43 protein-coding genes and 1 pseudogene (2 of these 44 running past the window's edge) are annotated in these 57,671 nt (G+C 71.0%); 36 read left to right on the top strand and 8 right to left on the bottom strand.

All coding sequences use genetic code 11. The features are described 5' to 3' along the window. Together recN and ACIOJD_RS30795 are read left to right on the top strand one after the other, a co-directional pair. Window positions 1-1,205, top strand: the 3' portion of a protein-coding gene (gene recN / locus ACIOJD_RS30800; RefSeq protein WP_401919371.1) for a DNA repair protein RecN. Its footprint begins 541 nt before the window's first position; the window shows 1,205 of its 1,746 coding nt (coding positions 542-1,746); its start codon lies off the left edge, out of view; the stop codon is at window positions 1,203-1,205. A 536-nt stretch (window positions 1,206-1,741) separates the two neighbouring features. Further along, window positions 1,742-2,836 carry a glycosyltransferase family 4 protein gene (locus ACIOJD_RS30795; protein ID WP_401919370.1) on the top strand — a complete coding sequence of 365 codons (1,095 nt, stop codon included), beginning with the start codon at window positions 1,742-1,744 and terminating at the stop codon, window positions 2,834-2,836. Between the two features lie 18 nt (window positions 2,837-2,854). On the opposite strand, the pseudogene ACIOJD_RS30790 reads toward ACIOJD_RS30795, so the two are convergent. Then, window positions 2,855-3,091, bottom strand: a pseudogene (locus ACIOJD_RS30790) (PucR family transcriptional regulator); the annotation flags it as partial. Between the two features lie 193 nt (window positions 3,092-3,284). Continuing rightward, complete coding sequence (locus ACIOJD_RS30785; protein WP_401919414.1) at window positions 3,285-5,096, bottom strand: glycoside hydrolase family 15 protein; 1,812 nt, start codon at window positions 5,094-5,096, stop codon at window positions 3,285-3,287. Between the two features lie 670 nt (window positions 5,097-5,766). Here ACIOJD_RS30785 and ACIOJD_RS30780 point away from each other — a divergent pair. The 18 genes from ACIOJD_RS30780 (at window position 5,767) to der (ending at window position 26,733) form a co-directional block, all read left to right on the top strand. Continuing rightward, on the top strand, window positions 5,767-7,476 hold the full coding sequence (locus tag ACIOJD_RS30780) for a CTP synthase (protein WP_401919369.1): 1,710 nt from the start codon (window positions 5,767-5,769) through the stop codon (window positions 7,474-7,476). Between the two features lie 97 nt (window positions 7,477-7,573). After that, a complete protein-coding gene (locus ACIOJD_RS30775) occupies window positions 7,574-8,200 on the top strand; it encodes an NUDIX domain-containing protein (RefSeq protein WP_401919368.1) in 627 nt (208 codons plus the stop codon). A gap of 478 nt (window positions 8,201-8,678) precedes the next feature. Continuing rightward, window positions 8,679-11,606, top strand: coding sequence for a tetratricopeptide repeat protein (locus ACIOJD_RS30770; RefSeq protein ID WP_401919367.1), 2,928 nt, complete (start codon window positions 8,679-8,681; stop codon window positions 11,604-11,606). Between the two features lie 144 nt (window positions 11,607-11,750). Next, window positions 11,751-12,866 carry an alanine dehydrogenase gene (gene ald, locus ACIOJD_RS30765; RefSeq protein ID WP_401919366.1) on the top strand — a complete coding sequence of 372 codons (1,116 nt, stop codon included), beginning with the start codon at window positions 11,751-11,753 and terminating at the stop codon, window positions 12,864-12,866. Window positions 12,867-13,248: 382 nt separating this feature from the next. Further along, window positions 13,249-14,388 (top strand): ParA family protein, encoded by a 1,140-nt coding sequence (locus ACIOJD_RS30760; protein WP_401883758.1) that lies wholly within the window; start codon window positions 13,249-13,251, stop codon window positions 14,386-14,388. After that, the gene (locus ACIOJD_RS30755) at window positions 14,385-15,017 is read left to right on the top strand and encodes a hypothetical protein (protein ID WP_401919412.1); all 633 of its coding nucleotides are present in this window, start codon (window positions 14,385-14,387) and stop codon (window positions 15,015-15,017) included. The genes ACIOJD_RS30760 and ACIOJD_RS30755 overlap by 4 nt, the downstream gene beginning before the upstream one ends. Window positions 15,018-15,065: 48 nt before the next feature. After that, a complete protein-coding gene (locus tag ACIOJD_RS30750) occupies window positions 15,066-16,304 on the top strand; it encodes a segregation/condensation protein A (RefSeq protein ID WP_401919365.1) in 1,239 nt (412 codons plus the stop codon). Beyond that, window positions 16,301-16,966 (top strand): SMC-Scp complex subunit ScpB, encoded by a 666-nt coding sequence (gene scpB, locus ACIOJD_RS30745; protein ID WP_401919363.1) that lies wholly within the window; start codon window positions 16,301-16,303, stop codon window positions 16,964-16,966. The genes ACIOJD_RS30750 and scpB overlap by 4 nt, the downstream gene beginning before the upstream one ends. Further along, the gene (locus ACIOJD_RS30740) at window positions 16,966-18,150 is read left to right on the top strand and encodes a pseudouridine synthase (RefSeq protein ID WP_401919362.1); all 1,185 of its coding nucleotides are present in this window, start codon (window positions 16,966-16,968) and stop codon (window positions 18,148-18,150) included. The genes scpB and ACIOJD_RS30740 overlap by 1 nt, the downstream gene beginning before the upstream one ends. A 210-nt stretch (window positions 18,151-18,360) precedes the next feature. Next, window positions 18,361-19,014 (top strand): nicotinamide riboside transporter PnuC, encoded by a 654-nt coding sequence (gene pnuC, locus ACIOJD_RS30735; protein ID WP_401919361.1) that lies wholly within the window; start codon window positions 18,361-18,363, stop codon window positions 19,012-19,014. Window positions 19,015-19,034: 20 nt separating this feature from the next. Then, complete coding sequence (locus ACIOJD_RS30730) at window positions 19,035-20,114, top strand: AAA family ATPase (RefSeq protein ID WP_401919360.1); 1,080 nt, start codon at window positions 19,035-19,037, stop codon at window positions 20,112-20,114. Beyond that, complete coding sequence (locus tag ACIOJD_RS30725) at window positions 20,111-20,914, top strand: NUDIX hydrolase (RefSeq protein WP_401919358.1); 804 nt, start codon at window positions 20,111-20,113, stop codon at window positions 20,912-20,914. Before ACIOJD_RS30730 ends, ACIOJD_RS30725 begins: the two co-directional genes overlap by 4 nt. Continuing rightward, window positions 20,911-21,933: an ADP-ribosylglycohydrolase family protein gene (locus tag ACIOJD_RS30720; RefSeq protein ID WP_401919357.1), complete on the top strand. Its 1,023-nt coding sequence runs from the start codon at window positions 20,911-20,913 to the stop codon at window positions 21,931-21,933. The genes ACIOJD_RS30725 and ACIOJD_RS30720 overlap by 4 nt, the downstream gene beginning before the upstream one ends. A 290-nt stretch (window positions 21,934-22,223) precedes the next feature. Beyond that, the gene (gene aroH, locus ACIOJD_RS30715) at window positions 22,224-22,586 is read left to right on the top strand and encodes a chorismate mutase (RefSeq protein WP_401919355.1); all 363 of its coding nucleotides are present in this window, start codon (window positions 22,224-22,226) and stop codon (window positions 22,584-22,586) included. Further along, window positions 22,583-23,668 (top strand): prephenate dehydrogenase, encoded by a 1,086-nt coding sequence (locus tag ACIOJD_RS30710; protein ID WP_401919353.1) that lies wholly within the window; start codon window positions 22,583-22,585, stop codon window positions 23,666-23,668. Before aroH ends, ACIOJD_RS30710 begins: the two co-directional genes overlap by 4 nt. Before the next feature lie 148 nt (window positions 23,669-23,816). Continuing rightward, window positions 23,817-24,530, top strand: coding sequence for a (d)CMP kinase (gene cmk / locus ACIOJD_RS30705; RefSeq protein ID WP_401919351.1), 714 nt, complete (start codon window positions 23,817-23,819; stop codon window positions 24,528-24,530). Continuing rightward, window positions 24,488-25,192, top strand: coding sequence for a lysophospholipid acyltransferase family protein (locus ACIOJD_RS30700; protein ID WP_401919349.1), 705 nt, complete (start codon window positions 24,488-24,490; stop codon window positions 25,190-25,192). The genes cmk and ACIOJD_RS30700 overlap by 43 nt, the downstream gene beginning before the upstream one ends. Window positions 25,193-25,272: 80 nt before the next feature. Next, window positions 25,273-26,733 (top strand): ribosome biogenesis GTPase Der, encoded by a 1,461-nt coding sequence (gene der / locus ACIOJD_RS30695; protein ID WP_401919348.1) that lies wholly within the window; start codon window positions 25,273-25,275, stop codon window positions 26,731-26,733. Window positions 26,734-26,860: 127 nt separating this feature from the next. On the opposite strand, the gene ACIOJD_RS30690 is transcribed toward der, so the two are convergent. Both ACIOJD_RS30690 and ACIOJD_RS30685 read right to left on the bottom strand, forming a co-directional pair. Further along, on the bottom strand, window positions 26,861-27,163 hold the full coding sequence (locus ACIOJD_RS30690; RefSeq protein WP_401919347.1) for a hypothetical protein: 303 nt from the start codon (window positions 27,161-27,163) through the stop codon (window positions 26,861-26,863). Between the two features lie 178 nt (window positions 27,164-27,341). After that, window positions 27,342-28,127: a hypothetical protein gene (locus ACIOJD_RS30685; protein WP_401919346.1), complete on the bottom strand. Its 786-nt coding sequence runs from the start codon at window positions 28,125-28,127 to the stop codon at window positions 27,342-27,344. Between the two features lie 820 nt (window positions 28,128-28,947). On the opposite strand from ACIOJD_RS30685, the gene ACIOJD_RS30680 reads away from it, so the two are divergent. Then, window positions 28,948-29,163, top strand: coding sequence for an I78 family peptidase inhibitor (locus ACIOJD_RS30680; protein ID WP_401919344.1), 216 nt, complete (start codon window positions 28,948-28,950; stop codon window positions 29,161-29,163). 169 nt (window positions 29,164-29,332) lie between these two features. Here the strand turns inward: ACIOJD_RS30680 and ACIOJD_RS30675 are convergent, their stop codons facing one another. After that, entirely contained in the window at window positions 29,333-30,406 is a 1,074-nt protein-coding gene (locus tag ACIOJD_RS30675; protein WP_401919342.1) for a phosphatase PAP2 family protein, read from the bottom strand. A 427-nt stretch (window positions 30,407-30,833) separates the two neighbouring features. On the opposite strand from ACIOJD_RS30675, the gene ACIOJD_RS30670 reads away from it, so the two are divergent. Continuing rightward, the gene (locus ACIOJD_RS30670) at window positions 30,834-32,618 is read left to right on the top strand and encodes an MFS transporter (RefSeq protein ID WP_401919340.1); all 1,785 of its coding nucleotides are present in this window, start codon (window positions 30,834-30,836) and stop codon (window positions 32,616-32,618) included. A 231-nt stretch (window positions 32,619-32,849) separates the two neighbouring features. Then, window positions 32,850-34,046 (top strand): acyl-CoA dehydrogenase family protein, encoded by a 1,197-nt coding sequence (locus ACIOJD_RS30665; protein WP_401919339.1) that lies wholly within the window; start codon window positions 32,850-32,852, stop codon window positions 34,044-34,046. Window positions 34,047-34,090: 44 nt separating this feature from the next. Here ACIOJD_RS30665 and ACIOJD_RS30660 read toward each other — a convergent pair whose 3' ends face one another. Next, window positions 34,091-34,528 (bottom strand): cell division protein SepF, encoded by a 438-nt coding sequence (locus ACIOJD_RS30660; protein WP_401919338.1) that lies wholly within the window; start codon window positions 34,526-34,528, stop codon window positions 34,091-34,093. 277 nt (window positions 34,529-34,805) lie between these two features. On the opposite strand from ACIOJD_RS30660, the gene ACIOJD_RS30655 reads away from it, so the two are divergent. The 6 genes from ACIOJD_RS30655 (at window position 34,806) to ACIOJD_RS30630 (ending at window position 42,835) form a co-directional block, all read left to right on the top strand. Continuing rightward, window positions 34,806-36,050, top strand: a complete 1,245-nt coding sequence (locus ACIOJD_RS30655; RefSeq protein WP_401919337.1) for a DUF5685 family protein — start codon at window positions 34,806-34,808, stop codon at window positions 36,048-36,050. Window positions 36,051-36,500: 450 nt separating this feature from the next. Next, a complete protein-coding gene (locus ACIOJD_RS30650) occupies window positions 36,501-38,576 on the top strand; it encodes an FAD/NAD(P)-binding protein (RefSeq protein WP_401919336.1) in 2,076 nt (691 codons plus the stop codon). Window positions 38,577-38,584: 8 nt separating this feature from the next. Further along, window positions 38,585-39,673 (top strand): LLM class flavin-dependent oxidoreductase, encoded by a 1,089-nt coding sequence (locus ACIOJD_RS30645; RefSeq protein ID WP_401919335.1) that lies wholly within the window; start codon window positions 38,585-38,587, stop codon window positions 39,671-39,673. Continuing rightward, a complete protein-coding gene (locus ACIOJD_RS30640; RefSeq protein WP_401919334.1) occupies window positions 39,670-40,992 on the top strand; it encodes an NtaA/DmoA family FMN-dependent monooxygenase in 1,323 nt (440 codons plus the stop codon). The genes ACIOJD_RS30645 and ACIOJD_RS30640 overlap by 4 nt, the downstream gene beginning before the upstream one ends. A gap of 304 nt (window positions 40,993-41,296) precedes the next feature. Beyond that, window positions 41,297-42,193 carry a S1 family peptidase gene (locus ACIOJD_RS30635; RefSeq protein ID WP_401919332.1) on the top strand — a complete coding sequence of 299 codons (897 nt, stop codon included), beginning with the start codon at window positions 41,297-41,299 and terminating at the stop codon, window positions 42,191-42,193. A 162-nt stretch (window positions 42,194-42,355) separates the two neighbouring features. Beyond that, window positions 42,356-42,835, top strand: coding sequence for a hypothetical protein (locus tag ACIOJD_RS30630; RefSeq protein WP_401919331.1), 480 nt, complete (start codon window positions 42,356-42,358; stop codon window positions 42,833-42,835). Between the two features lie 27 nt (window positions 42,836-42,862). Here ACIOJD_RS30630 and ACIOJD_RS30625 read toward each other — a convergent pair whose 3' ends face one another. Further along, entirely contained in the window at window positions 42,863-43,789 is a 927-nt protein-coding gene (locus ACIOJD_RS30625; protein WP_401919410.1) for a DUF4231 domain-containing protein, read from the bottom strand. Window positions 43,790-44,020: 231 nt separating this feature from the next. On the opposite strand from ACIOJD_RS30625, the gene ACIOJD_RS30620 reads away from it, so the two are divergent. The 5 genes from ACIOJD_RS30620 (at window position 44,021) to fxsT (ending at window position 52,791) form a co-directional block, all read left to right on the top strand. Beyond that, complete coding sequence (locus ACIOJD_RS30620) at window positions 44,021-44,185, top strand: FXSXX-COOH protein (protein WP_401883714.1); 165 nt, start codon at window positions 44,021-44,023, stop codon at window positions 44,183-44,185. Window positions 44,186-44,194: 9 nt separating this feature from the next. Further along, window positions 44,195-46,582: a radical SAM/SPASM protein FxsBH, inactivated beta-hydroxylase extension form gene (gene fxsBH / locus ACIOJD_RS30615; RefSeq protein WP_401919329.1), complete on the top strand. Its 2,388-nt coding sequence runs from the start codon at window positions 44,195-44,197 to the stop codon at window positions 46,580-46,582. Between the two features lie 97 nt (window positions 46,583-46,679). After that, window positions 46,680-47,411 (top strand): aminoglycoside N(3)-acetyltransferase, encoded by a 732-nt coding sequence (locus tag ACIOJD_RS30610; RefSeq protein ID WP_401919408.1) that lies wholly within the window; start codon window positions 46,680-46,682, stop codon window positions 47,409-47,411. 117 nt (window positions 47,412-47,528) lie between these two features. After that, the gene (locus ACIOJD_RS30605; protein WP_401919327.1) at window positions 47,529-48,860 is read left to right on the top strand and encodes a TIR-like protein FxsC; all 1,332 of its coding nucleotides are present in this window, start codon (window positions 47,529-47,531) and stop codon (window positions 48,858-48,860) included. Further along, window positions 48,844-52,791, top strand: coding sequence for an FxSxx-COOH system tetratricopeptide repeat protein (gene fxsT, locus ACIOJD_RS30600; protein ID WP_401919326.1), 3,948 nt, complete (start codon window positions 48,844-48,846; stop codon window positions 52,789-52,791). The genes ACIOJD_RS30605 and fxsT overlap by 17 nt, the downstream gene beginning before the upstream one ends. A gap of 51 nt (window positions 52,792-52,842) precedes the next feature. On the opposite strand, the gene ACIOJD_RS30595 is transcribed toward fxsT, so the two are convergent. Further along, window positions 52,843-53,709, bottom strand: coding sequence for an alpha/beta fold hydrolase (locus ACIOJD_RS30595; RefSeq protein ID WP_401919325.1), 867 nt, complete (start codon window positions 53,707-53,709; stop codon window positions 52,843-52,845). Window positions 53,710-54,336: 627 nt separating this feature from the next. Here ACIOJD_RS30595 and ACIOJD_RS30590 point away from each other — a divergent pair. Both ACIOJD_RS30590 and ACIOJD_RS30585 read left to right on the top strand, forming a co-directional pair. Further along, window positions 54,337-55,422 (top strand): S1 family peptidase, encoded by a 1,086-nt coding sequence (locus ACIOJD_RS30590; protein ID WP_401919324.1) that lies wholly within the window; start codon window positions 54,337-54,339, stop codon window positions 55,420-55,422. A gap of 341 nt (window positions 55,423-55,763) precedes the next feature. After that, on the top strand, window positions 55,764-57,671 hold the 5' portion of the coding sequence (locus ACIOJD_RS30585; RefSeq protein ID WP_401919323.1) for a DNA polymerase III subunit alpha. The gene runs 1,545 nt beyond the window's last position; 1,908 of the gene's 3,453 nt are visible here — the first part of the coding sequence; its start codon is at window positions 55,764-55,766; the stop codon falls past the right edge of the window.

The following is a 57,671-nucleotide window of genomic DNA, read 5'->3' as shown; positions in this document are numbered from 1 at the left end:
TGACCACGCGGGCGCGCGAGCGGGCGCAGGAAGCCGATCTGCTGCGTTTCGGACTGGACGAGGTCGCCGCCGTCGAGCCGCGGGCGGGGGAGGACGTCGAACTCGCCGCCGAGGCCGAGCGGCTCGGCCACGCGGAAGCGCTCGCCTCCGCCGCCGCCGTTGCGCACGCGGCGCTCGCCGGCAACCCCGAGGACCAGGAGGGCGTCGACGCGACGACGCTCGTCGCGGGCGCGGGGCGTGCGCTGGAGGCCGTACGGTCCCACGACCCGGCGCTCGCCGGGCTCGCGGAACGGACCGGGGAGATCTCCATCCTGCTCGCCGACGTGGCCGGCGAACTCGCCGGATACGCCGACGACCTGGACGCCGATCCGCTGCGGCTGGCCGCCGTGGAGGAACGGCGTGCCGCGCTCACCACGCTGACCCGTAAGTACGGCGAGGACATCGCCGCCGTCCTGGCCTGGTCCGAGGAGAGCGCGGCACGGCTGACCGAGCTGGAGAGCGACGACGACCGGATCGGCGAGCTGACGGCCGAGCGGGACGCCCTGCGGTCCGAACTCTCCGCCCTCGCACAGGCCCTGACCGACGCCCGTACGGAAGCCGCGGCGCGCTTCGCCGAAGCCGTCACGGCAGAACTGGCCTCGCTGGCCATGCCGCACGCGCGCGTCTCGTTCGACATCCGGCAGACCGAGTCCGCCGACGAGGCGGCCGGTGTCGAGGTGGGCGGACGCTCGGTGGTGTACGGGCCGCACGGCGTGGACGAGGTGGAACTGCTGCTCGCCCCCCACCCGGGCGCCCAGCCCCGCCCCATCGCCAAGGGCGCGTCCGGAGGTGAGCTGTCGCGCGTGATGCTCGCCGTGGAGGTGGTCTTCGCGGGGTCCGATCCGGTGCCGACGTACCTCTTCGACGAGGTGGACGCGGGCGTCGGCGGCAAGGCGGCGGTCGAGGTCGGCCGACGCCTCGCGAAGCTCGCCAGGTCCGCGCAAGTGGTGGTCGTGACGCACCTGCCGCAGGTCGCGGCCTTCGCCGACCGCCAGCTGCTGGTCGAGAAGACGGTCGACGGCTCGGTGACGCGCTCGGGCGTGACGGTCCTGGAGGGGGAGGACCGGGTACGGGAGTTGTCACGGATGCTGGCGGGGCAGGAGGACTCGGAAACGGCGCGTGCACACGCGGAGGAACTGCTGGCGACGGCCCGAGGCGCGAATTAGCCATCCGGCTGGGGCGTAGATTCGGGGTGGTTCGTGTGCGGGTTGTTGCCGGTGGCTGCTCCGGGTCACGTCCTGCACGGCATGGGGATCCGGCGGGAGGGGGTCGGGGTCGCAGGAGGTGACGTGTCCGGACGTAGAGCGTGATTTGTGGCGCACACCCGCCCGCACTCAACCAACAAACCCGCACGCGCCGTAAATCATGCAGTCCGGACATGCGCCTCCGGAGGCCCCGGGCCCCGCACCCACCACAAACCGCACTCGCACCCGCACTTCCGCCGGACGGCGACGCGGCGGGCAATGGCCGGGCCGGGTTGGCCGTTCACGTACTGGGAGTCGTCGCCGCGACGGCGTACGGTGACAGAGGCGGTCGCTCGACCACGGGGCCGATCGGTTCGAGCATTCACCCATGTGAGTGATCCAGGGTACGGAGTTGAGGCGCCGACCGTGAGAACGGCGCCTCCGCGGTGCCTGAACGTGCATACGGGCTGGCATCCTTGGCGCAGTCCCCGAAATCCCGATCCAGGAGCCTTGGCCACGTGACACAACTGCGTACGGTCCAGGTGCTGGGCGGTGGCAGTGCGGGCAGCAGCACGCACGTCCGATCGCTGGCGGCCGGTCTGGTCGCCCGGGGAGTGCGCGTGACGGTGTGCGCTCCCGCCGAACTCGACCGCGTCTACGACTTCCAGGGCACCGGGGCGCACCACGTCCCGGTGCCCCGGCGTACCGATCCCGCGGCCGTCGCGGCGCTGCGGGCGGCCTGCGCCGGCGTGGACGTGGTGCACGCGCACGGGCTGCACGCCGCCGTACGGGCCGCCGTCGCGCTCGCCGGGCAGCATGTGCCGCTGGTCGTCACCTGGCACACCCGCTCGCAGGTGGGAGGGCCGCGCGGTCAGCTGCTGGGGCTGCTGGAGCGAAGGGCCGTACGCGCGGCGGCGGTTGTGCTCGGCACCTCCTCGGAGCTGGTCGACCGGGCCCGTGCCAGGGGCGCGCGTGATGCCCGCCTCGCGCCGATCGCGCTCCCTCTGCCCGCGCGCCCGGCCGCCGATCCGGAGAACAAGTCGCGGGCCGAACTCGGCGCGGTGGAGCGCCCGTTGCTGATGGCCGTCGGAAGCCTGGTGCCGGACCAGGGGCTCGACACCCTGCTGGACGCGGCCAGGACCTGGCGCGATCTCGATCCCGCGCCGCTGCTCGCCATCGCGGGCGAAGGCAGGGAGCGCGCCAGGCTCCAACGCCGCATCGACAACGCCGAGTTGCCGGTACGGCTCATTGGCCGCCGGGACGACATCGGCGATCTCCTGGCGGCAGCCGACATCGCTCTCCTGCCCAGCCGCTGGGAGGCCCGCTCCGTCCTCGCGCAGGAGGCACTGCGGCTCGGCGTGCCCCTGGTGGCCACGGCGGTCGGCGGGATCCCCGAACTCGTCGGCGACGCGGCGGAACTCGTACCGTACGGAGACGCGGCGTCCCTCGCGGACGCGGTGACGCGCCTCCTCGCCGACCCGGAACACCACCTGCGACTCGCCACGGCGGGCCGGGCCCAGGCCGAGACCTGGCCGACGGAGGACGAGACCATCGCCCAGGTGCTGTGCGTGTACGACGAGTTGACCCAGCCGCGGCGCCTGCGCCGACCGTAGGCGTACGGCGGTGGCCGGCCCGGCCCGCTCGACGCCCGTCCGCGGCGCCGTCGCGACCCGGTCGGCCACCGCCGTACGCCCGGACCCGGAGCGCAGCCCGAGCGGCAGCGGGACTTGGCCTTCCACAGGACGTACGCCCAGCAGCACCGGCCCACTCGCCGGCAACTGCTCCTCCAGCACGGCCCGCGCCGGCAGCGCCCAGTTGCCCGACGGGGACGGTTCGGGGCCCAGCCGCCTCGCCACCGGCGGCAGCGGCGCCGATACGGCGGCCAGGTCCCGGCAGGACGCGGCGGGCCGCGGGAATCGGATACGGGAAGGGGCTCGGACCACGGCGTGCACCACCGTCGTCCGAGCCCCGATCACCGTGTGCCCGATCACCGTGTGACCGTCACAAGCCGCCAAGCCGCCAAGCCGCCAAGCCGCCAAGCCGCCAAGCCGTACGGAGCCGTCAGCCGCCGTACGCCCCCGAAGCCGTCAGCCGCAGCGCCGTGTCGATCAGCGGCACATGGCTGAACGCCTGCGGGAAGTTGCCGACCTGCCGCTGCAGGCGCGAATCCCACTCCTCCGCCAGCAGTCCCAGGTCGTTCCTCAGCGCCAGCAGCTTCTCGAACAGCTTCCGCGCCTCGTCGACCCGTCCGATCATCGCCAGATCGTCGGCGAGCCAGAACGAGCACGCCAGGAACGCGCCTTCCTCGCCGGCCAGGCCGTCGACATTCGCGTCGTCCTCGCTCGAGGTCGGGTAGCGCAGTACGAACCCGTCCTCCGTGGACAGCTCCCGCTGGATCGCCTCGATGGTGCCGATGACCCGCTTGTCGTCCGGCGGCAGGAAGCCCATCTGCGGGATGAGCAGCAGCGACGCGTCCAGCTCCTTGGAGCCGTACGACTGCGTGAAGGTGTTCCGCTCCTTGTCGTACCCCTTCTCGCAGACATCGTGGTGGATGTCGTCGCGCATCTCGCGCCAGCGCTCCAGCGGCCCGTCGACGTCCCCGGACTCGATCAGCTTGATCGTCCGGTCGACCGCGACCCAGGCCATCACCTTGGAGTGCACGAAGTGCCGACGCGGTCCGCGCACCTCCCAGATGCCCTCGTCCGGCTGGTCCCAGTGCTTCTCCAGGTAGCGGATCAGCTTGAGCTGGAGCACCGACGCGTAGTCGTTGCGGGCCAGGCCCGTCATGTGCGCCAGGTGCAGCGCCTCGGTGACCTCGCCGTACACATCCAGCTGGAGCTGGTGCGCGGCGCCGTTGCCGACGCGGACCGGGCCGGAGCTTTCATAACCGGGCAGCCAGTCCAGCTCGGCCTCGCCCAGCTCACGCTCACCGGCGATGCCGTACATGATCTGGAGGTTCTCCGGGTCACCGGCGACGGCGCGCAGCAGCCACTCGCGCCAGGCGCGGGCCTCCTCGCGGTAGCCGGTGCGCAGGAGCGACGAGAGCGTGATCGCGGCGTCGCGCAGCCAGGTGTAGCGGTAGTCCCAGTTCCGTACGCCGCCGATCTCCTCCGGCAGCGAGGTCGTGGGCGCCGCGACGATCCCGCCCGTCGGGGCGTACGTCAGGGCCTTGAGCGTGATCAGCGAACGGATCACGGCCTCGCGGTACGGGCCGTGGTACGTGCAGTGCTCGACCCACTCGCGCCAGAAGTCGGAGGTCGCCTCCAGCGAGCCCTCGGGGTCGGGCAGCGCGGGCGGCTGCCGGTGCGAGGGCTGCCAGCTGATGGTGAAGGCGATCCGGTCGCCGGGAGCCACCGTGAAGTCGGAGTAGGTGGTGAGGTCCTCGCCGTACGTGTCCGCTTCGGTGTCCAGCCAGACCGAGTCCGGTCCGGCCACGGCGACCGTGCGGTTGTCCACCTTGTGGACCCACGGCACGACCCGCCCGTAGCTGAAGCGCATCCGCAGCGCGGAACGCATCGGAACCCGGCCGCTGATGCCTTCCACGATCCGGATCAGTTGGGGGGCCCCGTCACGCGGCGGCATGAAATCGGTCACTCTGACCGTGCCGCGCGGTGTGTCCCACTCGGATTCCAGAATCAGCGAATCTCCGCGATACCGGCGACGGGTGGCCTGTGCCGGCTCGGCGCCCGCGGCGTGCGCGGGCCCAAGCCTCCAGAAGCCATGTTCGTCGGTACCCAGCAGAGCCGCGAACACGGCATGCGAGTCGAAGCGGGGCAGGCACAGCCAGTCGACTGTGCCGTCCCGGCAGACCAGGGCGGCGGTCTGCATATCTCCGATAAGTGCGTAATCCTCGATGCGCCCGGCCACGTGCATCTCCAGTCGAACGGCCATGTTCGCCCCGTGGGGCGCTTACTGCGGTCAAGGGTCGTTGACGAGCTCATTTTCCGGGAAATCGGGCGGTGATGGTGCCGTTTGCCGGCCGGACTCGGCAGCGAATGTCCGAGCAGGATACGACGCACGTAGGAGTTCCGCGCCACGGTCCGGGGAACGCCGGTGTGCCGAACGGGTGGGGCAAGGGTGACTCCGGCGGAAAAAGCGTGACTCGTGTGAAAGTGGTGATGACGCCTGAGCTGATACCCGTTCGCCGTCCGGTAATGCCACCCCCTGCTCGTCCCGTATTCGCTGCTGCGTCCGTCTCATCGCTGATTCCCGGCCTACGGGGCGATATTCGGCCAATTCCCGGCCGGTGCCGGGAGATGCTCTGCCCGACGCCCCTCCGACGCTGCCCCGATGCCCGGAAGACGCCCGTCCGACACCTGCTGGACGCCTGAGCGGAGCCCGTCCGGAGCCCGTCCTGGGCCCGAGCCGGTGTCCTGGCCGGAAGAACCCTCTCCGTGGCGCTGATACCCTGGTAGCCCGTGGACCGGTGGACTCCTTGCAAGACAACGGGGCCCCGAAGCCGCAGCGACGGCAGTCCCTTCGCCTCCAGGCAGGGACACCGGTACGCACCTCGAACCGCGACCACGGGAGCCCCCTCTTGGCCATGCCGATCCGATCCTCGACATCCTCCTCGACGACCAAGCACCTTTTCGTCACCGGGGGTGTCGCATCCTCCCTCGGCAAGGGCCTGACCGCCTCCAGCCTCGGTGCGCTGCTCAAGGCGCGTGGGCTGCGGGTCACCATGCAGAAGCTCGACCCGTATCTGAACGTCGACCCCGGCACGATGAACCCGTTCCAGCACGGTGAGGTGTTCGTCACCAACGACGGCGCCGAGACCGACCTGGACATCGGCCACTACGAGCGCTTCCTCGACGTGGACCTCGACGGTTCCGCCAACGTCACCACCGGACAGGTGTACTCGCAGGTCATCGCCAAGGAACGGCGGGGTGAGTACCTGGGCGACACGGTCCAGGTCATTCCGCACATCACCAACGAGATCAAGCACCGCATCCGGCGGATGGCGACCGACGACGTCGATGTCGTCATCACCGAGGTCGGCGGCACGGTCGGCGACATCGAGTCGCTGCCGTTCCTGGAGACCGTCCGCCAGGTGCGCCACGAGGTCGGCCGCGACAACGTCTTCGTCGTGCACATCTCCCTGCTGCCGTACATCGGTCCGTCCGGCGAGCTGAAGACCAAGCCGACCCAGCACTCGGTCGCGGCCCTGCGGAACATCGGTATCCAGCCGGACGCCATCGTGCTGCGCGCCGACCGCGAGGTGCCGCTCTCCATCAAGCGCAAGATCTCGCTGATGTGCGACGTCGACGAGGCCGCCGTGGTGGCCTGTGTGGACGCCAAGTCGATCTACGACATCCCGAAGGTGCTGCACACCGAGGGCCTGGACGCCTACGTCGTACGCAAGCTGGACCTGCCGTTCCGCGATGTCGACTGGACGATCTGGGACGACCTGCTGGACCGCGTGCACAACCCCGACCACGAGGTCACCATCGCGCTGGTCGGCAAGTACATCGACCTGCCGGACGCCTATCTGTCCGTGACCGAGGCGATCCGCGCGGGTGGCTTCGCCAACCGGGCGCGCGTCAAGGTCAAGTGGGTCACCTCGGACGACTGCAAGACGCAGGCCGACGCGGCGAAGCAGCTGGCCGACGTCGACGGGATCCTGATCCCCGGTGGCTTCGGCGAGCGCGGCGTGACCGGCAAGGTCGGCGCGATCCAGTACGCCCGCGAGAACAAGGTGCCGCTTCTCGGTATCTGCCTGGGCCTCCAGTGCATCGTCATCGAGGCCGCGCGCAATGTCGTCGGGATCCCCGAGGCCAACTCCACCGAGTTCGACTCCGGGACCTCCCACCCGGTGATCTCCACGATGGAGGAGCAGCTCGCCTACGTCGAGGGCGCCGGTGATCTCGGCGGCACGATGCGGCTCGGCCTCTGCCCGGCGAAGCTCGCCGAGGGGTCGATCGTGCGCGAGGTCTACGACGACCAGCCGTACGTCGAGGAGCGCCACCGCCACCGCTACGAGGTCAACAACTCCTACCGCGCGGAGCTGGAGAAGAAGGCCGGTCTGGTCTTCTCGGGCACGTCGCCCGACAACAAGCTCGTCGAGTACGTCGAGTACTCGCGCTCCACGCACCCGTACCTGGTCGCCACCCAGGCGCACCCGGAACTGCGCTCCCGGCCGACCCGCCCGCACCCGCTGTTCGCGGGGCTGGTGAAGGCCGCGGTGGAACGGCAGCAGGCCGAGCGGCGGAGCGAGCCGTCGGCGCCGTCGGAGCCGGTGACTGCGAAGTCCTGACCATCGCCTCAAGCGATACGGTGGAGCCGGGGTGCGGGTCTTTGAGGACCGGTACCCCGGTTTCCGCTTGTGTGCCGCTGTGTGGGAGGACGCTTTCATGGTCATCAAGGACGCCCCCGAGGAGTGGCGGGTCACCGCGACCACGACGCCCTTCCGCGGAAACAAGACGAGTGTCCGTACGGACCAAGTGGTCATGCCCGACGGCTCGGTGGTGGCGCGCGACTATCAGGTCCACCCCGGATCCGTGGCGATCCTCGCGCTGGACGACGCGGGCAAGGTTCTCGTACTGCGCCAGTACCGGCACCCCGTACGGCAGAAGCTCTGGGAGATCCCGGCCGGTCTGCTCGACGTGCCGGGCGAGAACCCGCTGCACGCCGCGCAGCGCGAGCTGTACGAGGAGGCGCACGTCAAGGCCGAGGACTGGCGGGTGCTGACGGACGTCTACACGACGCCGGGCGGCTGCGACGAGGCGGTACGGGTCTTCCTCGCCCGCGATCTGTCGTCGGCGGAGGGCGAGCGCTTCGAGGTCTCCGAGGAGGAGGCCGACATGGAGCTGGCCCGCGTCGAGCCGGCGGAACTGGTACGGGGCGTGCTCGCCGGCGAGCTGCACAACAACTGCCTGGCCGTGGGCGTGCTCGCACTCACCGCGGCGCTGGCGGGTGACGGCGTCGACGCGCTCCGCTCGGCGGAGGCACCCTGGCCCGCACGTCCATTCGAGTCCTGAGTCGTCGACCGTCTTGATCACCTGATCACCTTGATCACCTGATCTCCTTGATCGCTTGGTGCTCGCCGATCATGGTCCGATCTGACGATATGGCTGATCCGGTTGAGGGATTTACCGGCCGCGCTTCCCCCGTTTCGCAGGAGAGGCCGAACTACGCTCGAACCGCCCGCGCGGAGACCCGCCGGGCTCGGCTCGTGCGCAGGCGGACGGAGCGTGGCCCGTGACGGATCAGGCGACGGATCAGACGGTGGATGTGAGCGGTTCCGACCGTGCGCGCGCGACGGGGAAGAGCGTTGGTCCCACCGGCGGTGCGGAGCCAACCGCCGCAGGGGTGACAGGATGTGACGGTCCGTCGGACGAAGGGTGCGACCGGTCCGGCGCAGCCGAACCGCAGTCGCCGACGCTGAGCACGAAGGCGTCCGAGACGGCGGATTCCGCCAGGACTTCCGAGTCTTCCGAAACGAAAGGTACGACCCGGGTGAACGCCCCGGAGGGGCCCGAGGACGCGACCGGCCCGGCGCCGGACCGCGTGACGGCGAGCGGCGACGCGGGCCCGCCGGCGCGGCACACGGCGCAGGGCGCAATGGGTTCCGGGGGCGTCAGGAGCGGTACGGAGTCCGATGCGGGCGCCGGTCAGGCCGGTCCCGTCGTGGCAGAGCCCGACGCGGAGCCCGAGTCCGGGGCCGATTCCGGGCCCGGCGACGGTGCGGCCGATCCCGTCGGCGGCGAGGCGGACCTGGGCAGTGCCGAGGTCCGCCTCGGTTTTGCCGAGGCTCCTCCGGCCGACGGCCCGGCGGATCCGGGCGGCAGCGGGGCCGGTACAGGAATGGGTGCGGCCGGTACGGGCATCGGCGAGCTGGCCGGTAACGGTGCCGGCCAGGCCCGTACGGCTGCCGGCGACCTCGGTCCCGGCGGTGGAGAGACCCACGGACCGGCCGGCCTGGGCGCGGCGAGTGCTCCGGCCTCCTCGCTCCGTCCTGCCGGGCCGACGCTCGCGCGGCCCTCGGGGCCGCCCCGTACACAGCCCGCCGGACCGGCACGTACACAGCTCGGCGCACCGGTCGGCCGGTCGGCGCACCGGCGGACGCGGGCCGCCCACGACGGGTGGTTCTTCGGGCGGCAGCGGGAACTGAAGGCGCTGCACGGGGACATCGAGCGCGCCGGGCTCAATACGATCTCCGGGCGCAAGGAGCCCCGCGCGCGGGTGCTGCTGGTCGCCGGGCGCCCCGGGTCCGGGCGTACCGCGCTCGCCGAGGAACTGGTGGGGCGGCTGCGCGGCGGCTATCCGGACGGCGTCGTACGGATCGGGCTGACCGAGGCCGGGGGAGAGCCCGTGCCCACCGAGCGGACCACCCGCGAGATCCTCGACGCGTTCGAGGTGGCCACGCCGCCCGGCGCGGACGAGGACGAGCTGTGCGAGATGGTGCGCGAGACGCTGGCCGTACGGCGGGTGCTGCTGCTCCTCGATGACGCCGGCGACGCCGAGCAGGTCGATCCGCTGGTGCCCGACAACCCCGAGTGCCTGGTGGTCGCGGTCGCGCAGGGCCCTCTCACCGGGATCCCCGACGTCCGCCCGTGCACGCTCGGCGGGATGGACACGAAGGCCGCCATCGAGCTGCTCGGGCGCTTCACCGGCGAGGTCAGGATCACCGTCGACCCGCAGGCGGCCGAGTCCCTCGTCGAGGAGTGCGGCGGCCAGCCCGCCGCGATCGTGCTGGCCGGCGGCTGGCTCGCGGCGCGTCCGATGGCCTCGGTGGCCGACCTGACCAAGCAGTTGCGCGCCCAGCCGCACGATCCCGAGCGGCCCGTGGGGGACCGGGCGCTCGCCCGTGCCTTCCGGCTGGTGTACGAGTCGCTGCCGCAGTCGGCCGCCCGGATGCTGCGGCTGCTCGCCCTCGCGCCCGCCGGGTACGCCGACGCCCACACCGCGTCCGCGCTGGCCGGCTGCTCGGTGACGGCCGCCGCCACCATGCTGGACGACTTCACCGCCCTGGGCCTGCTCCGGGTGGCCGACGAACGGGCCGCGACGGGCGACGCCCCGGATCAGCGGACCCCGGACGGCAGGACCCCGGACGGCAGGACCTCGGACGGCAGGACCCCGGACGGCAGGACCTCGGACGGCAGGACCCCGGACGGCAGGACCCCGGACGGCCGGGGAACGGAACACCGGACCCCGGACACCCCGGGCACGGATCAGAGGCCCTCGGATCAGTGGACCCCGGATCAGCGGGTCTCGGACCACCTCGTCCCGGATCACTGGGTTCCGGACGACGGGGTCGCGGTGGATCCGGCCGCGGATGATCAGTACGCGCTGCCCGGCTGTCTGGTCCCGCTGCTGCACGCCCTCCTGAGGGAGAAGGACCGGCCGGCCGAAGTACAGCTGGCCCGCGCCCGGATGCTGGAGCGGACCGTACGGCTGCTCCAGTCCTGCCGGGCCATCACCGAACCCGAGGGTTCCCAGGCCCGTACGAGGCTGGCCGGGCTGCCCAGCGCGCTGCGCTTCCCGGACACCGGCTCCGCGGCCGAGTGGCTGCGGTCGCGGCAGCCCGCCCTGCTGGCGTCCGCGCGGCTCGCGGTCGCCGACGGCGAGCTGGACACCCTGGCCCGCCGACTGGTGGCCGCGCTGGTCCGGGCGCTGGCCGCGCACCGGGGAGCCGAGGCCGCGGCGCCCGAGCTGTACGGGCTCCACCAGCTGGTCCTCGACATCGCCGAGCGGCGGGAACTGTTCCGCGAGCAGGCCGCGGCGCTGTTGAACATCGGCGATCTGGACGCCCGGAACGGCCGTACCCGCGCCGCGCTCACCCGCTACCGCGCCGCGCTCGACGCCGGACGGGCCGCGAACGACCTCTACGCCACCGGCCGGGCGATGGAATCCGTGGGCGGTGCCTATCAGGACCTCCAGGACTGGACGCGGGCCGCCGACTGGTACGGAAGGGCGCTCTCCCAGCGGCTCAGCCGGGGCGAGAAGGCCGACGAGGCGAGGCTCTACGGCCGCCTCGGCACCGTCCACACGTACGCGGGCCGCTACGGCGAGGCGCTGCGCAACTGGCGGGCCGCCACCGCGGTCCACCGGCGGTTGCGCGATCTTCCGGGACAGGCGCGGGCCCTGAGCGAGGCGGCCCGGGTCCAGGAGTACGCGGGCCGGCCGCAGGAGTCGCTGCGTACCTGCCGGGAGGCGATCGAGTGGGCACGGCTCGCCGGTGACGAACGTCTCCAGGCCGCCCTCGAACTCCGGGCCGCGGACACGCTGGACCGGCTCGGCGACCCCACGGCGGCCAGGCTGCACCGTGCCGCGGCCGACCGGCTCCTCGGGACGGAGGGAGGAGAGGGGCCCCAGGGTACGGAGGGAACAGAGGGAACAGAGGGTTCTGCCTGTGAAATCCGTAGCGCTTCGACTCGGGATTGAAACTTTGCAAGGCTAGACAGCGGGAAATCCTTCATTAGACTGGCTCCGCCGCATCTTGGTGCGGTGTCGACCCGTGCGTCCGTCACGTTCGGGTTCGTGTGGACGTGCCCGAGAAAATCCCTGAGCCGAGGACCGTGATCTGCCGTGCTGGTCGGAATCCCCCGTGAGGTCAAGAACAACGAGTTCCGGGTGGCCATCACCCCCGCCGGTGTGCATGAACTGGTGGGCCATGGCCACGAGGTCGTCATCGAGCGGGACGCCGGAGTCGGCTCCTCGATCACGGACGCCGAGTACGTCGCCGCCGGTGCGCGCATCCTGCCCACCGCCGACGAGGTCTGGGCCGTCGCCGACCTGCTGCTGAAGGTCAAGGAGCCGGTCGCCGAGGAGTACCACCGGCTGCGCAAGGACCAGACGCTCTTCACCTACCTCCACCTCGCCGCGTCCCGTGCCTGCACCGACGCCCTGCTGGAGTCGGGCACCACCGCCATCGCGTACGAGACGGTCGAGACCGTGAACCGCGCGCTGCCGTTGCTCGCCCCGATGTCCGAGGTCGCGGGCCGGCTGGCGCCGCAGGTCGGCGCGTACCACCTGATGCGTTCGGCCGGTGGCCGCGGCGTGCTGCCGGGCGGCGTTCCGGGCACGGCGGCCGGCCGGGCCGTTGTCATCGGTGGCGGGGTCTCGGGCTGGAACGCCACGCAGATCGCCGTCGGCATGGGCTTCCATGTGACGCTGCTCGACCGCGACAACGGCAAGCTGCGCGAGGCCGACAGGATCTTCGGCACGAAGGTGCAGACCATCGCCTCCAACGCCTTCGAACTGGAGAAGGCGCTCGTCGAGGCGGACCTCGTCATCGGGGCAGTCCTCATCCCCGGAGCGAAGGCGCCGAAGCTCGTCACCAACGAGCTTGTCGCCAAGATGAAGCCCGGAAGTGTACTTGTCGACATTGCGATTGATCAGGGTGGTTGCTTCGAGGATTCGCACCCGACGACGCACGCCGAGCCGACCTTCCGGGTGCACGACTCGGTCTTCTACTGCGTCGCCAACATGCCGGGCGCTGTGCCGAACACGTCGACGTACGCGCTGACCAACGCCACGCTGCCGTACATCGTGGAGCTCGCGAACCGTGGTTGGGTCGAGGCGCTGCGCCGGGACCCCGCGCTCGCCAAGGGGCTCAACACCCATGACGGCCAGGTGATTTACCGCGAGGTCGCCGAGGCGCACGGTCTGGATCACGCCGAACTGAGCACGCTTCTGGGCTGATGCGTCAAAGGGCATCGTCAACATCGCGCCGACGGCCGGATCTTGCTCAGCGAGGTTCGGCCGTCGGTGTGTGAGGCCGCCTCGGGAGCGCCGTTCAACACGCCTTGAACGTAACGCTTTCAACCGTTTCGCGCGCCTGCGAAACATGCGTGCCACGCCTTGGTGAGAGGCTTGTGCGCCCTTGACAGAGAGGTGTTCGGTTGCCGACACATCGGACCGGGTCCGGCGGATTGTGTTGCTGCGAAGTGGTGACACGCCATAGAGTCGCCAATCGTCGGCATGGTGCCACGCTGACCTATCGATAAGTTTCCTGGTCCCGTCCAAGGAGGTAAGACGACTTGTGAATGAGTCGACATTTACTCCCGGGGGTGGTCAACCAGGAATGCCTGCGAGGGGCCAGAGCCCGTCGTCCGGGTTCGAGGCTGTCGGCTCCGTAGCTGTCCGCACCTTCGCCACGCACCAGCACATGACGACAGCCCCGCACATGACGACAGCCCACCAGATGATGGACGGCCAACACGTGAACGCCATGGCCGGCAGCGAGGGTGGCCGAGAGTCCACTCCATTCGCCGACTACGACGAAGTGCCCGAGGGGCACTTCTACGACCCCGACGCCGAGTACGAGCCCGACCCCGAGTACGCGGCCACCCTCGCCCCCGACGCCGCTCGTCAGCGTCGCGAGCGGATCGGCCCCACCGGGCGTCCCCTGCCGTACTTCCCTATCCCGGGCCCGCTCACCGACCACGGCCCCGCGAAGATCATCGCGATGTGCAACCAGAAGGGCGGCGTTGGCAAGACCACGTCGACCATCAACCTGGGTGCCGCGCTCGCGGAGTACGGCCGGCGTGTGCTGCTCGTCGACTTCGACCCGCAGGGAGCCCTGTCGGTCGGTCTCGGCGTGAATCCGATGGAACTGGACCTCACCGTCTACAACCTGCTCATGGAGCGGGGCATGGCGGCCGACGAGGTCCTCCTGAAGACGGCCGTGCCCAACATGGACCTGCTGCCGAGCAACATCGACCTCTCGGCCGCCGAAGTGCAGCTGGTGAGCGAGGTCGCGCGCGAGTCCACGCTCCAGCGCGCCCTCAAGCCGCTGCTCCAGGACTACGACTACATCGTGATCGACTGTCAGCCGTCCCTCGGTCTGCTGACCGTGAACGCGCTGACCGCCGCGCACAAGGTGATCGTCCCGCTGGAGTGCGAGTTCTTCGCGCTGCGCGGGGTGGCCCTGCTGACGGAGACCATCGAGAAGGTCCAGGAGCGGCTCAACCCGGAACTGGAGCTCGACGGCATCCTCGCCACGATGTACGACTCCCGTACGGTGCACAGCCGGGAGGTCCTCGCGCGCGTCGTGGAGGCCTTCGACGATCACGTCTACCACACGGTGATCGGCCGGACCGTGCGCTTCCCGGAGACCACGGTCGCCGGTGAGCCGATCACGACGTACGCCTCGAACTCCGTCGGCGCCGCCGCGTATCGCCAGCTCGCCAGGGAGGTGCTCGCCCGGTGTCACGCCGAGTGAGTCTGCCCGGGGCCGACGAGCTGTTCCGTACGACCGGGGGGATGGGGCTCCAGTCCTCGGCGCCCGCGGACCGGCGCCGGAACGCCAACGGCGAGTCCCGGGTGCCGGCGCCGGCCGGGGAGAGCGATCCGGCGGGCGAGGGCGCGGCGGGTCCGGCCGGCTCCGGGACCGCCTCGGCTCCCGCGGAGGAACACACCTCCGCGGGGCAGGACACGGCCCCCTCGCCCCGGAGCCGTACCGCGGGCGCCGAGCAGGCGGCCGCCTCGGTGAAGGGCCGCAGGCCGCCGGAAGCGGGCTCCCAGGGGTCCTCGGGGCCTTCGGGCCAGGCGGGCCAGACATCCGCCGGCGCGGGGCCGCAGGGCGGGCAACAGGGCGGCCAGCAGCGCCGTCGGGGGCGCGGTGCCAACCGCCGCCCCAGCGGGCGCGAACGGCACGACGAGAAGATCACGGTCTATGTCTCGGCCGAGGAACTGATGGACCTGGAACACGCACGGCTGGTACTGCGCGGTGAGCACGGTCTCGCCGTGGACCGCGGGCGGATCGTCCGCGAGGCGGTCGCGGTCGTCCTGGCGGACCTCGAATCACGCGGCGACGCGAGCATCCTCGTACGGCGCCTGCGCGGGCGCTGAGGGTAGCCTGCGCGGGCCGCCCCTCCGCTTCCCGGCCCCAGGAACCCGATGCCCCCGCCCCCGGACCCCACTCGCCCCCCGCGCCGCGCCTTGGGCGGCGGCCCGGGGGTACCGAAGCCCGCTCCGACCGGGCCGGACGGGGCCGCGCAGGCCCCGCCTCAGCCAGGCGGGGCGGCCGCGCCGCCCCCGGACGGTTCCGGTACCGGCCCAGGCGAGGCGTGCGAGCCGGACACCGGAGGGCCGGAGACCGGGGCGCGGACCGCCGGGACACCGGAGACCGGGACACCGGAGACCGGGACACCGGACACCGGGGCGCCCGACGCGCGGCCCGCAGCGGAGAGGCCCGCCGCCGACGACTCCGTCGCTGAGGTGCTCGCCGACGTACCAGTTGCCGACGTGCCGGCTTCCGACGTACTGGCTTCCGACGTGCCGGCTTCCGACGAGGCGACCCCGGATGAGGCAGCCGTCGACGAACGGCGGTTCACCGTACGGCTCGTGAACTTCGAAGGGCCCTTCGACCTGCTGTTGCAGCTCATCTCGAAACACAAGATGGATGTCACCGAGGTCGCGCTGTCCAAGGTCACCGACGAGTTCATGGCGCACATCCGCGCCATGGGACCGGAGTGGGACCTCGACCAGACCACCGAGTTCCTGGTCGTCGCGGCCACCCTGCTCGATCTGAAGGCCGCCCGGCTGCTGCCCGCCGCCGAGGTGGAGGACGAAGGCGACCTCGCGCTGCTCGAAGCACGGGATCTGCTCTTCGCCCGGCTCCTCCAGTACCGCGCGTACAAGCGGATCGCGGAGATCTTCAGCACGCGTCTGGACGCCGAGGCCCGGCGCTACCCCCGTACGGTCGGGCTCGAACCCCACCATGCCGAGCTGCTCCCCGAGGTCGTGATCAGCATCGGGCCGGAGGGCTTCGCCGGGCTCGCGGTGAAGGCGATGCAGCCGAAACCCAGGCCGCAGGTGTACGTCGACCACATCCACGCGCCGCTCGTGTCCGTACAGGAGCAGGCCGCGATCGTCGTCGCGTGGCTGAGGGAGCGCGGAGAGGCCAGTTTCCAGGCGCTCACCGAGGACGCCCCCGACACCCTCACCGTCGTGGCGCGCTTCCTGGCCCTGCTGGAGCTCTACCGGGAGCGGGCCGTCACCCTCGACCAGGAAGAGGCTCTGGGGTCGCTCATGGTCCGCTGGACGGGCGGGGACGGCGACGCCGAGCCGGCCGTGACGGACGAGTTCGACCGTGAGCCCGGCCACACCGACGAGACCAGTGAGGAGAAGGCGTGAGGGAGCAGGAGCGGGAGCGGGAGTACGAGCGGAGTACGGGTGCGGTCGCGGAGCTGGAGCTCAAACCCGCCCTGGAAGCGGTCCTCATGGTCGTCGACGAGCCCGCGACCGAGCAGCATCTGGCCAAGGTCCTCGACCGCCCCGTCCGGGCCGTCGCCGATGCGCTGCGGGAGCTGGCCGACGAGTACACCGTCCAGCGCCGGGGCTTCGAGCTGCGGCTGGTCGCGGGCGGCTGGCGGTTCTACTCCCGGCCCGCGTACGCCGAGGCGGTCGAGGGCTTCGTGCTGGACGGCCAGCACGCCCGGCTCACCCAGGCCGCGCTGGAGACCCTCGCGGTCGTCGCGTACCGCCAGCCCGTGAGCCGTTCGCGGGTCTCCGCCGTGCGCGGAGTGAACTGTGACGGCGTCATGCGCACCCTCCTCCAGCGGGGGCTGGTGGAGGAGGCGGGCGCGGAACCCGAAACAGGTGCGATCCTGTACAGGACGACGAACTACTTTCTGGAGCGGATGGGCCTGCGTGGCCTGGACGAGCTCCCGGAGCTCGCGCCCTTCCTCCCCGAGGCGGACGCCATCGAGTCCGAGACGCTGGAAGGTGTGCCGTCGTTCGATGTGGACGCACCGTACGCCCCAGAAACTCACGCAGACGACAAGACGGATCTTTAATGCGAAGCAACGGCAGGAACAGCGGAAGCGGCAACCGGAACAGCGGAGGCGGGAGCGGCGGCAACCGGGACAACCGGGGTGCCGGCGGCGGGCGGGACGACCAGCCGAAGCGTCCGTCCCGCCCCCGTCCCGAGGAGCGCCGTTACGATGTCGGCCGCTCGGGTGCCACCGGTGGTTCCGGGGCGCCCGGTGCGCCCGGCGGTTCGCGCCGTTCCGGGGGTTCGGCCGGTTCGGGCTCGGGCGGTTCCGGTGGTTCCTCCGGCGGCGGCGCCCGTGGCGCGGCGGCCCGCGGTGGCGCCAAGGGCGGCCCCAAGCCCTCGCAGAGCGGCGGCGGCCGTGGCCCGCGCCGTGGCGCCCCGGCCCGCCCGCGCGAGCTGGACGCCAAGATCGAGCAGCGCAACCGCGACCGGTACGCCGACAAGCCCGCGATCACGACCCCCCGCACCAACCCCGGCGCGGAGCAGGAGGGCGAGCGGCTCCAGAAGGTGCTCGCCCGCGCCGGCATGGGTTCGCGCCGCGCCTGCGAGGAGCTGATCGAGCAGTCCCGCGTCGAGGTCAACGGCGAGATCGTGCTGGAGCAGGGGCTGCGCGTCGACCCGGAGCGGGACGAGATCAAGGTCGACGGGCTGACCGTCGCCACCCAGTCGTACCTCTTCTTCGCGCTGAACAAGCCGGCCGGTGTCGTCTCCACCATGGGGGACCCCGACGGCCGGCAGAACCTCGGTGACTACGTCACCAACCGTGAGACACGGCTCTTCCACGTCGGCCGGCTCGACACGGAGACCGAGGGCATCATCCTGCTCACCAACCACGGCGAGCTGGCCCACCGCCTGACCCACCCCCGGTACGGCGTCAAGAAGATCTACCTCGCCGCGATCCAGGGCCCGCTCCCGCGTGATCTCGGCAAGCGGCTCAAGGACGGCATCCAGCTGGAGGACGGCTACGCGAAGGCCGACCACTTCCGGGTCGTCGAGAACACCGGGAAGAACTACCTGGTCGAGGTCACCCTCCACGAGGGCCGCAAGCACATCGTGCGCCGCATGCTCGCCGAGGCCGGCTTCCCCGTCGAGCGGCTGGTCCGGACGTCCTTCGGGCCGATCCCGCTGGGCGACCAGAAGTCCGGCTGGCTGCGCCGCCTCACCAACACCGAGGTCGGCATGCTGATGAAGGAAGTGGGGCTGTAAACCGCCCCGGAGGACGGTCCTTGACGACCGTGTCCGACAACCGTGCCTGACAACCGTCCCTGAACGGACCGGTGTTGCCGGTGTTGCCCGTGGTGGCACCGGTGACAGCGGTACGGAAGAAAGAGCCCGTGGCCCTTGGCCGCGGGCTTTTCGTCTTGTACAGCGGGCTCGTTCAGCTTTATAGTCAGAGTGACTATTAAGGAGGCGGGCGTGAGTCTCGCGGAGTTCCTCGATCCCTTGCAGCGGCCGCTGGTGACCGTGCTGGACACCCCGGTCAGCTGGACCGAGGTCCTCGGCTTCGGCAGCGGCGCGCTCTGCGTGTGGCTCGTGGCCCGTCAGCACCTCGCCAACTGGCCGATCGGCATCGCCAACAACCTCTTCTTCATCCTGCTGTTCACCCAGGCCGGCCTGTACGCCGACGCGGGACTTCAGGTGGTCTTCATCGCCCTCGCCGCGTACGGCTGGTGGACCTGGACCCACGGGGGTGGACCAGGCCTCGCGCTGCCGGTGCGGCGCACGACCCGTACCGAATGGGGCCGGCTGTTCGCCGCGGGGGCGGTGGGGACACTCGGTCTCACGCTCCTCCTCAGCCGCGCCACCGACTCGACCGTGCCCTTCTGGGACGCGCTGACCACCGGCCTGTCCCTGATGGCGACCTACGGCCAGTGCCGCAAGCGGCTGGAGTCGTGGTGGCTGTGGATCGCGGCGGATGTCGTGTACATCCCGCTCTACGCGCACAAGGGCCTCTACCTGACCTCGCTGCTCTACGCCGGTTTCCTGGCCCTCTGCCTGGTCGGGCTGCGCGAATGGTCCCGTGATCGGGCGGGTGTGCGGCGGCAGCCGCGGGAGGTGAACGTCGTATGACGACGAGGACGTACCGGAGAGTGAGCACCTTCGAACACGGCCTGGTGCTCGGCAAGTTCTATCCGCCGCACGTCGGTCACCACCATCTCGTACGGACCGCCCAGGACCGCTGCGAGCGGCTGACCGTGCTGGTCTGCGCCTCCTCCGTGGAGTCCGTACCGCTGGCCGACCGGGTCCGCTGGATGCGTGAGATCCATCCGGACGTGCGGGTCGTGGGCGCCGTCGACGACGTACCCATGGACGTACGCGACCCCGCCGTCTGGGACGCGCACATGGCCGTCTTCCGCGCCGCCGTGCCCGAGCGCGTGGACGCCGTCTTCAGCTCGGAGACGTACGGCCGTGAGCTGGGCCGGAGGTTCGGTGCCGAGTCCGAGTGCGTCGACCCGGACCGTACGGTCTTCCCGGTCTCCGGCACGGCCGTACGCAAGGATCCGGTCGGCTGCTGGGACTTCCTCGCGCCGCCCGTACGCGCGGCCCTCACCCGCCGCGTCGTGGTGCTCGGCGCGGAGTCGACCGGCACCACCACCCTGGCGCGGGCGCTCGCCGCCCATTACCGGCGGCGCGGCGGGGTATGGGCGCGGACCCAGTACGTACCGGAGTACGGGCGCGAGTTCAGCGAGGTCAAACTGGCACGCCTGCGCGCCGAGCGGCCGGGCGCGCGGTGGGCGGACGTCGCCTTCACCTCGGAGGAGTTCCCGCTGATCGCCGAACGGCAGAACCAGCTGGAGAACGCGGCGGCGCGCGCCGGTTCGCCCGTGCTGTTCTGCGACACCGACTCCTTCGCCACCACCGTCTGGCACGAGCGCTACCTGGGGGAGCGCAATCCGCGGATCGAGGAGGTCGCGGACCTGGTCCCTCATCACCTGTGGCTGCTCACCGACCACGAGGGGGTGGCCTTCGAGGACGACGGGCTGCGCGACGCCGACGCCCCGCGGTCCTGGATGACGGCGCGGTTCGGGGCGGAACTGGCCCGTACCGGCCGTCAGTTCACGCTGCTCAGCGGCCCACACGAGCAGCGGCTCGGCTCCGCGGTCGCCGCCGTGGACGGCCTGCTCGGCCGGGGCTGGGACTTCACCCCGCCCCTTCCGGAGCGACGATGAACGCCCGGGGGCCGCACGCCCGCGGCCGGCTCGCGCAAGGGCTGCGCGTCCGCGATCAGCACGCCCCGGCCCCGCGCGTCCCCGAGGGCTACGACCCCTTCGCCTTCGAGCCGTTCGCGGTCACCGTCGACCTCGCCGTCTTCACCGTCCGCGAGAACCGGCTGCACGTCCTGCTCGTCCAGCGCGGAGAGGAACCATACTTGGGCGCCTGGGCGCTGCCCGGCGGCTTCGTCCTGCCGAGGGAGTCCGCCGGGCAGGCCGCCCGCCGTGAACTCGCCGAGGAGACCGGCCTGTCGGAGGAGACCGCGGGCGCGCTCCATCTGGAACAGGTACGGACGTACAGCGACCCGGACCGCGACCCCAGGATGCGGGTCGTGTCCGTGGCGTACGCCGCGCTCGTACCGGATCTGCCCGAGCCGCGCGGCGGCGGGGACGCCGCGCACGCCCGGTGGACGGAGTTCGGCGCCCCGGGGCGGCTGGCCTTCGACCACGACCACATCCTCGCCGACGCCTACGACCGGGTCGGGTCCAAACTCGAATACACCTGTCTCGCCACGGCCTTCTGCCCGCCCGAGTTCACGCTCGGCGAGCTGCGGCAGGTGTACGAGACCGTCTGGGGCGTGGAGCTCGACCGTCCCAACTTCCGCCGCAAGGTCCTCACCACGCCCGGCTTCGTCCAGGCGCTGGAGGGGCCCCCGCGCCGGACGGGCGGCCGCGGCAAACCGGCCACGCTGTACCGCGCCGGCGCCGCCACCACGCTGCATCCACCTCTTCTGCGACCGGAAGGACGGACCGCATGATCCTCGCGAGGACCATCACCAAACAGGCAGCCACGGGCTCACTGCTCGGGCTCGCGCTCGGCGACGCCCTCGGCTTCCCGACCGAGTTCAACGATGTGCCGTCGATCCTCGCCAAGTGCGGACCCTGGCGCGAGATGCCGTTGCCGAAGCCCGCCTTCGTCACGGACGACACCCAGATGACGCTCGCGTTCGCCCGGGGCATCAGGACCGCGATGGACCGGGGCGTGCTCGGACCGGTGCGTCTGGAGGGGCCGGTGCGCGAGGAGTTCGTGCGCTGGTACCACTCGCCGGACAACAACCGCGCCCCCGGCCGTACGTGCATGACCGCCTGCATGCTCCTCGACAGCGACCGGCCCTGGCAGCGGGCCAGCCAGGTCCACTCCAAGGGCTGCGGCGCCAATATGCGGGTCGCGCCGATCGGACTCGTCCCCGGCCTGAGCGACGAACAGCGCGGGGGCGCGGCGCAGTTGCAGGCGGCTCTCACCCATGGCCACCCGACCGCGCTGGCCGCCTCCGACCTCACGGCACGCGCGGTCTATCTGCTGGCGCGGGGAGGCGAGCCGCACGGACTGGTGGGCCATCTGCGTTCGTACGCGTACGAGAACCGGGACCGCTACTACCACCGCTGGCTCGGCGACCTCTGGACGCTCTCCCACGACCCGACGCCGGAGGCCTTCATCGCCCGCGGCTGGGACGAGTGCCTGGAGGTCCTCGAACGTGTCCAGCGTGCCCTGCCCGGACAGTCGCCGGAGACCGATCCGTGCCTCGCCACGGGCGACGGCTGGATCGCGGAGGAAGCCCTGGCCACCGGCCTGCTCTGCTTCCTCCTCTTCCCCGAGGACCCGGTCACGGCCCTGCGCCGCGCCGCCTGCACCCGGGGCGACTCGGACTCCATCGCCTGCCTGGCGGGCGCGTTCGCCGGGGCGCACCTGGGCGCGGGTGCCTGGCCCAAGGAGTGGACGGAGCGGATCGAGTACCGCAGCGACCTGATGTCGCTGGGAGCGCTCTGGGACTCCTGATCCGCACGACGGGTACGGCCGGTCCGCACAACGGGTACGGCCGGTCCGCACGACGGACGGCCGGTCCGCACGACGGACGGCCGGTCCGCACGGCGGACGGCCGATGCGCACGGCGGACGGCCGATGCGCACGGCGGTACGGCCGCGAGGGCGTCCCGCGCATGTCCGGGCGGCCGTCCGCGGCCGTCCGGGGCGGGCGGGCGAGCGCGCCTGCCGGTGTTCCCGGGCGGACGGGACCTTCCACTCACTGATCTAGGCTGAACGGAGCACTCGATCATTGAGGAGAACGTCGTGGCGGTACGAGCGGTTCGTGGGGCCGTCCAGTTGGAGCGGGACGAAGCCGGGCACATGGACGAGCAGGTCAGGGAGCTTCTCACGGCCGTCCTGGAGCGCAACGAGCTGAAGTCGGACGATCTGATCAGCATCTGGTTCACGGCCACGCCCGATCTGCACAGCGACTTCCCGGCCGCGGCCGCCCGCGGGCTCGGTATCGTCGATGTCCCCCTGATCTGCGCCCAGGAACTCGACATCGCGGGCGCTCTGCCGCGCGTCGTCCGCATCCTCGCGCACATCGAGTCCGACCGTCCCAAGTCCGAGATCGCGCACGTCTACCTCGGCGCCGCGGCCGCCCTCCGCAAGGACATCGCTCAATGAGAACCGCCGTCGTCATCGGTACGGGCCTGATCGGCACCTCGGCGGCGCTGGTGCTGACCGGCCGCGGTGTCACCGTCCACCTGGCCGACCACGACCCCTCACAGGCGCGCACCGCCGCCGCGCTCGGCGCGGGGACGGACGAGGCGCCCGAGGGGCCCGTCGACCTCGCGATCATCGCCGTACCGCCCACCCATGTCGCCGCCACGCTCGCCACCGCGATGCGCGACGGCGTGGCCCGCGGCTATCTGGACGTGGCCAGCGTCAAGGGCGGCCCCCGGCGCGAGCTGGCGGAGCTCGGCCTCGACCTGGCGTCGTACATCGGTACGCACCCGATGGCCGGCAAGGAGCGCTCGGGCCCGCTGGCGGCGAGCGCCGACCTGTTCGAGGGGCGCCCCTGGGTGCTGACCCCGACCGGCGACACCGACACCGAGGTACTGAACCTGGCCCTGGAACTGGTCGCGCTCTGCCGCGCCGTGCCGGTGGTCATGGACGCCGAGGCGCACGACCGGGCGGTCGCCCTCGTCTCGCACACCCCCCAGCTGATCTCCTCGATGGTCGCGGCGCGCCTGAAGGAGGCCGACGAGTCGGCCGTACGCCTCTGTGGCCAGGGCATCCGCGATGTCACCCGGATCGCGGCCTCCGATCCCGGGATGTGGGTCGAGATCCTCTCCGCGAACTCCGGCCCGGTGGCCGATGTGCTGGCCGGGGTCGCCGCCGACCTCGACGAGACGGTCGCGGCGCTGCGCGCGCTCCAGTCCTCCGACGAGGACAAGCGGCGCGGCGGAGCGGCCGGTATCGAGGACGTCCTGCGGCGCGGCAACGCGGGCCGGGTACGGGTGCCCGGCAAGCACGGCGCGGCCCCGGCGGCCTACGAGGTCGTGGCGGTCCTGATCAGCGACCAGCCGGGCGAACTGGCCCGCATCTTCGCGGACGCGAGCCGCGCGGGGGTCAACGTGGAGGACGTCCGTATAGAGCACGCGACCGGGCAGCAGGCGGGTCTGGTCCAGCTGATGGTGGAACCGGCCGCGGCCCCGGTGCTGGCCGCGGCCCTGCGGGAACGTGGCTGGTCGATCCGGCAGTGAGGACCCCCGCACGGGCCGGGGCGGGGCGCCGGGGAGAGTCCCGCCGAACGGGTGCATTTTCGGTCCTGAGTACTCGGTAACCTTGTGTGGGGGCGTATCGACGCCTCCGCCCAGCCTCCCCGTGAACCAGGAAAGGTGTCCGCCCCCCGTGGAAAACGGAGCAAACCCCGCCCGGACCGCCCCGGCCGCCGTGATCGTCGCCATCGACGGGCCCTCCGGCACGGGCAAGTCGAGCACCTCCAAGGCCGTGGCCGCCCAGCTCGGGCTCAGCTACCTGGACACCGGCGCCCAGTACCGGGCGATGACCTGGTGGATGATCAGCAACGGTGTCGACATACGGGACGCCGCCGCCGTCGCGACCGCCGCCACCAAGCCCGTCCTCGTCTCCGGTACGGACCCGGCCGCCCCCACGATCACCGTGGACGGCGCGGACGCCGCGGATCCGATCCGTACCCAGGAGGTCACCTCCCAGGTCAGCGCGGTCAGCGCGGTCCCCGAGGTACGGACCGTCGTCACCGACCTCCAGCGCTCCATCGCCAAGGCCGCCGAGCATGGCATCGTGGTCGAGGGCCGTGACATCGGTACGACCGTCCTGCCGGACGCCGACCTCAAGATCTTCCTCACTGCCTCCCCGGAGGCGCGCGCCGCCCGGCGCAGCGGCGAGCTGAAGGGCAAGGAGGCGACCGATGTCGCCGCCACCAAGGACGCGCTGGTCAAGCGGGACGCGGCCGACTCCAGCCGCAAGGCGTCCCCGCTCGCCAAGGCCGGGGACGCGGTCGAGGTGGACACCACGGATCTCACGCTCCAGCAGGTCATCGAGTGCGTCGTGACCCTGGTCGAGGAGAAGCGGGCCGCCAAGTGAGCGCACCGTCCGCGAGGCAGACCGCGCCCTCCGAGAAAGGCGCGGCGGTGGGACGCGGCATCGGCATCGGGCTGATGTACGGCCTGTGGAAGCCCCGGGTGCTGGGCGCCTGGAGGGTTCCGGCGAGCGGTCCCGTGATCCTCGCCGTCAACCACGCGCACTTCGTGGACGGACCGATGCTGATCGGCACCTCGCCCCGGCCGGTGCACTTCCTGATCAAGAAGGAAGCGTTCATCGGCCCGCTCGACCCGTTCCTGCGGTCCGTCGGGCAGGTGAAGGTGGACCGAGGGGTCGCCGACCGCAACGCGATCACCGGCGCGCTCAGGGTGCTCGAGGAGGGCGGTGTGCTGGGGATCTTCCCCGAGGGCACCAGGGGCGAGGGCGATTTCGCCTCGCTGCGCGCCGGGCTCGCGTATTTCGCCGTACGGTCGGGAGCACCGATCGTCCCGGTCGCGGTGCTGGGAAGTACGGAGAAGCCCGGACGGTTGATACCGAAGCTGCCCGCGCTGCGCAGCCGCGTGGATGTCGTCTTCGGCGCCCCCTTCGAGGCGGGTGACGGAAGCGGGCGGCGCACCCGCAAGGCCCTGGACGAGGCCACCGAGCGGATCCAGGAACGACTGACCGCCCACCTGGGGAACGCCAAGCGCCTCACCGCGCGCTGAGGCGTGTTTTCCCCGGCACGACTTGAGTAGTGCGCCGCGTGCCGCGGCGCACCGATCACGATGAACGAGGTACGGACTTCATGAACGACCAGATCGACTCCGGCGACGAGCACGGAGAGCTTGGCGATGCCGAGTACGCGGAGTTCATGGAGCTTGCCGCGCAGGAGGGCTTCGAACCCGAGGACGTGGAGGGCGCGATCGGCGAGGCCGGTCATGGCCCGCTGCCCGTCCTCGCCATCGTCGGCCGCCCGAATGTCGGCAAATCGACTCTCGTGAACCGGATCATCGGCCGCCGTGAGGCGGTCGTCGAGGACAAGCCGGGCGTCACCCGCGACCGGGTCACCTACGAGGCCGAGTGGGCGGGCCGCCGCTTCAAGGTCGTCGACACCGGTGGCTGGGAGCAGGACGTCCTGGGCATCGACGCCTCCGTCGCCGCCCAGGCCGAGTACGCGATCGAGGCCTCCGACGCGGTGGTCTTCGTCGTGGACTCCACGGTCGGCGCGACCGACACCGACGAGGCCGTGGTCAAGCTGCTGCGCCGGGCCGGCAAGCCCGTCGTGCTCTGTGCCAACAAGGTCGACGGGCAGAGCGGCGAGGCGGACGCGACGGCGCTCTGGTCGCTCGGGCTCGGCGAGCCCTACCCGGTCTCCTCGCTGCACGGCCGCGGCACCGGCGACATGCTGGACGCGGTGCTCGAAGCCCTGCCCGAGGCCCCGGCGCAGACCTTCGGCACCGCCATCGGCGGCCCTCGCCGGATCGCGCTCATCGGGCGCCCCAATGTCGGCAAGTCGTCCCTGCTGAACAAGGTCGCGGGCGAGGACCGGGTGGTCGTCAACGAGATCGCGGGCACCACACGCGACCCGGTGGACGAACTGATCGAGCTCGGCGGCACCGTCTGGAAGTTCGTCGACACCGCGGGCATCCGCCGCCGGGTGCACCTCCAGGAGGGCGCGGACTACTATGCGTCGCTGCGTACCGCCGCCGCCGTCGAGAAGGCCGAGGTCGCGGTCGTCCTGATCGACACCAGTGAGTCCATCAGCGTCCAGGACCAGCGGATCATCACGATGGCCGTCGAGGCGGGCCGCGCGCTGGTCGTCGCGTACAACAAGTGGGACACGCTGGACGAGGAGCGCCGCTACTACCTGGAGCGGGAGATCGAGACGGAGCTGGCGCAGATCGCCTGGGCGCCGCGGGTGAATGTCTCGGCGCGTACCGGCCGCCACATGGAGAAGCTGGTCCCGGCGATCGAGACGGCCCTGGAGGGCTGGGAGACCCGGGTCCCGACCGGCCGGCTCAACGCGTTCCTCGGCGAGCTGGTCGCCGCGCATCCGCACCCGATCCGGGGCGGCAAGCAGCCGCGCATCCTGTTCGGTACGCAGGCGGGCACGAAGCCGCCGCGCTTCGTGCTCTTCGCCTCGGGCTTCATCGAGCACGGCTACCGGCGGTTCGTCGAGCGCCGGCTGCGCGAGGAGTTCGGCTTCCTGGGCACCCCGATCCACATTTCGGTGCGGGTGCGCGAGAAGCGCGGCCGGAAGAAGTGACGTAGAAAGCGACGGAAGCCGTGGGGCCCGGTACGGGATCATCCGTACCGGGCCCCACGGCTTCCGGGGGAGCCGGGCGGCCTCTGTCTCCTGGCAGGCGAGCCGGTACCGCCTGTGCCGTTCCCGCTCAGATGCCTCGGCGGGGCCCCGGGGGCAGGGCCGCCGGGATGTGGCGTCCGTTCGGCTGGCGCGGGTCCCGCTGCCAGGACCCCATGTACGGGGTGTGTCCGAGCCCCGCACTGTGGCTTCCGTATCCGCCGTACCCGCCATGAGCGGCGTGCAGCCCGGTGCCGAAGGCCGTGAAGCCGAGATTCTCCTCATTGCTCCGATCACCGGGCAGCGCGCGGAAGGAGCGGCGGAACTCCAGGTACAGCGCGTCGTAGATCGGTGTCGTGGAGAACCCGTCCGCTCCGTCCTGCGCGGGGCGCATGGAAGGGATCTGGCTCTGGTACTGCTGGCGGGATGGGTCGTATGAGGAGTGCACGTACGTGCCAACGATCCCTTCGTCCGCCGGATGCGGGATACCGAGGGAAACGGCCCCGGTTGGAGCAGTCGCCGCCGGCCGGTGGCCGAGCATCCGGAGGGCGGTGCGCGCGGCCCCCGTCATGTCAGGTCCCGGCCAGCGGCATCGCGGCGGCCACCAGCCGCCCGTTCACCGCCGCCTTCTCCAGGGCGTCGCGCAGCAGGTCCTCGCGGGGCTGCTGGCCGATGGAGCCGACCGGCGCGGCGAAGACCAGCACCGTGTGCGACTTGTTGGCGGCCGTCCGCCAGCCCTCGGTGACCTGGAGCGGCTGGTGGGCCTGCCACCAGGCGACCGGGCTGCCGCCGCCGGTGCCCGGCTGGAGTACGGCGTGCAGCTGGCCCATGGCGAGCAGCACGGACCAGCCGGACAGCGGCGCGGGCACCTGGCTCAGATCGCCGACCGGCATGAAGCCCTGCTCCACGAGGAGCTGGAGGAATTCGTCGCTGGTGCCCCCCGAGCCGGGACGGGCGATCGGGGCGGTGGGCTCGACGACCAGGGCGGGGTGCAACTCGTCCTCGATCAGCACGAGACCGCTGGTGACGCCGAGAACGGCCTGGCCGGGGGCCGCGTCGGGCACCCCCGGCTCCTGGGCCTCGCCGCCGGTGATGCTCCGGACGGCGCCCTGGAGCTGGTCCTCGGCGACCTGGACGACCTGGGAGGGAATACAGGTGGCGTGGGCGAAGGCGAGAACGGCCGTCTCCTCGCCGACGAACAGAACGGTGCTGGTCCGCTCCTGTTCGGAGTCGCCGGGGGTCCGGCAGGAGGTGCAGTCGTAGCTTCCCGGGGAGTTCTCGCCGGTGAGCAGCCGATCGGCTTCTGCGTCGCCGATCTCGGCGCGTACGTCCTCGCTGACGTCGAGCATGCGCGGCACGGGGTGGCTCCTCGAACTCGGTGCGTGGGCCGGGCTGTTCCCGGCTCGTAAACCGGGCTGTTCCCGGCTCGTAAAAGGACAACGGGTGAGCCGTGGCCCGGGTCACGCACGGAAGGGCACGGAAATCGAACCATCCGGCGCACCGGGGGATCCGTCGGCCGGAAGAGGTCATTCCACACCAACACGTCGTGAGCGCACGGAAGTTGACCGGACACGCGGTGCCGCTGGTCGGTAGGTGTACAGGTCGACAAATCGTGAAATCAGTGAATCAAACGGGTGGCTGAAACGCGTTGCTCCGTGCCGCTCTCGGCACGACAGCGGGGCCGGTGGAGCGGACGGGACACGGACCGCGCCGACCTGCTTACGTTCCGGGGCGCGACCCGCGTACGTTCCGGAACGGCGGGCGTACGTTCCGGAACGACCGGATCGTCCCCAGGGGGAAGTGCCTCCCGGGTAACTCCCGTCCTCGGGGTGACACGTGAAGGTGGCCGGCCCGAGCCTTTACGCATCTCTTACGCAACGTGCTCTGAGCTCGTGCGGAGCGCGATAATTCATAAATTCTCCACGGTGCGTCAATTTCGGACGGGAGCCGGAAGGGCGCCGGGACCGGGGGAATTGGAAAAGCGCAAATTCATGTGATCTCAGAGGTCACCGAATTACTGAGGAGTAGGGAACGAACAGCCCGTAAGGGTGAAGTTGTCGGCGTTTGGCCTACGTCGAGATCCTGTGACACAAGTGTGACCGGTGACGGACGGGAAGCGTCCGGCCCGGATGGCTGTCCGGCTTCCTTCGCCGTCCGCGGGCACTTACGGTGAGTGTCATGGCACCGATACCGACTCCTCCCGCACAGCCCCACGACGACCCCGAGTCCTATGTCGGCCTCGACGCGGAAAGCGCGGAGAGCCGGGCCCGCGGGCGCGGCTGGACCACCGTCAGGGCGCTGCCACCGGGCTCGATCATCACCATGGAGTTCGTCGTGGGCCGGCTCAACTTCGAGGTCGACGCGGGCACGGTCGTCCGCTGCTGGCTCGGCTGAGCCCGCCCCACGGGCGCCCCGTCCCAGTCCTGCTTCCGCTTCCGTGTGTCCGTCGACGCGGTCCGTGAACGCCACGAAGGCCCCGGCTACGGCCGGGGCCTTCGTGGCGTTCACGCGCGGGGAGAAGCTGTGCGTACCGCGTCCCCCGGCGGTCCGCGTCGGCGGCCTGTCAGCCGCCCGTGAGCGGGCGGGAGTGCGGCGGACGACGGCTGCCGGTCGGGGTCGTCGGCGTCCGCTCCGAGCGGACCGCGTGCGGCCTGGACTGGGTCAGCTGCCCGGTGCCGGCACCCGCACCGGGGGCGGGGGTTCCGGCACCGGTGGTGACGGGGGCGCCAGGCGTGGACGCGGTGCCGAGGCCGGCCGTGGAGCGGCCGTTGTGACCCGCTCCGACACCCTCGTGACCTGCTCCGACGGTCTCGGGTGGCGCTTCCTCCTCCTGCGGGGACGCGCCGTGCGGGACCGGTTCCGGCCTCGGCCCCCCGGCCGCGACCGGGACGGCGGGGACGGGCCGACGGCTCGCGCGCCACCGCTCTCGGACCGCGAAGATCTCCCGCTCGGCCCGGTTGATCAGCGGCTCGAACCAGGGCAGTCCCAGCAGGATCAGCAGGCCGGCGGCCCAGCCGAGCAGCACATCGCTCAGCCAGTGTGTCCCCAGGTACACGGTCGTCGCCCCGACGCCCAGCGCCACTATGGCCGACAGGACCGACAGGTAGCGCCTGGCCCGTGGCGTGGTGGCCAGATAGGCCAGGATTCCCCAGGTCACGACGGCGTTGGCGGTATGTCCGGAAGGAAATATATCGCCGCCCGCGTAGAGCTCGGCCGAGCCGATCCGCGTCGCGTAGTGGGGACCGAGCCGCCCGAGACCGAGCTTGACCGCGCCGACGGTCACATTGAGCAGCAGCAGGGCCGCGCCGAGGGCCAGCAGCGGCCGCAGCGTGTGCTGGCGCCAGGAGCGCCAGCCCAGCCAGGCCGCGATCATCACGGCGGTGGGGCCGCGCTGGCCGAGCACGACGAAGTAGTCGAGGAAGGCGTGCAGGTCCGGCCACTGCTGATAGGGCCGGAACAGCATGACCTTCCAGTCGAGGGTCACCAGCCAGGACGAGACGAGCACAGCGACGACGATGGCGAGGTAGAACGCCAACGTGCCGCCGAAGAGAGACTTGCGGGTGCGGCTCATCCGCGGGGTCTCTATCTTCGGCGGTTCCGGCTCCCGGTCCAGGCGGGCAAAGATGTCGGTACGCACGTAATGGACGTTACAGCGAGTGAGTGAGCGAGCAGGTCGATCAGGTCTCTTTGTGATGACGATGTGATGTGGAGTATGTCTCAGGTCACTGTTTATCCGGGACGGTTCCCGAAATCGAAGTGACCTTCGACCCTATTCGGCGTCATGCCCTTCCCGGAACTGTCTTTCTGTGGAAGCGGAATTAGTTCACCGTGGCGTTGCGCGGAATTTCCCTCTTGCTCGCGCACGCCCGGGGGTCCCGGTTCCGGCGCGGGTGAAGTGGCGTACGCCACACTCCCCGGCCGGAACGGTGAGAGATGCACCACGCGCCACACGCGATGACTCGCGTACGCTGACGGCTCACTCGCCCGTCGATGCCGGGCCGCCCCGAGGGACTCGTGTCCCGGTCGGACCGCCGAGCGCGAGGGACGCACTGGGAGGTACGCAGATGTCCGGGATCACCACGGCCGGAGCACGCCTGCGTGGCGTCGGCGATGGTGCCCACCGCTGGGTCGTCCTGGTCGTCCTCTGCGTCAGCCTGCTGCTGGTCGCCCTCGATGCCACCGTGCTGCACGTCGCCGTCCCGGCCGTCTCCGCCGACCTCAACCCCAGCGGGGTCGAGCTGCTGTGGATCGTGGACGCCTATCCGCTGGTCTGCGCCTCCCTGCTGATCCTCTTCGGCACGCTCGGCGACCGCATCGGACGACGACGGGTGCTGCTGCTCGGCTACGGCCTCTTCGGGGCCGCCTCGGCCGTCGCGACCCTGGCCCACTCGCCCGAAGTGCTCATCGGGGCGCGTGCCCTGCTGGGCGTGGGCGGCGCGATGATCATGCCCGCGACGCTGTCCGTCCTCCGGGCGGTCTTCCCCGACCGGCGCGAGCGGGCCATGGCCATCGGCATCTGGACGGCGGTCGCCGCCGTCGGGGCGGCCGTCGGCCCGGTCCTCGGCGGCTTTCTCGTCGAGCACTTCTGGTGGGGCTCGGTCTTCCTGATCAACATCCCGCTGCTGGCCGTCCTGCTGCCGCTCGGCCGGATGGTGCTGCCGGAGTCGAAGGGCTGCGGCGACGGGCCCTGGGACGTCCTCGGCGCGCTGATGGGCGCCGCCGGAGTGCTCGGGCTGGTCTTCGGCATCAAGCGGTTCGGTGCCGGCGAGGGGCCGCTGAGCCCTCTGACGCTCGTCCCGCTCTGTCTCGGTGCCGCGCTGATGGTCCTCTTCGTCCGCAGACAGCGCCGCCGGAAGCATCCGCTGATCGACATGCGGATGTTCGCCAAGCCCACGTTCTCCACGTCCGTCGGCTGCATCGTCCTCGCCATGCTGGCCCTGGTCGGTCTGGAACTGATCGCCGTCCAGTACCTCCAGCTGGTGCTGGGGCTCAGCCCGCTGGAGACCGGGCTGCGACTGCTGCCGCTCACCTTCGCGGCGATGGCCGCGGGCGTCACCGGCTCCGCCACGCTGCGCCGGGTGGGCCCGCGCCGGATGGTGGCCTGGGGCTTCGTCCTGACGGCGTCCGCCGTCCTGCTGCTGGTCCAGATGGGCCAGCACGACCGTCCCGCGCTGCTGACCGCTGGTTTCGTCCTGCTCGGCTTCGGACTGCAGACCACGCTCTTCGGCGCGTACGAATCGATGCTGAGCGAGGCTCCGGCCGAACAGGCCGGCGGGGCCGCGGCCATCGGCGAGACGTCCTACCAACTGGGCGCGGGCATGGGGATCGCCCTGCTCGGCAGCGTCATGAACGCGACGTACGCGCCCGCGCTGTCGTCGGTGAAGGGTGTCCCCGGGGCCGCCGAGACGGCGGCATCCTCGTCGCTCGGCGAGGCCTACGCGGTGGCGGCCAGACTCGGCGGCCCTGTCGGAGAGTCCCTGCGGCACGCCGCACGTCACTCGTTCGTGCAAGGCCTGCATGTGACGCTCCTGGTCAGCGCGGGCCTGCTGCTGTTCGGCGCGCTGGCCGCGCTGCGGCTGCCGAAGGTCATGGAGTGCCCGGAGCCCGACGCCGACGACGCACCGGAGGAACGCGAGTCGTACGAGGCGAGGGCGCCGTACGAGACGCGAGACGGCCATGAGTCGAATGGGACGCCAGAGGTCCACACGCCGCACGAGTCGCGCGAGTCGCACGAGGCACGGTCGGCGAGTCCGTCCGAGCAACAGCAGTGGCCGCCGCCGCAGCGCCGGTCACCGGAGAGTCGCGAGCCCTCCGAAACGGCCGTTCCGGCAGGCCGCGGCCGCGGTTAGCCCTCCGGCCACGGTGACCACCGTGGCGCCCGCCGTCCGGTCGCCGGTCCGTCCTCGAATGCCGGGCGGGGCACGCGTGCCGGGCAGGACATGAGGGGGGCCGCGGCCCGCGCGGCACCGGCGGGGCGGGTCTGGACGAGCGGCACACTGGGCCGTAACGTCGGCAGCCGGCCCTGACTAGCGGTGCTAGTTAAGGCCGGTCCGAGCCGTGCGAGCCGCCGGAGGTCTCCCATGTCCGCACCGTCCGCCGCCAAGCCCCCGCCGTTCGACCCCGGCGATCCGCTCGGTCTCGACGACCTGCTCGATCCGGAGGACCTGGCGATCCGGGACACCGTGCGCGCCTGGGCCGCCGACCGGGTCCTGCCGCACATCGCCGAGTGGTACGAACGCGGCGAGCTGCCGGGCATCCGCGAGCTGGCCCGGGAACTCGGCAGGCTCGGCGCACTGGGCATGTCCCTGACGGGGTACGGCTGCGCGGGCGCCACCGCCGTCCAGTACGGGCTGGCCTGCCTGGAGTTGGAGGCCGCCGACTCCGGTATCCGTTCCCTCGTCTCCGTCCAGGGCTCGCTGGCCATGTACGCGATCCACCGCTACGGCTCCGAGGAACAGAAGCGGCAGTGGCTGCCCGGCATGGCGGCGGGCGAGATCATCGGCTGCTTCGGACTCACCGAGCCCGACCACGGCTCCGACCCGGCCGGAATGCGCACCCACGCCCGGCGCGACGGCGGCGACTGGGTGCTCAGTGGGCGCAAGATGTGGATCACCAATGGCTCGGTGGCCGGCGTCGCCGTGGTCTGGGCGCAGACCGACGAGGGCATCCGAGGCTTCCTCGTCCCGGCCGGCAGCCCGGGATTCTCCGCCCCCGAGATCACCCACAAGTGGTCGCTGCGGGCCTCGGTCACCAGCGAGTTGGTCCTCGACGACGTACGGCTCCCGGCCGACGCCGTACTCCCCGAGGTCACCGGACTGCGCGGGCCGCTCAGCTGTCTGAACCACGCCCGTTACGGAATCGTCTGGGGTTCGATGGGCGCCGCACGTGCGAGCTTCGAGTCGGCGCTCCGGTACGCGGGGACGCGTGAGCAGTTCGGCCGGCCGATCGGTGGTTTCCAGCTCACCCAGGCCAAGTTCGCCGACATGGCGGTCGAACTGCACAAGGGGATTCTGCTCGCCCACCATCTGGGGCGGCGCATGGACGCGGGCCGGCTGCGGGCCGAACAGGTCAGCTTCGGCAAGCTCAACAATGTGCGGGAGGCGATCGAGATCTGCCGTACCGCGCGGACCATCCTCGGGGCCAACGGCATCTCGCTGGAGTATCCGGTCATGCGGCATGCGACGAACCTCGAATCGGTGCTGACCTATGAGGGCACCGTCGAGATGCATCAGCTCGTCCTGGGCAAGGCGCTCACCGGTCTCGATGCCTTCCGGTGAACCGGGACCTCCGGCGAACCGGCGGGAGCCGGTGAGCGCCTTGCTCAGCTCTGGTTGAAGAAGCCGTCCTGCGCGCGGCCCCCGGCATCGCCGGTGAGGATCTCGGTGTCGGCGGGGCTCAGCAGGAAGACCCGGGTGGCGACGCGGTCGATCGATCCGCGCAGTCCGAAGATCAGCCCGGCGGCGAAGTCCACCACGCGCTTGGCGTCGGCGGGCTCCATGGCCGTGAGGTTCATGATGACCGGAACGCCCTGCCGGAAGAGCTCACCGATGGCGCGGGCGTCCCGGAAGCTGTCCGGGGAGACGGTCGCGATCCTGCGGTCCTGCCCGCCCTGGTCGGGCTCGGAAGCGATCCGTACCCGGGGGTCGGTCTTCCAGTTGTCGCCGCTCTCCGCTCCCTCGGCGTACTCGTCGTCGTAGTACCGCTCGTCGTTGTCCTCAACGAGGCCCAGCCAGGCGCTCGCCTTGCGCACAGATCCCATGGACGCCTCCTTTCACCGCGGTCACAAGTCGTTTCCTATCCCCATCGTCGTCCATGATGCGGATTGCGCGCCAAGTAGATAGTCGGCGCGCAGACGATTCGTGACGGTACTGGTGCAGAAGATGTGGCGGTTCGTCAAGGTTCTTCCGGGGTAAGGGCGCTGACATGGTACAAAATATGATCTTCCAGCCACTCGGGTGATGCTGAGCACATACGGGTGAACGGACGCCTCGATACGATGCGCGCGCACCTGCGTAACGACTCACCGGGGGACGGTCGTGTTCGGAATAGTCAAACCATGCGGTCATCGGCTCACCGATGGCCTCAAGGCCGAATGGATGGCCCATCTCTGCGGGCTGTGCCTGGCACTTCGCTCCGACCACGGGCAGTTCTCCCGGGTCGTCACCAACTACGACGGCCTGATCGTCTCGGTGCTGACGGAGGCTCAGACCGAGCGCACCGCGGAGCAGCGGCGGACCGCGGGGCCCTGTCCGCTGCGCGGGATGCGCACCGCGCCGGTCGCCCGGGGCGAGGGCGCGCGTCTCGCCGCCACCGTGTCGCTCGTCCTCGCCTCGGCGAAGGTACGGGACCACGTCGCCGACCGGGACGGGCTGTTGAAGCGCCGGCCGCTGGCCGCCGCCGCGCGCCGCGTCGCCACCGGCTGGGACCGGGCGGGCGCGCGCGGCGGCATCGAGCTGGGTTTCGATACGGCCGTACTGGTCGACGCGGTCGACCGGCAGCCGGAGATCGAGGCGCTGGCCGGTCCCGGCACGCCGATTCTCACCGTCACGGAACCGACCGAGTCGGCCACCGCCGCCGCCTTCGCACACACCGCGGTACTGGCGGGACGACCGGGCAACAAACAGCCGCTGGCCGAGGCGGGACGGCTCTTCGGGCGGCTCGCGCATCTGCTGGACGCCGTGGAGGACCAGCGAGCTGACGCGGCTTCGGGCGCGTGGAACCCGCTCACCGCGACCGGCACCTCCCGTACGGAGGCCCGGCGGCTCGCCGACGACGCGGTGCACGGCGTCCGGCTCGCGCTGCGGGACGCGGAGTTCACCGACGGCAGGCTGGCGCATGTACTGCTGGCGCACGAACTGCGCGCCTCGGTGGACCGCGCCTTCGGCACGGCGGGCTGCGCGCACGGCGGGCATGGTGAACATGGCGGCCAAGGTGGACGCGACGGACGCGACGGACACGACGACGGGCCGTACGGGGGGAATCCGTACGGCGGAAATCCCTACGCCGGAAGCCCGGGTGCGCCCGCCGGACCTGGTGGCCCCGGCAGGACGCCGCCCGGTCTCGGGCCGAATCCGGAGCCGGATCCGGGGTCGCCGAAGCCGGGCAGGCGCGGCTTCTGGGCCGGCTGCGCAGCCTTCGTCGGACTCTGCTGCACCTGCAAACTCTGCTGCGCGAGCGAGTACGAGGGCCCGTGGTCGCGCAAGAAGCGTGAAGGCTGCTGCCACAAATTGGACAGCTGTGACTGTTGTGATTCCTGCGACTGTTGCGACTGTGGCTGCTGACATCGCGACCGGGAGACCGCGACCGGGAGACCGCGACCGCGAGACGCAGAGAGCGGGAGAGGGAGAGGGAGGAAAAGCGAGGCAAAGCGAGGGGAGTCGAGCGTGGTGCTCTGCGTGTGAAGGCACGCGGGAGACGGCGCGCGAGCGCCGGAAACGCGGGAGGCCGTGCAGGGCGTCAGCTCAACAGGACGAGGACCACACTCGACCGAAGTCGATGTGGGAGCGGGTGACCAGCCACTGCTGCGGATGCATGGGCCAAGTGGAGCAGGCATCCGTTTCCGCGTCAACCGTCCCTGAGACGGATGGTTCACAGTTCGGACAGGCTTGACAGCGGGCCGTGCGCGGCGCATAGCCTTTGCGGACAAGCGGATCGTGCTGAGGGGCTCGGTCCGGCTGCGTTTTGCGTGAAGGCACTCCCGTGTTCGATCTCTGTATCCACGGAGCCTTCGCATGCCCCTGTCACCGGACACCGTCCGCATCCCATCCGTGCGCCCGTCTCTTGTCGTGGTCGGCGCGGGCCCGCGCGGTACGGGATTCCTGGAGCGGCTCGCCGCCAACACGCCGTCCCTGTACGACGGTCTGCCGCTGGACATCCACCTGGTGGACCCGTACGCGCCGGGTGCCGGGCGGATCTGGCGCCGTGACCAGTCGCCGCTGCTCTGGATGAACTCCATGGCCCAGGACGTCACCATGTTCACCGACGACTCGGTGTCCATGGCCGGGCCGGTACGGGAGGGACCGGCGCTGAACGAGTGGGCGCGGGACATCCGTGAGGGCCGCGCGCGGCTCTCCGCCGAGTCCGAACGCGCGGAGTCGGAGCGCGTCAAGTCGGAGTGCGCCGAGTCCGAACGCGTCGAGTCCGAACACGCCAAGTCGGCGGCGGACGGGCACGGTTCCGGGGCCGGGCTCCGCGCCGAGATAGCCGCCCTCACCGGCCAGACCTTCCCCAGCCGCCGGGTGCAGAGCGCCTATCTGAGCTGGGTGTACGAACAGACCGTCGCCGCTCTCCCGCCCGGCATCACCGTCCATCGCCACCGCACCAGCGCCCTGAGCGTCACCGGGCCGCGCGAGGGCCGGCAGCGCGTCCACCTGGCGGGCCGTACCGCCCCCCTGCCCGCCGATCTCGTCGTCCTGACCCTGGGCCACCTTGACGGTGAACCGGACGCGGAACAGCTGGAGTTGGCGTCCTTCGCCCGGCGGCACCGGCTGGTTCATCTGCCGCCCGACTTCACCGCCGACAGCGACCTGTCCGCCCTGCCCGCCGGCGAGCCCGTCATCGTCCGCGGCTTCGGACTGGCCTTCGTGGACCTGATGGCGCTCCTCACCGAAGGCCGGGGCGGGCGCTATTCGGGGGACGCGGGCGAGGACGGCGGCGAACTCGTCTACCACCCCTCCGGACGCGAACCGGTCCTGCACGTCGGGTCGCGGCGCGGTGTCCCGTACCACTCCAAGATCGGCTACGGCCTGACGGGCGAACGGCCCCCGCTGCCCCGCTTCCTGGGTCCCGCGCAGATCGACGCGCTGCTGAGCAGACCCGAACCGCCCGACTACCGGCGCGATGTCCGGCCGCTGGTCGACAAGGAACTGGGCTTCGCCCATTACCACCGGCTCTTCACCGCCCACCCCGAACGCACCCGGGTGGGCTGGAGCGACTTCGAGGAGAAGTACGCGGCCGCCGACCCCGGCGGTCCGGAGCTGGCGGCCCTGGTCGCCGCCGCCGTACCGGACCCCGCCGACCGGCTCGACCTCGACGCCCTCGACCGGCCGCTGAACGGGGTGGCCTTCCCCTCGTACGACGCCCTCCAGGACGGGCTGCGGGGCTACATCGGTGCCGATCTGCGCCGCCGTCATGATCCGGCCCACAGCGCGGACCTCGGTGTCTTCCTCGGACTGCTCTCCGTCTACGGGCAGTTGATGCGGCTCGGGGACCTCGGTGACCCGGGCGGCCGGTGGCACGGCTTCTTCAGCTACCTCGCCTCGGGGCCGCCCGGCCCCCGGCTGCGCCAGCTGCTCGCGCTCTCGCGGGCCGGGATCGTCCGCTTCCTCGGCCCCGACATGACGGTCGAGGCCGACGAGCGGAGCGGAGTCTTCCGGGCCGGGAGCGCGGCCGTACCGGGGGAGTACGTCGAGGCCCGCGCCCTCGCCGAGGCGCGGCTTCCCGACCCCTCCCCGGCACGCACCCGCAGTCCGCTGCTGCGCGCCCTGTACGAGCAGGGGGCCGCCACGACCTCGGCGGCCGGCCTGGTCAGGGTCGACCCCGGCGACGGGCGGCTCCTGGAGCGCGACGGCCGCCCGCATCCCCGCCGCTTCGCGCTCGGTCCGTACACCACCGCCCGGTCGAGCGGCGCCTTCACCCGGCCGCGCACGGGCGGACCGGCGTTCCGGCAGAACGACGCGACCGCGCGGGCCGCGCTCACCCTGCTCGGCGGGCTGCTTCGCCCCGCCACCGGCCCGGCGCGGCCCCCGGCCGCGCAGATTCCTCCATCGCCCGACGGGCCGCGTGCCGTGCCCGCGGCTGAAAGGTAAGGCCCGCCATGCCCGTCATCCGACCCCTGCGACTCGCCGCCGAGATCGGCGGTCCACCGCGTCACGACGCCGCACACTTCGGCGCGGCGAGGTACGTCGAACTCGCCCGGCTCGCCGAGCGCGGCGCGCTCGACTTCATCACCCTCCAGGACTCCTTCGGGCGCCCCGGTCTCGACGCGCTCGCCGTACTGTCCCGGGTCGCGCCCGCCACCGAGCGCATCGGTCTCGTACCGACCGTCACGACCACCCACACCGAGCCGTTCCATGTCTCCTCGGCCGTCGCCACCCTGGACTGGGTGAGCCGCGGCCGGGCCGGCTGGCTGGCCGACGTGTCGGCATCCGAGGCGGAGGCCGCGCTCTTCGGCCGCCGGTCCGCCGCACCCGCCCCGGCCCTGTGGCGGGAGGCGGGGGAGGTGGCCGAGGTGTCGGCCAGGCTCTGGGACAGCTGGGAGGACGACGCCGAGATCCGCGATACATCGACAGGGCGCTTCGTCGACCGGGACAAGCTGCACTATGTCGACTTCGAGGGCGCCACCTTCACGGTCCGGGGTCCGGCCATCGTGCCGAGGCCGCCGCAGGGCCGCCCCGTCACCGTGGTCGACGCGACCGGGGGCCACAGCGCGGAGACCGCCGCGCGTCACGCGGATGTCGTCCTGGTCGGGGCGGGCCGGCCCGAAGAGGCGGCGGCGGCCCGGGAGTCGCTCCGGTCACGGGCCGCCCGCCACGGCCGCGACCCCGACACTCTGCGGGTGCTCGCCGCGCTGACCATCGACCTCGGCGGTGGCGAACGCCCGGTGGAACCCGGTCTGGAGAGCCCGCCCCGAACGACGACCGGCGCCGGCGGCCCGCAGTACCGGGGCGGGCCCGTCGATCTCGCCGAGCTGATCACCGACTGGCACGGCGGCGGCGCCGTGGACGGCTTCCACCTCACGCCCGCCGAACCCAGGCGCGACCTCGAACGGCTCGTCAACTGCACCGTGTCGCTGCTCCAGCACCGCGGGCTGTTCCGCACCTTCCATCCGGGCGGCACACTCCGCGAGCACCTGGGCCTCGCCCGCCCGGCCAACCAGTACACGCTCGCCGAGGGGACCTCATGACCACGCAGCGCCGCAGGAGGATGCACCTCGCCGCCCACTTCCCCGGGGTCAACAGCACCACCGTCTGGACCGACCCCCGCTCCCGGTCCCAGATCGACTTCTCCTCCTTCGAGTGGCTGGCCCGTACCGCCGAGCGCGGGAAGTTCGACTTCTTCTTCCTTGCCGAAGGACTGCGGCTGCGGGAGCACAAGGGGCTGATCCACGACCTGGACGTGGTCGGCCGCCCCGAGTCCCTGACCGTGCTGAACGCGCTGGCCGCCGTCACCGACCGGCTCGGTCTCGCCGCCACCGTGAACGCCACCTTCAACGAGCCGTACGAACTGGCCCGCCGGCTCGCCACCCTCGACCACCTCAGCGAAGGCCGGGCCGCCTGGAACGTGGTGACCTCCTCCGACGCCTTCACCGGCGAGAACTTCCGGCGCGGCGGCTTTCTCGACCGCGCCGACCGCTACACGCGGGCCGCCGAATTCCTCGCCACCGCACGGGAGTTGTGGGACTCCTGGACACCGCCCCGGCCCGGCGTCCCGTACGGCGCACCCCGGCCCTTCGCCCACCTCGGCCAGCACTTCGGGATCGAGGGGGAGTTCACCGTCCCGCGCTCTCCGCAGGGGCATCCCGTGGTCATCCAGGCGGGCGACTCCGACGAGGGCCGGGAGTTCGCCGCCTCCGCCGCCGATGTCATCTTCACCCGCCACGGAACGCTGGAGGCGGGCCGCGCTTTCTACTCCGACACCAAGGCGCGGCTGGCGAAGTACGGCAGGGACCCGGACGATCTCAAGATCATGCCCGGGGTCACCTTCGTCCTCGGCGACACCGACGCCGAGGCGCGGGAGCGGGCCGCGGAGATCCGCCGGCAACAGGTCTCGCCACAGAACGCGATCCTCGCCCTCGAACAGGTCTGGGGCCGCGACCTCTCCGCGTACGACCCGGACGGTCCGCTTCCCGACATCGACCCCGATCCGGACTCCGCGCTGGCCCAGGGCCGGGTGAAGATCGCCGATCCGCTCACCGTCGCCGCCAAATGGCGGGCGCTGTCCGAGGAGAAGGGGCTGTCCATCCGGGAGACCGTCATCGAGACGACCACCCGGCAGTCCTTCATCGGCAGCCCGGAGACCGTCGCCGACACGCTCGACACCTTCGTGCGGTCGGACGCGGCGGACGGCTTCATCCTCGTACCGCATCTGACCCCGGGCGGTCTCGACGACTTTGTCGACCGGGTCGTCCCGCTCCTCCAGGAGCGCGGCGCCTTCCGCACGGAATACGAGGGCGCCACCCTGCGCTCACATCTGGGGCTGGCGGATCCCGTACGCGAGGGCTGATCGGCAACTGCCCGTTCCCGCCGTCCGGCCAATACCCTTCCGGTCGCCGTCCAGGCGGGTGAACGCAGGCTCCGCGCCGGCCGACACCCGCCGTACGGGACCCCACACGCCCCAACCGCCCCATGGTCAACCCGCGGCCAAAAGGCCCTCTTGCGCGGCGAGTTGAGGCCGCCAATACTCCCGAGCAGCGCCGGTCGAGGCTGTCGCGCCCCGTCCGAGACCCGGACAGGTCACGCCCCGGCTGCGCCTCACGGGCCCGGAACCCCACCACAGGGCCCCCGATTCCCCTCGGGAGGAACGACAAGTGAGGATCAAGCGCACCACCCCACGCAGTGGCATTGCCAGACGCACCCGTCTGCTCGCGGTGACCACGGGACTCGTCGCCGCCGCGACGTTCGTGGTACCCGCCGCGAACGCCGACTCCGCCGGTACGTTCAGCGCCAACCAGCTCGCCGCGGCGAGTGACGCCGTTCTCGACGCCGATGTGGCGGGCACCGCCTGGTATGTCGACAAGGCGAACAATGCCCTTGTCGTCCAGGCCGACAGCACCGTCTCCCAGGCCGAGATCGCCGAGATCAAGCAGTCCGCCGGGGCCAACGCGGGTGCCCTGCGCGTGGAGCGCACCCCCGGCACGCTCTCCAAGCTCATTTCCGGTGGCGACGCCGTCTACACGAACAGCTGGCGCTGCTCGGCCGGATTCAACGTCGTCAGCGGCAGTACGTACTACTTCCTGACGGCGGGACACTGCACCGAGGGCAGCCCGGCCTGGTACACCTCCTCGGGCGGCACCAGCATCGGCCCCACGACCGGAACGAGTTTCCCGGGCAACGACTACGGCATCGTGCGGTACTCGAACACCTCGATCGCCCACCCGGGCACGGTCGGCAGTGTCGACATCACGCGCGCGGCCAACGCCACCGTCGGGATGTCCGTCACCCGTCGCGGCTCGACCACGGGCATCCACAGCGGCTCCGTGACCGGCCTCAACGCCACGGTCAACTACGGCGGCGGCGACGTCGTCTCCGGCCTGATCCGCACCACGGTCTGCGCCGAACCCGGTGACAGTGGCGGCCCGCTCTACTCCGGCACCTCCGCCATCGGTCTGACCTCCGGGGGCAGCGGCAACTGCACCTCCGGTGGTACGACGTACTTCCAGCCGGTGACCGAGGCCCTGAGCGCCTACGGAGTCACCATCCTCTGACAGGGCCTGGGCACCAACAGCATCAACGGCACGGGTACCGCGGACCCGTGGCCGGCGATGGGCGGGCCCCTGTCCGGCATTCCCGGACGGGGGCCCGCTCCCGCCGGCTTCTGAGAGAATGCCGGGTGGCGGGCCACAGAGGGAGCGGGGGACTGCGGAGCAGTGAAACGCATCGGAGTGACCGGCCACAGGAACATCCCGGCCGAGGCCTACGCGCACATCAGAGCGGCCGTCGAGGCCGTGCTGTGCACCCACGTGGGCGCGTTGGAGGCGCTCTCCAGTCTGGCCGTGGGCGCGGACCAGCTCTTCGCGACACTCGCCCTGGACCGTGACGCGGAGCTGACCGTCGTCATCCCCAGCGGCGACTACGAGGACACCTTCGACGGCCCGGAGGAACTCGCCGACTACCGACGGCTCAAGGACCGGGCCACGAGCGAGGTCCGGATGGCCTTCCCGCACTCCACCGACGAGGCCTACTACGCGGCGGGCACCTATATCGCCGACCACTGCGACCGCCTGCTGGCGGTCTGGGACGGCCTCCCGGCCCGCGGGCTCGGCGGCACGGGCGACATCGTGCGCTACGCCCGGGAGCGCGGAAAGCCGGTCACGGTGATCTGGTGCGAAGGCGTCGAGCGCGCCTGAGAATTGACGATTCATCAGGTCGGAACGTCAACTACGGTGGCGCACCAGCCAGTCGGTGTGCTGCGGCGAGACGATGCGCTCGGTCTCGTACACCGCGTTCGCCCACTGCTCCTCGGTGACCATCGTCTCCATCGCCGTATGCAGGGCCGCCAGGTCCTCCTCCACCAACGAGTGCGCGGATATGAGGGGTTGGTGGCGGCGTATCTCGCTCCACGCCAGACAGGCCGCCGCGGCCGCCGACAACAGCCCCGGCACGGAAGAGGATTCGGTGACCGAGAAGCTCCGCAGCACGGCGAGGAGGAGGGCCAGCAGGGTCAGCGCCGCGATGGTGACCGACCAGAAGGTGGTGGCGCGGCGCGAGATCACCGTTCTGCGGTGGTACCAGTTCCGTTGCTCGATCAGCCGGTCCCTGACGTAGGTCTCCTTGCGGATGGTGAACGGCTTCTCGCGCAGCGTCCGCATGGGGGTCGTCACCAGACCCCCGTCGCCACCGTCCAGGCCGTCGCCGCCGTCCCAGCCGTCGCCGCTGTCCCGGGGATCCTCCCAGCCGACCTTCTTCAACTCCGCCAGTCCCGCCTCCATCCGGGCGACGAACAACCCCGACGGGTCGGCGGCCCCGGAGTCGAAGGGCGCTCCGTGGACGGCGTAGCGCCAGGACATCGATTTGATGAACTCCGCCGCCGAACGGTTGAGCTGCCAGTGCGACTTCGCCTTCTGGCCCGCGGAGCGGTAGGTGACCAAGAGCACACCCCCGTACGCCAACGCGCTCAGGGCGCCGACGAGTTGGAACGAACCTCCCAGTTTCCACTGCCAGGGCAGCGACGCCAGCCCGGCGCCCACGACCAGCAGCACCAGCTGGAGGCGGGTGGTGCTGACGGCCTTCCGCTGCCGTTCGATGGCGATCCCGTCCGCGTGATGGAACAGAACCGGCAGGTCAGCGTTGCGGAAGACCATGCTGTGCAGTGGTCCGCTGAAGTCGGCCATGGGCGCCCCCGTCTGCTGTTTTTGTTGTCACTCAACCGGCGGAACAGTGTGTTCCGTATCGCCTCGTGAATTCCTCGCAACGCTTTCGTCTCGGCTGCCCGCGCCGAGTTGCCGCGAGAGTTCATGAGGGTAAAGTCGAGCCGCTGACACTGCAACGGTGCCGTGTCTTCCCCTTGCACAACATGATCAAGGACGGCCGTCGTGACCTATCAGAGTTCTGTCACCTTCGCCGCTGCGAAGAAGAACCGGATCCCCCTCGCAGAGATCGATGTACGCGACGCCGGTGTCGCCAAGAAGCTCGGCCGTGTCGTCCCCATGCCGGGCACCCGTGTCGCACGCGTTTCGAGCTTCAACTCGGCCCTCTAGACTGGCGTAATGACAGGACCCCTGGTCCCATTCCGCGAGATCGTTCTGAAGGTCCACAGCAGGTGTGATCTTGCGTGCGACCACTGTTACATCTACGAACACGCTGATCAGAGCTGGCGCACCCGCCCCAAAGCAATCTCTGATGAGGCGATCTCCTGGACAGCTCTGCGACTGGCCGAGCATGCCAAGACCCATGCCCTGCCCTCCGTGTCAGTGATCCTGCACGGAGGGGAGCCACTGCTGGCGGGTCCCGCGCGCCTGCGACGCGTCTGCGAAGAGCTCACCGGGGCCCTTGACCCAGTCGCCGAACTGGACCTCCGGATCCACACCAACGGGCTCCAGCTCTCCCCCCGCTACCTCGACCTGTTCGACGAGTTCGGCGTCAAGGTGGGTATCTCCCTCGACGGCGACAAAATGGCCAACGACCGGCACCGCCGCTTCGCGGACGGCCGCAGCAGCCACCCCCTGGTCCTCAAGGCCGTCGAACTGCTCCGGCAGGACCGCTACCGCCACCTCGATCTCGGACTGCTCTGCACCGTCGACGTGGCCAACGACCCGATCGCCGTGTACGACGCGCTGGCCGCGCTCGACCCACCGCGCATCGACTTCCTGCTGCCGCATGCCACCTGGGACGAGCCACCACCGCGCCCGGACGATTCCCGCACCGCGTACGCGAACTGGCTGCTCGCCGTCTTCGACCGCTGGGACACGCGGGGCCGCCCGATGCCGGTACGGCTCTTCGAGTCGGTGTTCTCCACCCTGAACGGCGGCCCCAGCCTCACCGAGTCGCTGGGACTCGCCCCCACCGATCTGGTCGTGGTCGAGACCGACGGAACCCTGGAGCAGGTCGACTCCCTCAAGAGTGCCTACGAGGGCGCCGCCGCCACCGGATTCGACGTCTTCTCCCACCCCTTCGACGCGGTGGCCGCCCATCCCGGCGTGCGGACACGGCAGCTGGGTCTCGCGGGGGTGAGCGAGGCCTGCCGTCAGTGCCCGGTCGTCCGGTCCTGCGGCGGCGGCCTCTACACCCACCGCTACCGCTCCGAGCCGGACGCGGGGACGGGCGGGACGAACGCCGTAACCACCGGTACGAGCGCGGGGACGGACGGGGCGAGTGCCGTAACCACCGGTACGAGCGCGGGGACGGACGGGGCGAGCGCGGGAACCACCGGTACGAGCGCGGGGACGGACGGGGCGAGCGCGGGAACCACCGGTACGAGCGTGGGGACGGGCGGATTCGACAACACCTCCGTCTACTGCGCCGACCTGGAGGCGCTGATCCGCGGCATCGAGTCCCGTACCGCCGCCGTCTGCGTCTCACCCGCCGTCGCCGACAGCGGTGAACTGCTCGTCGCCCAACAGGAGCTGACCCGCTCCCTCCTCGCCGAACTGCACTCCGAACTCGCAGGCCGGGGCGGCGAGACCTGGCAGGCGGCCTGGGAGCTGGCGGGCCTGGCCGAGCAGCTCTCCGACGGGCTCGACCACGTCCTCGCCCATCCCTACACCCGTACCTGGCTGGTCGATTCGGTCGCCGCCCTGCGCGAGGACCGGCCCGGCGCGCTCACCGCCGCCCTCAGGCTTCCGTCGTACGTCGCCGCCGCGCTGCTCCGGGGCGGCCTGGACCGGCCCGTGCGGGTCGGCTACCTGGACGGCACGCTCCACCTCCCCACCCTCGGCACGCTGCGGCTGCACGATCCCGGCGAGAGCGGAGAGGCCGAAGTACGCCTCGCCGAGAAGGGCTTCGTGGTGCGCACCGCCACGGCGGAGCGGCTCGTCACACGCCCCGCCGAAGCCACCCCGTACTGGCAACCCGTACGCAGACTCGGCCGGGACGGGGCGCCCGATCTCGTCCTGGACGATCTCGACCCGTACCGCGACTGCTTCGGCGCCCCCGCCCACCCGGCGCTCGGACCGGACCAGGCCGCCGACTGGAGCGGCCGGCTGGCGGCGGCCTGGCGGCTGCTCAGAGCCGCCGCACCCGAACAGGCCGCCGCGGCGGCCGCCTCACTGTCCACACTGACCCCCCTGATCGCCCAGTCCCCGCCGGGCCGGCACGGCTACGGCGCGCTTGGCATCCCCGTCCGGGGCAGCTCCGACGAGCTGGCCCGCGCGCTGCTGCGCGGCTTCCGCCGGGCCACCCTGCGAGCGCTGACCGAAGTCACCGATCTCTACGCGCACGACGGCGAATGGAGCCGCCCCGCCCCCTGGCAGGAGGCGCCGGTCCCGCTGTCGGAGCTGCTGGCGGGGGCATACGAACGGGTGGGGCTTGCCGCGTACGACCCCGGATACCGCGACGAGGCGAGGCGGGCCCTGGACACTCTGGAGGGCACGCCCGAACTCACCGTCAGCGGGAAGAGCCTGCTGACAGCCCTACGGGAAGAGGCCGGAGATGGCTGACGGGACGTGGGTGGACACGCTCGAACGGGACCCGTTCCCGGTCCACGACCGCGATCCGGTCGCTGAACCGGTCGCTGATCTCGTCGGTGACCTGGCGATGCTGGGTGTCACCACAGGGGCGATCCTGCTCGTCCACGCGTCCCTGAGCGGTACGGGACTGGCCCCCGACACCTTGCGTACGGCCCTGCTGACGGCGCTGGGCGACGAGGGCACCCTGGTCGTCCCGGCCTTCACCACGGAGAACTCCGACACCTCGGCCGCCCATGTGGCCCGCGTCAAGGGAATGACCCGCCGGCAGGCGGCGGACTTCCGCGCGCGGATGCCGGCCTTCGACCCGCTGACCACACCGAGCCGGGCGATGGGCCGGCTGGCCGAGTCCGTACGCACCACCCCCGGAGCCGTCCGCAGCGCGCACCCGCAGTCCTCCTTCGCGGCGGTCGGACGGCGGGCGGCCGAGCTGCTCGCGGACCATCCGGTCGACTGCCACCTCGGCGAGGAATCACCGCTCGGCGCGATGGCGAGGTCCGGCGCGCGCGTGCTGATGGTCAATGTCGGATTCGCCGCTTGTACCGCGTTCCATCTCGCCGAATACAAGTGCGACTCTCCTCGGCGCTCCTATCGCTGTGTGGTGAAAGCGCCGGACAACAGCCCGCGGTGGGTGGAATATGAGGATGTCAGCCTCGACGACAGCGATTTCGAGGCGATCGGGGCCTCATTCCCCTGGGGTCTGGAACAGAAGGGACAACTGAGAGGGACAACCGCGCGATCGTTCTCGGTCCGGGACGCTGTCGACCATGCGGCGACGTGGATGGCCGAAAAGCGGCGTTGATTGACCGAACCGTATGGGGAGTAAGCGAGCGCGGTTCCGGAATGATGAATTCGCTCACGTCCGCGTGTGCGTGGAGTCGTGCGTGGAAATGGGTGCTCAACACAGGACGGGGGTCGTGTGCACGCGTCATCGCAGCAACGAGCCGCTGACCATCGACCGTATTTTTTTCTGAGCTACGCGCACACGCCGAGGGACGGGGTCGGGGGACCCGATCCGGACATGTGGGTCGAGCGGCTTTTCAGGGATCTGTGCGACCACGTGATGGCCATGACGGATCTGCCGGCCGGGGCCCAGGCCGGGTTCATAGACCGTGAGATGCGTTCCGGTGAGGGCTGGTCGGAACGGCTCGCCGAAGTACTGGCCACCTGCCGGGTGTTCGTGCCGCTGTTCTCGCCGCGCTATTTCGCCAGCGAGATGTGCGGCAAGGAGTGGTACGCCTTCGCCCAGCGGGTCATCTACGAACAGGCCAAGAGCAACCGCACGGCCGAGGCGATCGTGCCGGCCCTCTGGGTGCCCGTACCGCCGCAGCAACTGCCGGGCCCCGCCGAGCGGTTGCAGTTCAATCACCGGGACTTCGGCGACCGTTATGTCACCGACGGGCTCTACGGTCTGATCAAGCTCCGGATATTCGCCGAGGAGTACGAACGGGCGGTCTACGAACTCGCCAAACGCATTGTCAGTGTCGCCGATGCCTCCGCGATAGGCCCGGGGCGGCCGGTCGACTACCGCCAGGCGCCCAGCGCCTTCGGCACCAGCGGCGGACCACGCCCCATGCAGGTCACCGTGGCCGCGCCGACCCGCCACGATCTGCCGGAAGGCCGGGCCGGCCACTACTACGGCAGCATGGCCCAGGACTGGAACCCGTACCACCCCGACTCCGTAAGACCGTTGGCGTATGTCGCGAGGGATCTGGTGCGCTCCCTCAACTACCAGGCCGACATCATCTCGTTCGACGAGGTGCCCGTACCGAACGACGGCAAGCAGGCCCCCACCCGGCCGGAGATCCTGCTGGTCGACCGGTGGGCCCTGCATGACGAGGAACAGCGCGAGCGGCTCGCCGCGTTCGACGCCGAGCACCGGCCCTGGGTGAGCGTCGTCGTGCCGTGGAACCGCGAGGACCAGCAGAGCCGGGCCGCCGAGGCCGAGTTGAGCGACCAGCTGGAGCGCACGATGCCCAAGAAGATGGGCCAGGGCCGCGCCGCCTGCCGGGCCGCCGCCAAAGGCGTGCCCAGCATGGAGGCGTTCGGCCAGATACTGCCGCAGGTCGTCGAGGCGGCGGCCCAGCAGTATCTGAGACACGCGGCGGTCTATCCGCCGGCCGGCGGCAGCCACACCGAACGGCCGCGGCTGCGCGGGCCGATGGCCGCCGAGTACGCCACGACGCACTACATTCCCGAGACGCACGACCTGGCGCCCGATGCGGAGGACACGGATGACAGAACGTCGTGACGGACGCATCGTCACCTTCTACTCGTACAAGGGGGGTACGGGCCGCACGATGGCCCTGGCCAACACCGCCTGGATCCTCGCCGCCAACGGACGACGCGTCCTGGCGGTCGACTGGGACCTCGAAGCACCGGGTCTGCACCGGTTCTTCCATCCCTTTCTCGACCCCTCCACCCTCGGCGCCACCACCGGTGTCATCGATCTGATCACCGAGTACGCCTGGGCCGCGACCAGCCCGGTGGAGCGCCCCGACGACTGGCACCGCGACTACGCGCGTATCCAGCCGCACGCCGTCTCGCTCACCCCGGAGGCTCTGGGCTGGGAATTCCCGGCAGGCGGCACACTCGACTTCGTCTCGGCCGGCAAGCAGAACCGCGAATACTCCGCGACCGTCTCCACCTTCGACTGGGACAACTTCTACGACCGGCTCGGCGGCGGCCACTTCTTCGACGCGCTGCGCGACGACATGAAGGCCCACTACGACTACGTCCTCATCGACAGCAGGACCGGCCTGAGCGACATCGCCGACATCTGCACGGTCCATCTGCCCGACGTCCTGGTCGACTGCTTCACCCTCAGCGACCAGTCCATCGACGGCGCCGCCGCGGTGGCCCGGCAGATCGACGAGCGGTACGGCGGCCGGGGCATCCGGATCTTCCCCGTACCGATGCGCATCGACGAGGGGGAGAAGGAGAAGGCCGACGCCGGACGCGCGCTGGCCCGGCTGAAGTTCGACCGCTTTCCCGGCGGGCTCACGGGTGAGGAACTCACCGCGTACTGGGGCGCGGTGGAGATTCCCTACCGACCGTACTACGCGTACGAGGAGACCCTCGCGACCTTCGGCGACGAGGCCGGCCTGAGCAACTCCCTGCTCTCCGCCTTCGAGCGGCTGACCACCTATGTCACCGAGGGCGCCATCACCGCGATGCCCGCCGTCAGCGAGGAGTCCCGGCTGCGCATCAGGGACGCCTTCACCCGCCGCCGTCCCGCGATGCCCGCCGACCTCTTCCTCAGCTATGTGGCAGAGAACCGGATGTGGGCCGACTGGATCGAATCCGTCCTCACCCGGGCCGGCTTCCGGGTCGTGCCGCGCGATGTCTCCTCCGACCCCGGCGGCGGCACCTTCGGCTCGGGCACCTCCCTGACCGGGGAGAACGCCGCCCGTACGGTGGTGCTGCTCTCCAGCGCCTACCTCAAGTCCGCGCGCGCCGTGGAGGTGTGGGCCCGCGCCACGTCCGACGACCCGGGCGGGGCCAGGCGCCGGCTGGTGCCGCTGCGGGTCGGCGATGTCCGGCTCACCACCCCGTACATCGACCGCAACCCGGTGGACCTCTTCCGGCTGGACGAGGTGCACGCCACCACCGCGCTGCTGCGCGCGCTGGAGCGGCCCGTACAGCTCACCGACGGCGTCTCGCCGGGGCCGCGCTTTCCCGGCACCGTACCGAAGATCTGGAACGCCCCGGCCCGCAACCCGGGCTTCACCGGGCGTTCCCTCGTGCTGGAGCGGATGCGCGACCAGCTCGGCGGCGGGATGGCCGTCGTGCTGCCGCAGCCGCAGACCCTGTACGGACTCGGCGGGATCGGCAAGACCCAGGTGGCGCTGGAGTACGTGCACCGCTTCATGGCCGACTACGACCTGGTGTGGTGGATCTCCTCCGAGCAGACCGCCGATGTGGTGGCCGGACTGGCCGAACTGGCCGTACGGCTCGGGGCCCAGGGCGGTGACGACATGTCGGCCGCCTCGCAGGAGGCCGTGGATCTGCTGCGGCGCGGAGTGCCGTCCTCGCGCTGGCTGCTGGTCTTCGACAACGCCGACGACCCCGAGCAGATCCAGCGGTTCTTCCCGCCGGGCGGCCCCGGGCACGTCCTGGTCACCTCCCGCAACCAGAGCTGGTCGCAGTACGGCGACGCGCTGCCCGTCGACGTCTTCCTGCGCGAGGAGTCCGTCGAACACCTCCAGCGGCGCGCGCCCGGACTGACCGCCGCGGACGCCGACAAGGTCGCCACCTCGGTCGGTGACCTGCCGCTCGCCGTCGAACAGGCCGCCGCCTGGATCGCGGAGACCGCCACCCCCGTCTCCGAATATCTGGACCAGCTCGCGCAGCAGGCACCCAGCGTGCTGGCGCTCAACCAGCCCGCGGGCTACCCGGAACCGGTCGCCGCGACCTGGAACATCTCCATCGAGCGGCTGAAGGAACGCTCACCCGCGGCCGTACGGCTGCTCCAGCTCTGTGCCTTCTTCGCGCCCGAGCCGATCTCCGCGAACCTCCTCTACAGCAAGGAGATGATCGAGGCGCTCAAGCCCTATGACGTCTCGCTCCAGGAGACGCTGGTCCTGGGCCGGGTGATCAGGGAGATCGGCCGGTTCGCGCTGGCCAAGGTGGACCAGGTCGGCAACAGCATCCAGGTGCACCGGCTGGTCCAGGCGATCATCAGGGCCCAGCTCACCGAGGAGGAGCAGCAGGACGCCCGGCACGCCGTCCACCGGATCCTCGCGGGCGCCCGGCCCGACGGCGACGAGCCGATCGACAACCCCGGCACCTGGGAGCGGTTCAACACGATCTGGCCGCACCTGACCACCTCGGAGGCCAGCCTGTGCCGGCGGCCGGAGACTCGGCGGCTGATGATCGACCGGGTGCGCTACCTGTGGAAGCGCGGCGATCTGCTGGCCGCCTCCGAAGTGGCCAACGAACTGCGCGACAGCTGGCGGGAGAAGCTCGGCAACGACGACCCGCAGTATCTGTACCTGCGTTTCCACCTCTCCAACATCTTCCGCTCGCAGGGCCGTTACGTGGAGGCGCGCGAGCTGGACGAGGAGACCCTGGCGCGGCAGCGTACGGTCCTGGGCCCGACCCATCCGCACACGTACATGACCACCAGTGGACTCGCCATGGACCTGGGCACCCTCGGCGAGTACGCCAAGGCGCTGGACCTGGCGCGGGAGGCGCACGAAGGATTCAGCGGGATCTTCCACGACTCCCATCCCAGGACGCTCGCGGCGGCCAACAACCGGGCGCTGAACCTGCGGATGGTCGGCCGCTACGCGCAGGCGCGCGAAATGGACCAGGAGGTCTTCGACCGGCGGACCGAGGTGCTCGGCCCCGAGCACCCGTACACCCTGTCCTCCGCCACCAGCCTGGCGCGCGACCTGCGGGAGATCGGCCGTTACGAGGACTCGGTCGCGCTGCTCAGCCGGACGTACGACGCGTACAAGGAACAGATGGGCCGGGCCTTCCCCGGCACCCTGGCGGCGGCCAAGAGCCTGGCGGTGTCGCTGCGCAGGGCGGACCGGCTGGAGGACGCGCGGCGGCTGACCACGGCCACCAGGAACCGGTACCGCGCCAAGTACGGCACCGACTCCAACCCGGACTCGCTCGCCTGCGACCTGAACCTGGCGGCGGACCACTTCGCCGCGGGGGAGCCGGTGGCGGCGCGGGACCTGGCGCAGGAGGTGGTCGACCAGTACATGCGGGTGCCGGGCGAGCGGCATCCGTACACCCTCGCCGCGATCAACAACCTCGGTATCTATCACTGGGGTTGTGGCGCCCCGGAGCTGGCGGAGCAGCTGCTCCAGGGCACCTTGCGCACGATGCGGGAGGTACTGGGGGACGACCATCCGCACACGCTGTTCTGCACGGTCAGCCTCGCCAACGCCAAGGCGGACCTGGGGGAGCTGGACGAGGCGCTGGTCACCGAGCGCGGCGCGGTGGCCGGGCTGCGCGTGGCGCTGGGCGCGCACCACCCGGAGACGCTCGCCATCGCCTCCAACATGTGCGTCACGCTCGGGGCGTTGGGGCGCAAGGACGAGGCGGCGCTGCTGCGCGCGGAGACGGTGGAGGAACTGGTCCGGCTGCTGGGGGAGGACCACGCGCTGACCCGGTTCGCCCGGGACGACCGGCGGGTGTTCCGGGATCTGGAGCCGCTGTCGGTGTGATCCGTGCTGATTCCTCGCTCGCCGGGCGGGCCCGGCGAGCGAGGAATCGCACTATTCGTCGATCAGCCAGGTGAGGATGCGGGGAAGGGCGTGCAGGGCGTCGAAGTGCGCGGCGGCCGGTTCCAGTACGGCCGTCGCGCCCGGGATGCGCTCCGCGAGCCAGCGGGAGTGGCCGACGGGTGAGAAGACGTCCTTCTCGCCGTGCCAGAGCATCACGGGGCCCTTGATGTCGGCCGGGTCGAATCCCCAGGGGCTGCAGAAGGCGAGGGCGTCGTCGATCCAGCCGTACGCCGAACCCCGCAGCGCCTCCTGGTAGTTGCGCAGCAGCATCGTTCTGACTCCGACATCGGCGACGACCATGCGGTCGGAGTCGGTCAGCTCCCTGCGCAGATCGTCCAGGAGGCGTACCGGGTCCTTTCTGATCGCGTCCGCGCGCGGGATGAGCCGGGCGGCCACGCCGTCCGGGTCCTTGGACGCGGTGGTGTACTCCAGCACGTTGGAGGCGGCCATGCCCTCGAACCAGTCGAGCCCGGCCGCGTCCCGTGGCGCGAGCGTGACCAGCGCGGCGGTACGGGTCACCCGTTCGGGCATCAGCGCGGCGCAGGCCAGCGCGTGCGGGGCACCGCCGGAACGGCCCGCGACGGCGAACCGCTCCAGGCCGAGGGCGTCGGCGATCGTCGTCACGTCCTGGACGACGTCGGCCACGCTGCGTCCTTCGAGCCGGTCCGAACCGCCGTATCCAGGACGGTCGTAGGCGATCAGCTGCATCCCTCGCTGGTACAGCACCATGCCGCGTGGTGCGGGCCCCAGCCTGCTGCCCGGCGTGCCGTGCAGGAGAAAGACCGGTCTGCCACGTGGATCCCCCAGACGCTCCACCATCAGATGCCGCCCGTCCGCCGCGCGCACCCGACGTCGCACCCCCGCCCCCTTCGTCGTACGTATCTGCATTTATGCCTGCTTGTTTGCCTGCCCTGCTCCTGCGCCCGCGTGCCTGTCCGCGCCGGTCCGCGTGTCCGGTCGTACGTCGCCGCGTGCTTCCGGGCATGCGCGCCCGAGGGCACGCATGCCTTATGTGTCCTATGCAGGCATCGTGTCCCTGCATTCCCCGTCAGGGTGCTGATTACCCGCCAGGACCCGCGTCCGGCTTGATTCGCCGGTAAATCGGCCCGGTTCATGATGATTGTCCCGTATCGGACCCGATTGCATAAGGTCAATCCGCAATCCGCGTATCGTGCCGGCGCGCGGGGCGGGCGTGCGCGGTCGAGTTGGACGGACGGATCGCCTTTTCCGTTCCCGGAAGGGCGATTTCAAGACAGGACTAGTCCTTACCCGCTGATGTCTTGGCAGTTGCACCGGGTGTTCGCAAAAGAAATCTTCCCTGGTTGACCTTGGACGGCCTACGGCCGCGGGGTACGCTGCCGGCCATGCGCCTGTCCTGAAGTCGACCTTGTACGCCAGTGGTCGATCTCGGGATAGTGGGCGCCTCATCCTCCGTGTCATGCCACCCCACATGGTCTGACGCGGTCCCCCACAGGAGGTTTGACGTTGAAGCACCGGAACATATCCAGGAAGCGTGCGGCGATCGCGGGCGGTGCGGTGATCGCTCTGGTCGGCGCGGGCGCCACCTTCCAGTCTGCGAACGCCAGTGAAGAGAAGCCGCAGTTCTCGGTGAAGTCGCTGACGGCGACGGCGGCCGGAAATCTCGCATCCACCCTGGGCGACGACCTCGGCGCCGATGCGGCCGGTTCGTACTACGAGGCCAAGTCGAAGGCCCTCGTGGTGAACGTCGTCAGCCAGCAGGCGGCCGAGACCGTGCGCCAGGCCGGTGGCAAGGCCAGACTGGTTCAGAACTCCCTGACCGAGCTCAAGAGCGCGCGGCAGACCCTCACCACGAAGGCGACCATCCCGGGTACGTCCTGGGCCGTCGACCCGGTGACGAACAAGGTCGTCGTCACGGCCGACCGTACGGTCAAGGGTGACGCGCTGAAGAAGCTCACCGGTGTGGTGGACGGGCTCGGCTCCAAGGCCGAACTCAAGAAGTCGGCGGGGGAGTTCAAGCCCTTCGTCTCCGGTGGTGACGCCATCATGGGCGGCAGCTCGCGCTGCTCGCTCGGCTTCAACGTGGTCAAGGACGGCGAGCCCGCCTTCCTGACCGCCGGGCACTGCACGGAGTCCATCGACTCCTGGACCGACTCGGACGGCGCCGAGCTCGGCACCACCGAGGTCTCCAACTTCCCGGAGGCCGACTTCGGTCTGGTCAAGTACACCGACACCAGCGCGGACGCCCCGAGTGAGGTCAACCTCTACGACGGCACCAGCCAGGAGATCACCCAGGCCGGCGAGGCGACCGTCGGGCAGCAGGTGACCCGCAGCGGTTCCACCACGCAGGTGCACGACGGTGAGGTCACCGGGCTCGACGCCACGGTGAACTACGGCAACGGCGATGTCGTCAACGGGCTCATCGAGACCACGGTCTGCGCCGAGCCCGGCGACAGCGGCGGCGCGCTCTTCGAGGACACCACCGCGCTGGGTCTGACCTCGGGCGGCAGCGGCGACTGCACCTCGGGCGGCACGACGTTCTTCCAGCCGGTTCCGGCGGCGCTCGACGCGGTCGGCGCCGAGATCGGCTGACGTATTGATCAGCTGATCGGCTGACGAGCCGATCGACCGGGAAGGGCCCGGTCCACCATTTCTGGTGGGCCGGGCCCTTCTGTATGTCTGCCTGGCCGTCTGTCTGCCGGGCCTTTTTGCCGCGGCCGAAGCCGTGCCGGGCTCGTACGGGCGCCGAACCCGGCACGGCTTCGGCCGCGGGGATGGTGGCCTGTTTCTTTCCGTTGCCCTCTTCCCGATAACCGCTGACACGTTCGAATTCATTCGCTGACCAGGGGTGATGAGGCTAGAGTAATCGAACTGGAGTACGATGAACGTGTTGGGTGTATGGCTGAAAGGGGGTGGAGTGATGGAGGTGCGACATGGCGGGCTTCGCCCATCTGCACGTCGCGTCCGGTTACTCCGCCCGCTACGGCGCCTCCCACCCCGAGCAGCTCGTCCGGCGGGCGGCCGAGCGGGGCGTGCCGGCCCTCGCGCTCACCGACCGGGACACGGTCACCGGGGCCGTCCGCTTCGCGCGGGCCTGTGCGCAGGACGGGGTCCGGCCGGTCTTCGGCGTCGACCTGGCGGTGGAGGCCCTGGCACCCCCGCCGCCCGACCGGCGCCGGCGCGCCCCCGCGCGCGGGGGCGCGCACGTCGTCGAGCCGCCGCTGCGGTTCACGCTGCTCGCACGGAACCGGGAGGGATGGGCGCGGCTGTGCCGCATCACCTCGGCCGCCCACGTCGGTGCCGTATCCGGTACGGCCCCGGTGGTGCCGTGGGAGGCGCTGCGTGAGTACGGCGGCCCCGGACTGACCGTCCTGCTCGGACCGCTCTCCGAGCCGGTCCGTGCCCTGGCGGCGGGGCGCGAGGACGTCGCGGCCAAGCTGCTGGCGCCCTGGCGGGAGATCTTCGGTACCGGAATCAGGCTGGAGGCTGTGGTGTACAAACGGGCCGGCATCGGGCCTGGAACGCTCCGGCTGGCTGCCCGGACGCTGGCGCTGGCCGACCGTACCCACACCACCGCCGTGCTCTCCAACGCCGCCCGCTACGCCGACCCGGACCAGCACCGCCTCGCCGATGTCCTGGACTCCGCGAGGCTGCTGAGACCGATCGACCGGCGCCGTCTGGACAGCGGGCAGCGCTGGCTCAAGGACGAAAGGGACATGACGGTCATCGCGCGGATGGTCGCCGAATGCGCCGGAGCGGACGCCCGGCGGGCACGCCGCCTGATGGCGGACACCGCCGCCACGGCGGCCGGATGCGCCGTCGACCCCGGAGCGGACCTCGGACTCGACACGTCACACTTCCCGGAACCGTCGCTCTTCGGTGCCGAGCCCGGAGCGGGAGGAGCCGCACAGCTGCTGCGACGGCGGTGCGAGAGCGGCCTGGCCCGACGCGGCCTCGACCGCGACCGAACGGCACTCGACCGGCTCGACGAGGAACTCGCCGTCATCTCCCACCTGAACTACGACTCCTACTTCCTCGCCGTCGGGCAGGTCGTCGCCGACATCCGGGCCAAGGGCATCAGAGTCGCGGCCCGCGGCTCCGGCGCCGGATCGCTGGTCTGCCACGCACTGGACATCGCCACCGCCAACCCGCTCGACCACCGGCTGCTGTTCGAACGGTTCCTCAGCGTGCGCCGGGCCTCGCTGCCCGACATCGACATCGACGTGGAATCCGCCCGCCGCCTGGAGTGCTACGACACGATCTTCGAACGCTTCGGCAAGGAACGGGTGGCGGTCACCGCCATGCCCGAGACCTACCGCGCCCGCCGCGCCCTGCGGGACACCGGTCTCGCGCTGGGGATCGCACCGGCGGACGTCGACCGGATCGCCAAGAGCTTCCCGCACCTGCGGGCCTGTGACATCACCGGCGCCCTCGCCGAACTGTCCGAACTGCGACAACTGGCGGGCGAGGCGGACCGGTACGGCCCCTTGTGGGAACTCGCCGAAGGCCTCGACTCCCTGGTTTACGGCATGGCCATGCACCCCTGCGGCGTGGTCATCAGCGACGCCACCCTCCTGGACCGGCTGCCGGTGCAGCCCACCCCCCAGGGCGACTACCCGATGGCGATGGCGGCCAAGGAGGAGATCGAGGCGCTCGGCAATATCAAACTGGACGTCCTGGGCGTCCGGATGCTGTCCTCGATGGCCCATGCGGTCACCGAGATCGAACGCGCGACCGGCGAGCATATCGACCTGGACGACCCGCGGCAGGTGCCGCTCGATGACGTCTTCGCTTTCAAGCTCATCCAGGAGAGCGAGACCCTGGGCCTGTTCCAGCTGGAA

Source organism: Streptomyces sp. NPDC088116 (genome assembly GCF_044741745.1).
Classification (GTDB): Bacteria; Actinomycetota; Actinomycetes; order Streptomycetales; family Streptomycetaceae; genus Streptomyces.
Note: the sequence above shows the minus strand (reverse complement) of the source record. Positions and strands in the feature narration are given on the sequence as shown.

Bases quoted from the DNA above. Each gene is read 5' to 3' on its own strand.
- der (WP_401919348.1), top strand. From the start codon at position 25,273: ATGAACGACCAGATCGACTCCGGCGACGAGCACGGAGAGCTTGGCGAT.
- ACIOJD_RS30690 (WP_401919347.1), bottom strand. From the start codon at position 27,163: ATGCGCCCCGCGCAGGACGGAGCGGACGGGTTCTCCACGACACCGATC.
- ACIOJD_RS30660 (WP_401919338.1), bottom strand. From the start codon at position 34,528: ATGGGATCTGTGCGCAAGGCGAGCGCCTGGCTGGGCCTCGTTGAGGAC.
- ACIOJD_RS30760 (WP_401883758.1), top strand. From the start codon at position 13,249: ATGCCTGCGAGGGGCCAGAGCCCGTCGTCCGGGTTCGAGGCTGTCGGC.
- ACIOJD_RS30625 (WP_401919410.1), bottom strand. From the start codon at position 43,789: ATGGTCTTCCGCAACGCTGACCTGCCGGTTCTGTTCCATCACGCGGAC.
- fxsBH (WP_401919329.1), top strand. From the start codon at position 44,195: ATGACAGGACCCCTGGTCCCATTCCGCGAGATCGTTCTGAAGGTCCAC.
- ACIOJD_RS30650 (WP_401919336.1), top strand. From the start codon at position 36,501: ATGCCCCTGTCACCGGACACCGTCCGCATCCCATCCGTGCGCCCGTCT.
- fxsT (WP_401919326.1), top strand. From the start codon at position 48,844: ATGACAGAACGTCGTGACGGACGCATCGTCACCTTCTACTCGTACAAG.
- ACIOJD_RS30640 (WP_401919334.1), top strand. From the start codon at position 39,670: ATGACCACGCAGCGCCGCAGGAGGATGCACCTCGCCGCCCACTTCCCC.
- ACIOJD_RS30780 (WP_401919369.1), top strand. From the start codon at position 5,767: ATGCCGATCCGATCCTCGACATCCTCCTCGACGACCAAGCACCTTTTC.
- ACIOJD_RS30720 (WP_401919357.1), top strand. From the start codon at position 20,911: ATGATCCTCGCGAGGACCATCACCAAACAGGCAGCCACGGGCTCACTG.
- ACIOJD_RS30680 (WP_401919344.1), top strand. From the start codon at position 28,948: ATGGCACCGATACCGACTCCTCCCGCACAGCCCCACGACGACCCCGAG.
- ACIOJD_RS30750 (WP_401919365.1), top strand. From the start codon at position 15,066: ATGCCCCCGCCCCCGGACCCCACTCGCCCCCCGCGCCGCGCCTTGGGC.
- ACIOJD_RS30610 (WP_401919408.1), top strand. From the start codon at position 46,680: ATGCTGGGTGTCACCACAGGGGCGATCCTGCTCGTCCACGCGTCCCTG.
- ACIOJD_RS30670 (WP_401919340.1), top strand. From the start codon at position 30,834: ATGTCCGGGATCACCACGGCCGGAGCACGCCTGCGTGGCGTCGGCGAT.
- ACIOJD_RS30665 (WP_401919339.1), top strand. From the start codon at position 32,850: ATGTCCGCACCGTCCGCCGCCAAGCCCCCGCCGTTCGACCCCGGCGAT.
- ACIOJD_RS30725 (WP_401919358.1), top strand. From the start codon at position 20,111: ATGAACGCCCGGGGGCCGCACGCCCGCGGCCGGCTCGCGCAAGGGCTG.
- ACIOJD_RS30775 (WP_401919368.1), top strand. From the start codon at position 7,574: ATGGTCATCAAGGACGCCCCCGAGGAGTGGCGGGTCACCGCGACCACG.
- ACIOJD_RS30785 (WP_401919414.1), bottom strand. From the start codon at position 5,096: ATGCACGTGGCCGGGCGCATCGAGGATTACGCACTTATCGGAGATATG.
- ACIOJD_RS30710 (WP_401919353.1), top strand. From the start codon at position 22,583: ATGAGAACCGCCGTCGTCATCGGTACGGGCCTGATCGGCACCTCGGCG.
- ACIOJD_RS30645 (WP_401919335.1), top strand. From the start codon at position 38,585: ATGCCCGTCATCCGACCCCTGCGACTCGCCGCCGAGATCGGCGGTCCA.
- ACIOJD_RS30740 (WP_401919362.1), top strand. From the start codon at position 16,966: ATGCGAAGCAACGGCAGGAACAGCGGAAGCGGCAACCGGAACAGCGGA.